49 protein-coding genes, 2 tRNA genes and 1 pseudogene (2 of these 52 only partly in view) are annotated in these 55923 nt (G+C 66.3%); 25 read left to right on the top strand and 27 right to left on the bottom strand.

Annotated elements, in window-relative coordinates:
• Positions 1–1510: the 3' portion of a ubiquinone-dependent pyruvate dehydrogenase gene (gene poxB / locus U4Y88_RS08570; protein ID WP_321783356.1), read on the top strand. 209 nt of this gene lie to the left of the window's left edge; the window shows 1510 of its 1719 coding nt (coding positions 210–1719); its start codon lies off the left edge, out of view; it ends in the stop codon at positions 1508–1510.
• 74 nt (positions 1511–1584) lie between these two features.
• On the opposite strand, the gene U4Y88_RS08565 is transcribed toward poxB, so the two are convergent.
• Together U4Y88_RS08565 and hemN are read right to left on the bottom strand one after the other, a co-directional pair.
• A tRNA-Leu gene (locus tag U4Y88_RS08565) sits at positions 1585–1669 on the bottom strand.
• 134 nt (positions 1670–1803) lie between these two features.
• Positions 1804–3189: an oxygen-independent coproporphyrinogen III oxidase gene (gene hemN / locus U4Y88_RS08560; RefSeq protein WP_321783354.1), complete on the bottom strand. Its 1386-nt coding sequence runs from the start codon at positions 3187–3189 to the stop codon at positions 1804–1806.
• A gap of 202 nt (positions 3190–3391) precedes the next feature.
• On the opposite strand from hemN, the gene U4Y88_RS08555 reads away from it, so the two are divergent.
• From U4Y88_RS08555 to U4Y88_RS08545, 3 genes are all read left to right on the top strand, one after another.
• Complete coding sequence (locus U4Y88_RS08555; protein WP_224004454.1) at positions 3392–3688, top strand: YkgJ family cysteine cluster protein; 297 nt, start codon at positions 3392–3394, stop codon at positions 3686–3688.
• 78 nt (positions 3689–3766) lie between these two features.
• Positions 3767–4375: a DUF1439 domain-containing protein gene (locus U4Y88_RS08550; RefSeq protein WP_415774408.1), complete on the top strand. Its 609-nt coding sequence runs from the start codon at positions 3767–3769 to the stop codon at positions 4373–4375.
• A 93-nt stretch (positions 4376–4468) separates the two neighbouring features.
• Positions 4469–5383: an undecaprenyl-diphosphate phosphatase gene (locus tag U4Y88_RS08545; protein WP_224004452.1), complete on the top strand. Its 915-nt coding sequence runs from the start codon at positions 4469–4471 to the stop codon at positions 5381–5383.
• 110 nt (positions 5384–5493) lie between these two features.
• On the opposite strand, the gene trmB is transcribed toward U4Y88_RS08545, so the two are convergent.
• The 5 genes from trmB to U4Y88_RS08520 all read right to left on the bottom strand — a co-directional run bounded on the left by trmB (position 5494) and on the right by U4Y88_RS08520 (position 8440).
• Positions 5494–6372, bottom strand: a complete 879-nt coding sequence (gene trmB, locus U4Y88_RS08540) for a tRNA (guanosine(46)-N7)-methyltransferase TrmB (RefSeq protein ID WP_415774413.1) — start codon at positions 6370–6372, stop codon at positions 5494–5496.
• A 344-nt stretch (positions 6373–6716) separates the two neighbouring features.
• Positions 6717–6923 carry a hypothetical protein gene (locus tag U4Y88_RS08535; RefSeq protein WP_310630297.1) on the bottom strand — a complete coding sequence of 69 codons (207 nt, stop codon included), beginning with the start codon at positions 6921–6923 and terminating at the stop codon, positions 6717–6719.
• A 385-nt stretch (positions 6924–7308) separates the two neighbouring features.
• Positions 7309–7383, bottom strand: a tRNA-Gly gene (locus tag U4Y88_RS08530).
• 78 nt (positions 7384–7461) lie between these two features.
• Positions 7462–8025, bottom strand: a complete 564-nt coding sequence (locus tag U4Y88_RS08525; RefSeq protein ID WP_224004443.1) for a YggT family protein — start codon at positions 8023–8025, stop codon at positions 7462–7464.
• A 94-nt stretch (positions 8026–8119) separates the two neighbouring features.
• Entirely contained in the window at positions 8120–8440 is a 321-nt protein-coding gene (locus U4Y88_RS08520) for an EthD family reductase (RefSeq protein WP_321783350.1), read from the bottom strand.
• A gap of 613 nt (positions 8441–9053) precedes the next feature.
• Here U4Y88_RS08520 and U4Y88_RS08515 point away from each other — a divergent pair.
• Complete coding sequence (locus U4Y88_RS08515; protein WP_224004437.1) at positions 9054–9215, top strand: hypothetical protein; 162 nt, start codon at positions 9054–9056, stop codon at positions 9213–9215.
• 397 nt (positions 9216–9612) lie between these two features.
• Positions 9613–9927 (top strand): hypothetical protein, encoded by a 315-nt coding sequence (locus U4Y88_RS08510; protein ID WP_224004434.1) that lies wholly within the window; start codon positions 9613–9615, stop codon positions 9925–9927.
• A gap of 149 nt (positions 9928–10076) precedes the next feature.
• Here U4Y88_RS08510 and U4Y88_RS08505 read toward each other — a convergent pair whose 3' ends face one another.
• The 3 genes from U4Y88_RS08505 to U4Y88_RS08495 form a co-directional block, all read right to left on the bottom strand.
• On the bottom strand, positions 10077–10745 hold the full coding sequence (locus tag U4Y88_RS08505) for a LysE family translocator (protein ID WP_321783348.1): 669 nt from the start codon (positions 10743–10745) through the stop codon (positions 10077–10079).
• Positions 10746–10883: 138 nt separating this feature from the next.
• Positions 10884–12356, bottom strand: coding sequence for an NAD-dependent succinate-semialdehyde dehydrogenase (locus tag U4Y88_RS08500; protein WP_321783347.1), 1473 nt, complete (start codon positions 12354–12356; stop codon positions 10884–10886).
• Positions 12357–12617: 261 nt separating this feature from the next.
• Positions 12618–14195, bottom strand: coding sequence for a UbiD family decarboxylase (locus U4Y88_RS08495; RefSeq protein WP_321783345.1), 1578 nt, complete (start codon positions 14193–14195; stop codon positions 12618–12620).
• A 557-nt stretch (positions 14196–14752) separates the two neighbouring features.
• Here U4Y88_RS08495 and U4Y88_RS08490 point away from each other — a divergent pair.
• Positions 14753–16003, top strand: coding sequence for a transglycosylase SLT domain-containing protein (locus U4Y88_RS08490; RefSeq protein ID WP_321783343.1), 1251 nt, complete (start codon positions 14753–14755; stop codon positions 16001–16003).
• A gap of 125 nt (positions 16004–16128) precedes the next feature.
• Here the strand turns inward: U4Y88_RS08490 and U4Y88_RS08485 are convergent, their stop codons facing one another.
• The 4 genes from U4Y88_RS08485 to ribBA form a co-directional block, all read right to left on the bottom strand.
• Positions 16129–17322: a pyridoxal phosphate-dependent aminotransferase gene (locus tag U4Y88_RS08485; RefSeq protein ID WP_321783341.1), complete on the bottom strand. Its 1194-nt coding sequence runs from the start codon at positions 17320–17322 to the stop codon at positions 16129–16131.
• Positions 17323–17425: 103 nt separating this feature from the next.
• Positions 17426–17860, bottom strand: a complete 435-nt coding sequence (gene nusB, locus U4Y88_RS08480) for a transcription antitermination factor NusB (protein WP_224004423.1) — start codon at positions 17858–17860, stop codon at positions 17426–17428.
• Positions 17857–18369: a 6,7-dimethyl-8-ribityllumazine synthase gene (gene ribH, locus U4Y88_RS08475; RefSeq protein ID WP_224004421.1), complete on the bottom strand. Its 513-nt coding sequence runs from the start codon at positions 18367–18369 to the stop codon at positions 17857–17859. The genes nusB and ribH overlap by 4 nt, the downstream gene beginning before the upstream one ends.
• Positions 18370–18425: 56 nt before the next feature.
• On the bottom strand, positions 18426–19586 hold the full coding sequence (ribBA, locus tag U4Y88_RS08470) for a bifunctional 3,4-dihydroxy-2-butanone-4-phosphate synthase/GTP cyclohydrolase II (protein WP_224004419.1): 1161 nt from the start codon (positions 19584–19586) through the stop codon (positions 18426–18428).
• Positions 19587–19828: 242 nt separating this feature from the next.
• On the opposite strand from ribBA, the gene U4Y88_RS08465 reads away from it, so the two are divergent.
• Both U4Y88_RS08465 and U4Y88_RS08460 read left to right on the top strand, forming a co-directional pair.
• Positions 19829–20107: a type II toxin-antitoxin system RelE/ParE family toxin gene (locus U4Y88_RS08465; RefSeq protein ID WP_321783339.1), complete on the top strand. Its 279-nt coding sequence runs from the start codon at positions 19829–19831 to the stop codon at positions 20105–20107.
• Positions 20108–20117: 10 nt separating this feature from the next.
• A complete protein-coding gene (locus U4Y88_RS08460) occupies positions 20118–20441 on the top strand; it encodes a HigA family addiction module antitoxin (RefSeq protein ID WP_321783337.1) in 324 nt (107 codons plus the stop codon).
• A gap of 24 nt (positions 20442–20465) precedes the next feature.
• Here the strand turns inward: U4Y88_RS08460 and U4Y88_RS08455 are convergent, their stop codons facing one another.
• The 5 genes and pseudogenes from U4Y88_RS08455 to U4Y88_RS08435 form a co-directional block, all read right to left on the bottom strand.
• Entirely contained in the window at positions 20466–22295 is a 1830-nt protein-coding gene (locus tag U4Y88_RS08455) for an ABC transporter ATP-binding protein (protein WP_310630291.1), read from the bottom strand.
• A 501-nt stretch (positions 22296–22796) separates the two neighbouring features.
• Positions 22797–23429, bottom strand: coding sequence for a riboflavin synthase (locus U4Y88_RS08450; protein WP_321783425.1), 633 nt, complete (start codon positions 23427–23429; stop codon positions 22797–22799).
• A 41-nt stretch (positions 23430–23470) separates the two neighbouring features.
• Entirely contained in the window at positions 23471–24631 is a 1161-nt protein-coding gene (gene ribD, locus U4Y88_RS08445; RefSeq protein WP_224004405.1) for a bifunctional diaminohydroxyphosphoribosylaminopyrimidine deaminase/5-amino-6-(5-phosphoribosylamino)uracil reductase RibD, read from the bottom strand.
• A gap of 91 nt (positions 24632–24722) precedes the next feature.
• Positions 24723–26018 (bottom strand): glutamate-1-semialdehyde 2,1-aminomutase, encoded by a 1296-nt coding sequence (hemL, locus tag U4Y88_RS08440; RefSeq protein ID WP_224004402.1) that lies wholly within the window; start codon positions 26016–26018, stop codon positions 24723–24725.
• A 518-nt stretch (positions 26019–26536) separates the two neighbouring features.
• Positions 26537–26983 (bottom strand): annotated as a pseudogene (locus tag U4Y88_RS08435) (hypothetical protein); the annotation flags it as partial.
• 388 nt (positions 26984–27371) lie between these two features.
• Here U4Y88_RS08435 and U4Y88_RS08430 point away from each other — a divergent pair.
• On the top strand, positions 27372–28583 hold the full coding sequence (locus U4Y88_RS08430) for a Bcr/CflA family multidrug efflux MFS transporter (protein WP_224004396.1): 1212 nt from the start codon (positions 27372–27374) through the stop codon (positions 28581–28583).
• A gap of 297 nt (positions 28584–28880) precedes the next feature.
• On the opposite strand, the gene U4Y88_RS08425 is transcribed toward U4Y88_RS08430, so the two are convergent.
• The 3 genes from U4Y88_RS08425 to zwf all read right to left on the bottom strand — a co-directional run bounded on the left by U4Y88_RS08425 (position 28881) and on the right by zwf (position 33066).
• Entirely contained in the window at positions 28881–30797 is a 1917-nt protein-coding gene (locus U4Y88_RS08425; protein ID WP_321783335.1) for a bifunctional transcriptional regulator/glucokinase, read from the bottom strand.
• A complete protein-coding gene (gene pgl / locus U4Y88_RS08420) occupies positions 30778–31479 on the bottom strand; it encodes a 6-phosphogluconolactonase (protein ID WP_224004390.1) in 702 nt (233 codons plus the stop codon). The genes U4Y88_RS08425 and pgl overlap by 20 nt, the downstream gene beginning before the upstream one ends.
• Before the next feature lie 120 nt (positions 31480–31599).
• A complete protein-coding gene (gene zwf, locus U4Y88_RS08415) occupies positions 31600–33066 on the bottom strand; it encodes a glucose-6-phosphate dehydrogenase (RefSeq protein WP_224004387.1) in 1467 nt (488 codons plus the stop codon).
• A 623-nt stretch (positions 33067–33689) separates the two neighbouring features.
• Here zwf and U4Y88_RS08410 point away from each other — a divergent pair.
• The 4 genes from U4Y88_RS08410 (at position 33690) to U4Y88_RS08395 (ending at position 38065) form a co-directional block, all read left to right on the top strand.
• Positions 33690–34937, top strand: coding sequence for an ABC transporter substrate-binding protein (locus U4Y88_RS08410; protein WP_224004384.1), 1248 nt, complete (start codon positions 33690–33692; stop codon positions 34935–34937).
• Between the two features lie 141 nt (positions 34938–35078).
• Positions 35079–36020 carry a carbohydrate ABC transporter permease gene (locus tag U4Y88_RS08405; protein ID WP_224004381.1) on the top strand — a complete coding sequence of 314 codons (942 nt, stop codon included), beginning with the start codon at positions 35079–35081 and terminating at the stop codon, positions 36018–36020.
• Positions 36010–36867 (top strand): carbohydrate ABC transporter permease, encoded by an 858-nt coding sequence (locus tag U4Y88_RS08400; protein ID WP_224004378.1) that lies wholly within the window; start codon positions 36010–36012, stop codon positions 36865–36867. The genes U4Y88_RS08405 and U4Y88_RS08400 overlap by 11 nt, the downstream gene beginning before the upstream one ends.
• Positions 36868–36946: 79 nt before the next feature.
• The gene (locus U4Y88_RS08395; RefSeq protein WP_224004375.1) at positions 36947–38065 is read left to right on the top strand and encodes an ABC transporter ATP-binding protein; all 1119 of its coding nucleotides are present in this window, start codon (positions 36947–36949) and stop codon (positions 38063–38065) included.
• A 135-nt stretch (positions 38066–38200) separates the two neighbouring features.
• Here the strand turns inward: U4Y88_RS08395 and U4Y88_RS08390 are convergent, their stop codons facing one another.
• The 4 genes from U4Y88_RS08390 to trxB all read right to left on the bottom strand — a co-directional run bounded on the left by U4Y88_RS08390 (position 38201) and on the right by trxB (position 41155).
• A complete protein-coding gene (locus U4Y88_RS08390) occupies positions 38201–38557 on the bottom strand; it encodes a hypothetical protein (protein ID WP_321783333.1) in 357 nt (118 codons plus the stop codon).
• The gene (locus U4Y88_RS08385) at positions 38554–39000 is read right to left on the bottom strand and encodes a hypothetical protein (RefSeq protein WP_321783331.1); all 447 of its coding nucleotides are present in this window, start codon (positions 38998–39000) and stop codon (positions 38554–38556) included. The genes U4Y88_RS08390 and U4Y88_RS08385 overlap by 4 nt, the downstream gene beginning before the upstream one ends.
• 132 nt (positions 39001–39132) lie before the next feature.
• Positions 39133–39915: a Smr/MutS family protein gene (locus U4Y88_RS08380; RefSeq protein ID WP_321783329.1), complete on the bottom strand. Its 783-nt coding sequence runs from the start codon at positions 39913–39915 to the stop codon at positions 39133–39135.
• A gap of 244 nt (positions 39916–40159) precedes the next feature.
• A complete protein-coding gene (gene trxB, locus U4Y88_RS08375) occupies positions 40160–41155 on the bottom strand; it encodes a thioredoxin-disulfide reductase (protein WP_224004362.1) in 996 nt (331 codons plus the stop codon).
• Positions 41156–41520: 365 nt separating this feature from the next.
• On the opposite strand from trxB, the gene U4Y88_RS08370 reads away from it, so the two are divergent.
• Positions 41521–43839, top strand: a complete 2319-nt coding sequence (locus U4Y88_RS08370; protein WP_321783327.1) for a DNA translocase FtsK — start codon at positions 41521–41523, stop codon at positions 43837–43839.
• 76 nt (positions 43840–43915) lie between these two features.
• Entirely contained in the window at positions 43916–44626 is a 711-nt protein-coding gene (gene lolA, locus U4Y88_RS08365) for an outer membrane lipoprotein chaperone LolA (RefSeq protein ID WP_310634138.1), read from the top strand.
• Between the two features lie 112 nt (positions 44627–44738).
• Here the strand turns inward: lolA and U4Y88_RS08360 are convergent, their stop codons facing one another.
• Positions 44739–45809, bottom strand: a complete 1071-nt coding sequence (locus tag U4Y88_RS08360; protein ID WP_321783325.1) for an MBL fold metallo-hydrolase — start codon at positions 45807–45809, stop codon at positions 44739–44741.
• Positions 45810–46114: 305 nt separating this feature from the next.
• On the opposite strand from U4Y88_RS08360, the gene U4Y88_RS08355 reads away from it, so the two are divergent.
• From U4Y88_RS08355 to bioD, 9 genes are all read left to right on the top strand, one after another.
• Complete coding sequence (locus U4Y88_RS08355; protein ID WP_224004353.1) at positions 46115–46513, top strand: MerR family transcriptional regulator; 399 nt, start codon at positions 46115–46117, stop codon at positions 46511–46513.
• Positions 46514–46565: 52 nt separating this feature from the next.
• On the top strand, positions 46566–48377 hold the full coding sequence (gene aceK, locus U4Y88_RS08350) for a bifunctional isocitrate dehydrogenase kinase/phosphatase (RefSeq protein ID WP_321783323.1): 1812 nt from the start codon (positions 46566–46568) through the stop codon (positions 48375–48377).
• A 54-nt stretch (positions 48378–48431) separates the two neighbouring features.
• Positions 48432–49625: an acetyl-CoA C-acetyltransferase gene (locus U4Y88_RS08345; protein ID WP_321783321.1), complete on the top strand. Its 1194-nt coding sequence runs from the start codon at positions 48432–48434 to the stop codon at positions 49623–49625.
• A gap of 97 nt (positions 49626–49722) precedes the next feature.
• The gene (locus U4Y88_RS08340) at positions 49723–50400 is read left to right on the top strand and encodes an SDR family oxidoreductase (protein WP_224004344.1); all 678 of its coding nucleotides are present in this window, start codon (positions 49723–49725) and stop codon (positions 50398–50400) included.
• A gap of 105 nt (positions 50401–50505) precedes the next feature.
• Entirely contained in the window at positions 50506–50958 is a 453-nt protein-coding gene (locus U4Y88_RS08335; protein ID WP_321783319.1) for a YchJ family protein, read from the top strand.
• A gap of 560 nt (positions 50959–51518) precedes the next feature.
• Positions 51519–52907, top strand: coding sequence for a dienelactone hydrolase family protein (locus tag U4Y88_RS08330; RefSeq protein WP_321783318.1), 1389 nt, complete (start codon positions 51519–51521; stop codon positions 52905–52907).
• Between the two features lie 350 nt (positions 52908–53257).
• Positions 53258–54625: an adenosylmethionine--8-amino-7-oxononanoate transaminase gene (gene bioA / locus U4Y88_RS08325; protein WP_321783316.1), complete on the top strand. Its 1368-nt coding sequence runs from the start codon at positions 53258–53260 to the stop codon at positions 54623–54625.
• The gene (bioF, locus tag U4Y88_RS08320) at positions 54625–55821 is read left to right on the top strand and encodes an 8-amino-7-oxononanoate synthase (RefSeq protein ID WP_321783314.1); all 1197 of its coding nucleotides are present in this window, start codon (positions 54625–54627) and stop codon (positions 55819–55821) included. The genes bioA and bioF overlap by 1 nt, the downstream gene beginning before the upstream one ends.
• Positions 55818–55923, top strand: partial view of a dethiobiotin synthase gene (bioD, locus tag U4Y88_RS08315; RefSeq protein WP_224004329.1) — the 5' end (the start) only. The gene runs 638 nt beyond the window's last position; the window shows 106 of its 744 coding nt (coding positions 1–106); its start codon is at positions 55818–55820; its stop codon lies off the right edge, out of view. Before bioF ends, bioD begins: the two co-directional genes overlap by 4 nt.

The following is a 55923-nucleotide window of genomic DNA, read 5'->3' as shown; positions in this document are numbered from 1 at the left end:
CGCGGGCAGTTGCGGCCCCGGCAACCTGCATCTGATCAACGGACTTTACGACGCGCATCGCAACCGCGCGCCCGTGCTCGCGATCGCCGCGCACATTCCGTCGACGGAAATCGGCCTCGGCTATTTCCAGGAAACGCATCCGACCGAACTGTTCCGCGAATGCGCGCACTACGTCGAACTCGTGACGAACGCCTCGCAGTTTCCGCGCGTGCTCGACACCGCGCTGCGCACCGCCATCGACCAGAAGGGCGTTGCGGTGATCGTGCTGCCGGGCGACGTGGCGCTGCTCGAAGCGCCCGAGGAAGATCCGACCTGGTCGCAGGCGGCGCGGCCCGCGACGCTGCCCTCGTCGGCGGATCTCGACCGGCTCGCCGATCTGCTGAACCGCTCGGAAGCCGTCACGCTGCTGTGCGGCAGCGGCTGCAAGGGCGCGCACGACGAAGTGGTGGCGTTCGCCGACGCGCTCGGTTCGCCCACCGTGCACGCGCTGCGCGGCAAGCAGTACGTCGAATGGGATAACCCGTTCGACGTGGGCATGACCGGGCTGATCGGCTTCAGTTCGGGCTATCACGCGATGATGTCGTGCGACACGCTGGTGATGCTGGGCACCGACTTTCCGTATCGCAACTTCTATCCCACCGACGCGAGCATCGTGCAGATCGACCGCGACGCGGCGGCGCTCGGCAAGCGTGCGCCGCTCACGCTCGGCCTCGTCGGCGACGTGCGCGAGACCCTGCGCGCGCTGACGCCCAAGCTCACGCGCAAGACCGATCGCCGCTTTCTCGAACGCGCGCGCGAGCATTACGCTAACGCACGCAAGAGTCTCGACGACCTCGCGCGTCCGGCGCCCGCGGGGAAGCCGCTGCATCCGCAATACGTGGCCGCGCGCGTCGACGCGCTCGCGGAGCCCGATGCGATCTTCGCCGTCGATGTCGGCACGCCGACGCTCTGGGCCGCGCGCTATCTGACGATGAACGGCCGCCGCCGTCTGCACGGCTCGTTCAATCACGGCTCGATGGCGAACGCGATGCCGCAGGCGCTCGGCGCGCAGGCCGCGCACGCGGGACGCCAGGTGATTTCGCTGTCGGGCGACGGCGGACTTTCGATGCTGATGGGCGACATACTTTCGGCGCGCCAGCTCGATCTGCCGATCAAGATCGTTGTCCTGAATAACAGCTCGCTGGGATTCGTGGCGATGGAGATGAAGGCCGGCGGCTATCTGGAGACGGGCACCGATCTCATCGCGACCAATTTCGCCGATATCGCGAAGGGCGCGGGGATTTTCAGCGTGCGCGTGGAGACCTCGGAGGCGCTCGACGACGCGCTGCGCGCGGCGTTTTCGCACAACGGTCCGGCGCTCGTCGACGTGGTGACGACCAAGCACGAACTCGCCATGCCGCCGAAGCTGCAATGGGCGCAGGCGAAGGGTTTCAGTCTGTATATGCTGCGCGCGGTGCTGAGCGGGCGTGGCGATGAGGTGGTGGAACTGGCGCAGACGAATTTGCGCTGAAGAGGTCGCCGGACGCAGAAACCGGACGCTGAAACGACAACGCCCCGCGAGAGCGGGGCGTTGTGCGTGGATTCTGGTGCCTCGGGCCGGAATCGAACCGGCACTCCTTGCGGAACCGGATTTTGAGTCCGGCGCGTCTACCAATTTCACCACCGAGGCAGTTTTCGCGGTCTGCTTGCTCGATCAGCCATACAGACACGCGAAGTAGCCGTAAATTATGACGCAAATCGGCGCGTCAGGCAACTTGTCGCCGCTTCGCGCCCGTGAACGCTCGCAAGCACCACGTGGCGGCCTCAGACCGTGCGCGAAAACCGCTCCATCGGCTGCGTGCCCAGATAGCGGTCGAACACCATCGCGATATTGCGCACGAACATGCGCCCGGCGGGCAGCACTTCGAGCCGGTTCGAACTGCGCGCCACCAGCCCGTCGGCCTCGAAGCCGCGCAGGCGCTCCAGCTCGGGCGCGAAGGCGCTCAGGAAGCGCACGCCATAGGCCGCCTCGAATTCGTCGAAACGCAATTCCAGGTTGCACATCAGCTCGGTGATGATGTCGCGGCGCAGGCGGTCGTCGGCGCTGAGGCGCACGCCGCGCGAGATCGCCAGCCGCCCGGCGTCGATGGCCGCGCCGTAGGCCGGCAGTTCCTTGGCGTTCTGCGCGTAGACGTCGCCGACCTTGCCGATCGACGAAGCGCCGAAGCCGATCAGATCGCAGTCCGCGCGCGTGCTGTAACCCTGGAAATTGCGATGCAGCGTGCGCTTCGCCTGGGCGCGCGCGAGTTCGTCGGTGGGCAGCGCGAAGTGATCCATGCCGATATAGACGTAGCCCGCGTCGGTGAGCTGCTCGACCACGAGCTGCAGCAGCGCGAGCCGTGTGGCGGGCGTGGGCAGCGCGGCGGCGTCGATTTGCCGCTGCATCTTGAAGAGTTGCGGCATGTGCGCGTAGCCGAACACCGAAAGGCGATCGGGCGCGAGCATCAGGATGGTGTCGAGCGTGCGCCGGAAGCTTTGCACGGTTTGATGCGGCAGCCCGTAGATCAGGTCGACGCTGATCGATTCGAAGCCGTGCTCGCGCGCGGCGTTCATCACGTTGACGGTCATGTCGAGCGGCTGCACGCGGTTGACGGCTTCCTGCACGACCGGATCGAAGTCCTGCACGCCGAGGCTCAGGCGATTGAAGCCGAGCCCGCGCAGATGCGCGACCGTGCGCGCCGAGGCTTCGCGCGGATCGATTTCGATCGAATATTCGCCTTCACTGTCCGGGCGCAGCGCGAAGTGCTCGCGCGTGGCGGCCATCAGCGCGCTCATTTCGTCGAGCGAGAGAAAGGTAGGCGTGCCGCCGCCCCAATGCAGCTGCGAAACCGGGCGCTTCGTGTCGAATAGCGCGGCCTGCATTTCGATTTCGCGCACCAGTTGCTTCAGATAGGGCTTGGCGCGGGCGCGGTTTTTCGTCGCAACCTTGTTGCAGCCGCAATAGAAGCAGACGGTGTCGCAGAACGGGATGTGGAAATAGAGCGAGAGGTCGGTGTCGGTCGCGCCGGGATCGTCGGCGGCGTGGCGGTAGTCGTCGAGATTGAAATCGTCGCGGAACTGAAGCGCGGTTGGATAGGACGTATACCGTGGGCCGTTTGCGCCGTATTTGGCGAGCAGGTCGGGGCGAAAGAGCAGGTCGGCGTCGCTCATGCGAGGTTCTCTTGGGGATGACGCGCCGGATGGCGTCCCCGGAGGGGCGTCTTACAGCGCCGGATGAACCCAGTGTAAGAGGCGGTCGCCGCAGGCGTTTGTGTAAAAACGCCGCAGCTTGCGATGGCACAATGCGAACACGTTTTTCCGGCCAGCTTTCCTTGCTTTGGCCCCTTACAGTTATGAGATTCAGGAATTCGAGTTGAGCGCAGGTCTTGTCGTTGCCCCGTCCGAACACGCGTGCCGCCCCGGTTGCGGCGCGTGCTGTATCGCGCCGTCCATTTCGAGTCCGATTCCGGGCATGCCGCAAGGCAAGCCCGCGGGCGTGCCCTGCATCCAGCTCGACGACGATCTGCAGTGCCGGATCTTCGGCTCGCCGCTGCGCCCCGCCTGCTGTTCGGGGCTGCAGCCGCAGGCGGAGATGTGCGGCGACACGCGCGAGGACGCGCTCGTCTGGATCGCGCGGCTCGAAGCGGCCACGCAGCCGGGCGCTCACTGAATCCCGTCATTCCGGTTATCGCCAGGTTGTCGCCCGGTTATCAGGGTGTCACCCAGTCATCTCTCAAGGAGATTTCGCATGATCCGACGCGCGCCGCGCGCCCAGTCCACCCCGCCCAGCGCCACGCGTCGGGCCTTTCTGCTCGCGGCCTGCGCCGCCGCCGGTACGGCCATGTCGCTCGGCGCCTGCGCGACCGGCATCTTTCCGTTCATCCCCGATCACTACACGTTCTCGCGCGATCAGGTGCAGGAAGCGGTGCAGCGCAAGTTCCCGTATCACCGTTCGGTGCAGCAGCTTTTCGAGGTCGCGCTCACGAATCCGGTCGTCACCTTGCTGCCGGATCGCAACCGCGTGGCCGTGCGCGTCGATGCGCATCTGGCCAGCCCGCTGATGCAGCAGCCGGTCGACGGCGCGTTCACGCTGTCGAGCGAACTCGCCTACGACGCCGCGAGCCGCTCGGTGGTCCTGCGTTCGCCGTCGGTGGACAGCGTCGACATGCAGGGCAGCGCCGCGGGCTACGCCCAGCAGGTCAACGCGGTGGCGGCGCTCGCGGCCACGCAGCTGCTCGCCAACTATCCGGTCTACACCTTCAAGCCGGATCAGCTTCAGTTTGCCGGGGTGAACTACGAACCCGGTACAATCACCATCCTTACAAACGGCATACGCGTGCAGATCGTCGAGAAATAAGCGACGAAACGCCCGCCGCACAACCGTCGGCGGGCGCGCATTCGACAATTCGACTGGCGGCCCGTCCGGCGCACTCAATGGCGAGGAGAACGGATGGACTGGCTGCTAACCTGCAAGGCCCTGATTCTGGGCATCGTCGAAGGACTCACGGAATTTCTGCCGGTGTCGAGCACCGGCCACCTGATCGTGGCGGGCAGCGTGCTCGGCTTCGACGGCGAGTTCGAAAAAACCTTCGACGTGGTGATCCAGTTCGGCGCCATCCTGGCCGTGTGCTGGGAATTCCGCCGCAAGATCGGCAGCGTCGTCGCCGGTTTGCCTTCGCGGCCGGACGCGCGCCGTTTCGCGCTCAACGTGATCGTCGCGACGATTCCGGCTGTCGTGCTCGGCCTGATGTTCGAGAAGGCGATCAAGTCGATGCTGTTCTCGCCCGTGCCGGTGGCGTTCGCGCTCGTCGTGGGCGGCGTGATCATCCTCTGGGTGGAAGGGCGGCGGCGCGCGGCGGCGGCTTCCAGCACGCGTTTGAGCGTCGCGACGGCTGACGGGGCGGCTGCGGCGAGCGGCGCCGGGACCACCACGGTGAGCGCCGCGCCGGCCGCGCGCGTGAACTCGCTCGACGAGATCACCGTGCTCGACGCGTTCAAGGTCGGCTGCGCGCAATGCTTCGCGCTGATCCCCGGCATGTCGCGCTCGGGCTCGACCATCATCGGCGCGATGCTGTTCGGTCTGGAACGGCGCGTCGCGACCGAATTCTCGTTCTTTCTCGCGATTCCGGTGATTTTCGGCGCGACCGTCTACGAGTTGCACAAGACCTGGCAGACGCTCTCGGTCGATTGGCTCGGCCTTTTCGGCGTGGGTTTTCTGGCCGCGTTCGTGAGCGCGTTCGCGTGCGTGCGCTGGCTGCTGCGCTATGTGGCTTCGCACGATTTCACGGCGTTCGCGTGGTATCGCATCGCGTTCGGGCTCGTGATCCTGCTGTTCGGCTATGGCGGCGGGCTCGACTGGAATTGAGCGTCGGCGCGTGAACGGCGCGCTCGCCATGCAAAACGGGCACCCTCGGGTGCCCGTTTTTTCATGCGCGCGCGAGTGTAGATGCGCGTGCTGTGCGGATCAGATCGGGATCAGACCGCGCGGCGCTTGAACACCAGGTCCCAGACGCCGTGGCCGAGGCGCAGGCCGCGGCGCTCGAACTTCGTCACGGGACGGTAGTCGGGGCGCGGCGCGTAATCGGCGGCCGTGTTTTCGAGCGCGGGTTCGGCGCCGAGCACTTCGAGCATCTGTTCGGCGTAGTTCTGCCAGTCGGTCGCGCAGTGCAGATACGCGCCGGGCTTCATGCGCGAGATGAGCAGTTGCACGAACTTCGGCTGGATCAGGCGACGCTTGTGATGGCGCGCCTTGTGCCACGGATCGGGGAAGAAGATGTGCACGCCGTCGAGGCTGGCGGGCGCGATCATCTGTTCGAGTACCTCGACGGCGTCGTGCTGGATGATGCGGATGTTCGTCAGGTCCTGCTCGCCGATCAGCTTGAGCAGCGCGCCGACGCCCGGCTCGTGCACTTCGACGCCGAGGAAGTCGTCGCCGGGACGCAGCGCGGCGATTTCCGCCGTGCTCGCGCCCATGCCGAAGCCGATCTCCAGTACGCGCGGCGCTTCGCGGCCGAAGGTGGCGTTCCAGTCGGCGGGCGCGGGCGTGTACGGCACCACGAAACGCGGACCGAATTCGTCGAGCGCGCGGCGCTGGCCGGTCGAGACCCGGCCGGCGCGCGTCACGAAGCTGCGGATGCGGCGGCGGCGCAGGCCATCGGCGCTGTCTTCGGTGCCTTCTTCGACACCTTCGTCGACGCCTTCTTCGCTGGTTTCGTCGCCAGATTCATCGATCGGGGCGTCGTCGTGGGCGCTGGCGGGCGCGGCAGCATGCTCAGGCAGTTGCGCGGCGGAGTCGTCCGCTTCGGCGGGCGGCGTGCAGCCGGGGCGGGCTGCGTCGTTGGGTTCGTGGTTCATCTTCGAGGACGGGCAGGTGAGGGCAGCGGGCTTCGCGGCGCTCGGTGCCGCGATGGGTGTCATGGGCGCGGCGAACGTCGCGGCGCACCGGTCGACCGGCGGCGGGTAATCAGCACAATCAGGCGCAGTCCAGACGCAGCGCGGCACGGTCCGAACGTCGCGGCCTGATCGGCGCGCGGTTCGTGCACGCGCATCGTGCATTCTGCGCCGGACGGCGGCGTGTGGGCGCTCGCGAGGCCGGACGGCGGGGCGTCTTCTCGCGTGCGGCGCCCTGTGCGAAGCCGCCGCGCATTATAGCAGCGCCGCTTTGGGCGTCCGCCGCGCCGGGCGGAGGCGCGGCGCGCTCAGTCGGCGGCAACCGTGATGTGCATGTTCGACGGCTTGAGTTCGAACACGTTGACGCGGCCAGCGCGCACGTCGAACAGCAGACGCGTGAGATCGCCGGCCAGCGCCTGCTGGCGCTCGGTTTCGGCGGGCGAGCGGTCTTCCGGGCTGGCGAGCGCCGTGGTGCGCGCCTGGACGATCAGCGCGATGGCGCTGCGGCGGGACATGAAAAATCGTTGCATTGTTACCGACCCGCGCGTGTCGCGCAGGGTGAATCGGGGATCCGTCGTGAAGGGGGAACAGGCGTGATGCTAGCGCATCGCGTGGTGGGGCCGCAGTTAAGTCCGCAAGTTGCGTCCGCAACCGGATCCGTCCGGAAAGCCTGAAATCCGCGCCGCGCAACCGTTTGCGCGGACGAAACCGAGACAGGAAAGCGGCATTCGGCGATGGCGGGATGCGCCGCGCCGGGTCTGTGCCGGGTGCGTCCTGGGTCAGTCTTGGGATGGGAGTCTGGCTGGCCGGGCAACTTGCCGGCGGGCTGCGCACTGCGCGGCGCCGCGCGTCTGGACAGCGGATCAGACCGTGCTCAGACGATGCGCGAACGCGAAAACGTGGAGCGGGCGATGGGAATCGAACCCACGTCTCCAGCTTGGGAAGCTGGGGTAATAACCATTATACGACACCCGCAGAGCGCGCCATTTTACGCGCAATCCGCAGCGGAGCGCAATTGCGCCCCGCTGACATTCGCCGCGAGGGCGGCGCGGATCAAATGCCGAACAGCGTCAGCGAGACCGCCGCGCGCGTGACCACCATCAGCAGCACCTGCACGATCACGAACAGCAGGATCGGCGAAAGGTCGAGCCCGCCGAAGTTCGGCAGGATCCGGCGCAGCGGATTCAGGAACGGCGCCGTGACCTGGAACAGCACGGGCATCGCGGGCGAGCGCGGATTGAGCCACGACAGCAGCGCCATCAGGATCGTCACCCAGATCACCAGGTTGAGCGCCCATTTCACGAGCGTGAGCACCGCGACGATCAGCAGCGTGGGCAGCAGGCCGAGCGGATCGACACCCGCGAGCCAGACCATCAGTAGCACGAAGACCACGGCGGCGATCAGCGCCGCGACGATGCTGGCCCAGTCGATGCCGCGCACGCCCGGAATCACGCGGCGCAGCGGCATCACGAGCCAGTTGGTCGCTTGCTGGATCGCGTGCGTCACGGGGTTGTAGGGCGGCACGCGGACGAATTGCAGCCACGCGCGCATCAGCAGCGCGGCGCCGAACAGCGTAAAGATCGTATTGAGCAGAAAGCGGGCGATATCGCCGAACATCGGTGTTGTTTCCTTCTTGTGAGGATTGACGGAGGGCAGCGCAAGCGGGTGGAACCTGAGCGTGTGCAGCCTGAGCGTGTGGCCGCCGCGCGGATCAGACCGAAACCTTGATTTCGCTGATCAGAATCGTGCCATTACCGCCGTCGGTGTAGTTGGGAATATCGTCGACGAGCGTCTTGTTGTGCTGCTTGAACACTTCGTAAAAGGCGTCCAGCGATTCGAACAGGAAGTGTCCGACCGCGACATACGGCGGCGGCGTGCCCGGCGGCCCCGCATTGATGCCGATATCGATCGACCAGCCCTTGCACGCGTCCCCGAAGAGGCGGGCCGCGAGCGGCATGTGATGGGTGGCGTAGTACTCGCTGTCGAAGCGCCCGCCCTCGCGGTACGGGTAGAGGATGCTGACCTTGATCATTGTGCGTTCTCGTCGATGAATCCCGGCGCGCGCCGGCGGCGCCTGAGACGGCCCTGCGCGCCGTTGCCACATTACCACGCCTGACGGTTCGTCAGTATGCAGGCGCGGCGGCTGCGCGCACGGGCCGCTGACGTTCTGCGAGCACGATTCCGACGACGTTCGGCGTAAACGGCTACAGTGGGCTAACGGCAACGCGCCACGGAATGTTCGCTTTCGTTCGCTTTCGTACGAAGCGATCCGCCATCGGCGGTTAACACTGGCGCAAAGACACTGGCGCAAAGACGACGCCTGGCGCACCCAATAATGCGCCGCGCGCCCAGGCGCGAAGGCGTTGGCGCGTAGGCGAATGCGCCACCGTCGGACAAGAATGACGCGAATATGACTCGAACGTGGCACGTAACCTGCTTTCAGCGCAGGCGTGCACGGCGCGATGCAGCACGGGGTGAACGCGACGAACAGATCCCCGGCGATATGTGGCACGACTGCGGCTATCTCGCAACACTGCGGTCACGGTTCGCAAACCTGTGCACACTATCTTCAATGACTCCGGTTTAGCTGTAGCTGTCGTGCAATTGGGCTGTGTCCTGTCGGTTGTCCGATTCGGGAGTTCACCATGAGCATCTTCGCGTACCGAAAGCATCTGCGTTTTCTCACGCCCCATCAACGCCGCCGCTGGTGGGATCAGAAGAAGCGTCTCACGCCCCGCGTCCAGATCAGCGGCGCCTATGTCCCGCCGAACGTCACACGCGAATTCACCTACGTAAAAGTCGGATAGGGCGACTGCGGCGCGTTCCACCCTCGATGCTGACGATGCCCGGTCTTCGGACCGGGCATCGTCGTTTTGGGCGGCCTGGGCGACGGGACTTCCGTCGCGAATTAAGTCAATTTGTAATCAAACATTACCGGGCCTCGCGCCGCGCCGCCGACGCTTCAGGTAAGTCTGACCGGACAACGGCGTCGGACGGCGTCTACGCCCCGATGCGGCGCGCTGGCGGGTTTTCTTAGGACGAAATACGCGTAAAGACTTTGATCGCGCACCAGGACCGCGGCATCTGCAATTGCAATTTGCAACAAATGGCTACCTTTGGCAGCATGCGTTTTCGATAGAGTTCTCTTGTGGGCAGTGCCCGTCATGCGGGGCGACGCAGTGGTCGTCCGCCAGGAGAAGAGAAGTGAAAAAGACCGTATCGTTTATCGTTGCCGCTGCGCTGGGTGTGGGGTTCGTCAGCGCGGCCCAGGCGCACGTTTCGGTGGGCATCGGGATCGGGATTCCTGTTGCGCCGGCTTATCCGGTGTACGCCGCGCCGGTCTACGCACCGCCGCCCCCGCCTGTCGTCTACGCGCCGCCGCCGGTGGTCTATGCACCGCCGCCCGCAGTGGTGGTCGGCGGCTATCCGGGCTATGGCTACTATGGCCGTCCGTACTACGGACATCACGGCTACTACCGCGGCTACCACGGCTACCACGGCGGCTGGTATCGCCACTGATCGAGCTTTCCGGTCGTAGCAGACGACGCCTGTCGTCCGCAGACCGATCCCGCAACGGCGCAACGCCGGCTCACGCCGCGTTGCGCCGTTTGCATTGCGGGCGCGGTTTTGCGACGGCGCGTCGTTGTGTCGTTGTGTCGTGTCGTGTCTTACGACGCGTGCGGCCCGATCAGATCGCGATAGCCGTGCACGATGACGCTGTACGAGAAATATGCGAACAGCAGCGCCGAGAGCACGTGACACGCGCGCAGCAAGCCGGTGCCGGCGCGCTTGCGTCCGTGGCTCGCGAGACCGCAGAGGAACAGTGTCCAGCCGAGCCCGCCAAGAAAGAAGCCCGACAGAAACACGCCCGCCGACGCCGCGCTCGTCGCGCCCGACTTGGCGATAAGCGCGCCACCGACGGCCGCGAACCAGAGAATCGCGCTCGGCGACGACAGCGCGAGCAGCACGCCGCGCGCGAAGCTGCGCCACGGATCAGGGCGGGGCGCGGCGCTGTCGGCTTCGCCCTCGACGGGCGGCGCGGCGGCCGGGTTCAGCGCCTCGCGCGCCATCTTCCACGTGAGCATCAGCAGGATGGCCGCGCCGCCGATCCACACGATCCAGCGCACCGATTCGAATTGCAGCAGCGCCGCCATGCCTGCGAGCGCGAGTGCGGCGTAGGTCAGATCGCCGAAACACGAGCCGAGCCCGAGCCAGAAGCCGGGCCGGAAGCCGTGTGTGAGCGTGAGCGAGATGATCGCGACGTTGACGAGACCGATGTCGAGGCAGAGAGACAGCGAGAGGAAGAAACCGTCGGAAAGCAGGGAAAAGTGAGGCATAAAACCGTTGTTGTTGTCGTTTAACTGCGTGCGGCGTAGTGCGAGTGATCAGTTGGGAGTGACGTGCTCCGTACTGCGCGCCCGGCGCGCGCGGTGACGCCGGGCGGATTTTCGCGTGATTTCAGGTGCGAACCGGCCTCAAACCCCCATGCACAGATACTTCAGCTCGACGTATTCGTCGATGCCGTACTTCGAGCCTTCGCGCCCGAGGCCCGATTGCTTCACGCCGCCGAACGGCGCGACCTCGTTCGAGATGAGCCCCGTGTTGATGCCGACCATGCCGTATTCGAGCGCTTCGGCGACGCGCCAGACGCGACCGAGATCGCGGCTGTAGAAGTAGGAAGCGAGGCCGAATTCGGTGTCGTTGGCGAGCGCGATCACTTCGGCTTCGTCGCTGAAGCGGAACACAGCCGCGACCGGGCCGAAGGTTTCCTCGCGCGCGATCAGCATGTCGCGCGTGACGTCGGCGAGCACGGTCGGCTCGACGTAGCGGCCCTGCGTAACCTTGCCGCCGGCGACGATTTTTGCGCCTTTCGAGGTGGCGTCGTCGATATGCTGGGCGACCTTGGCCACGGCGTCGTCGTCGATCAGCGGGCCCTGGCTCACGCCCGCGTCGAAGCCGTTGCCCACCTTGATCTTGCGCGAGGCGGCCGCGAGCTTGTCGACGAATGCGTCGTACACCTTGTCGTGCACGTAGAAGCGGTTGGTGCAGACGCAGGTCTGGCCCGCGTTGCGGTATTTCGAGATCACGGCGCCCTGGACGGCGGCGTCCAGATCGGCGTCGTCGAACACGATGAAGGGCGCGTGGCCGCCCAGTTCGAGCGCGACTTTCTTCACCGTGGGCGCGCATTGCTGCATGAGGATGCGACCCACCGGCGTCGATCCCGTGAACGAGAGATGACGCACGATATCGCTTTCACAGAGCGCCTTGCCGACTTCGACCGAGTTCGCCGAGTCGGCCGTGACCACGTTGAAGACGCCCTTGGGCACGCCCGCGCGCTGCGCGAGTTCGGCGAGCGCGAGCGCGCACAGCGGCGTCTGTTCGGCCGGCTTCACGACAATCGTGCAGCCGGCCGCGATCGCGGGCGCGACCTTGCGCGTGATCATCGCGATCGGGAAATTCCAGGGCGTGATCGAGGCGCAGACGCCGATCGGCTGCTTGAGCACCACGAGCTTGCGATCGCTCGCGGGGCTCGCGAGCACGTCGCCGTTCACGCGCTTCGCTTCCTCGGCGAACCATTCGAGAAACGAGGCGCCGTACAGCACTTCGCCGCGCGCCTCGGCGAGCGGCTTGCCTTGCTCGGCGGTCATGATCGCGGCGAGGTCGTCAGCGTGTTCGATGACGAGGTCGTACCAGCGGCGCAGCACGGCCGCGCGCTCCTTGCCGGTCTTCGCGCGCCACGCGGGCAGCGCGGCGTTCGCGGCGTTGATCGCGCGGCGCGCCTCGTCGGCGCCGAAGTCGGGCACGCGCGCGATTTCGCCGTTGTCGGCGGGGTCGAGCACGGCGAAGGTCGCGCCGCCGCCGCTCCATTCGCCGTCGATCCAGGCGCGCGTCTTGAAGAGTGCGGGATCGTTCAGCTGGGTCAGGCGTTCGGATGCGGACTGGCTCATCTTCGTGTCTCCTCGGGTCGAAAGCGCCGCGGCCCGGTGCGGGCGGCGGCGCGTCACGCGCGGCGTCGGACGGCGTCGCGTTTCAAGGGCAGGGCGCGGGCGCTACGTTGCGCGCGCACACTCTCTATATATGTAGGCGCATGCCGCGTGCGCGGCGCGCAAAGCGCGAGACGCCGATGCGGCTCGCGGATGATCGAGCGTGGAGCCGGCTTGATTCACGCGTTGAAACGCGCGTCAATCAAGCGCGATTCGCGCGGCGTTTCAGGCGCCGCCGAGCCCCAGCTCCTCATAAAGACGATCGACGCGCGTCTTCACGTCCTGCGTCATTTCGATCGCGCGACCCCACTCGCGGTTCGTTTCGCCGGGCCATTTATTGGTGGCGTCGAGGCCCATTTTCGAGCCGAGCCCCGCAATCGGCGACGCGAAATCGAGATAGTCGATCGGCGTGTTTTCGACGAGCACCGTATCGCGCGCCGGATCGATGCGCGTGGTGATCGCCCAGATCACTTCCTTCCAGTCGCGGATATCGACATCGTCATCGACGACGACGATGAACTTCGTGTACATGAACTGCCGCAGGAAGCTCCACACGCCGAACATCACGCGCTTGGCGTGCCCCGGATAGCTCTTTTTCATCTGCACGATCGCCATGCGATAGCTGCACCCTTCGGGCGGCAGATAGAAGTCGGTGATCTCGGGAAACTGCTTCTGCAGCAGCGGCACGAACACTTCGTTGAGCGCGACGCCGAGCACGGCGGGTTCGTCGGGCGGCTTGCCTGTATACGTGGAGTGATAGATCGCGTCGCGGCGCATGGTGATGCGCTCGACCGTGAACACGGGGAACCACTCCTGTTCGTTGTAGTAACCCGTGTGGTCGCCGTACGGACCTTCGAGCGCGTGCTCGTAAGCGGCGCTCGCCCCCTTCGACGGACGCGGCGGCGCGCCTGCGGGTGCGGGCGCCGGGGCGCCGTCCTGCGGATAGATGAAGCCTTCGAGCACGATTTCCGCGCGTGCCGGCACCTGCAGCGTGTCGACGCCCGGCGTCAGGCACTTCGCGAGTTCGGTGCGGCCGCCGCGCAGCAGGCCCGCGAACTGGTATTCGGAGAGCGTGTCGGGCACCGGCGTGACCGCGCCGAGGATCGTCGCCGGATCGGCGCCGAGCACCACGGCCACGGGATACGGCTTGCCGGGATTGCGCAGCGCGAATTCGCGGAAGTCGAGCGCGCCGCCGCGATGCGCGAGCCAGCGCATGATCAGCTTGTTGCGGCCGATGAGCTGCTGGCGGTAGATGCCCAGGTTCTGGCGCGTATTGTTCGGGCCGCGCGTGACCGTCAGGCCCCACGTGATCAGCGGGCCGGCGTCGCCGGGCCAGCAGGTCTGGATCGGCAGCTTCGCGAGATCGACGTCGTTGCCTTCCCAGACGATTTCCTGGCAGGGCGGCGCGCTCACGGTTTTCGGCGCCATGTCCCAGACGGCCTTGGCGAGCGTGAGCAGCTTGCCCGCGTCTTTCAGGCCGCGCGGCGGCTCGGGTTCCTTGAGCGCGGAGAGCAGGCGGCCCACGTCGCGCAGCGACTCCAGCGCGGCGCCGTCGCCGGCGCTCTCGGGCGCGTCGATGCCCATGCCGAGCGCGACGCGCCGCGGCGTGCCGAAAAGATTGCCCAAAACGGGGAACGCATGGGTCGCGCGGCTCTCGAATAGCAGGGCGGGGCCGCCGGCGCGCAGCACGCGGTCGCACAGCTCGGTCATCTCCAGCACCGGAGAGACGGCCTGTGGGATACGGCGCAGTTCGCCGATCGTCTCCAGGCGACCGACGAAGTCGCGCAAGTCTTTGTATTTCATCAGGATAGGGTCGGAGCCGCAGCGCGCGGCGGGTGCAGGGGCAAAACGATTGTCGATTTTACCTGTGTTAGCTGGCGCACGCTGTCAGCCGATCGGCCAACGGGCCGCAGACGCGCTTGGCGCGCGGTTCTCGACCGATTGAACGGTGTTCATTATTGCAATTAGTTATAACTTTGACATTCTATAGTGTTGACGGTCTATAAATCCCTGCTAGAATCCGTCCACACTGGTTGCAGGGCTTGCAATTTTTAACCACCGTCCCGGTCCTTCAGACGCAACGCGTCGCCGTTTAGCCGACTCCCTGCACGGCTTCCCACGGTCTAGATTGGCTGTCCTCGCTGGCGCGCCTATGCGCCGGCTGTTCGCGTGAGAACTCCCATGCGCGCCCAAGGCGTGCTCGCTGTACCGGAGGAGTTCCACCAACGGCGTACTTTGTTGCCGTTTTCCCGACGTCGCTGCTGCACCAGCCAGGGCGCGCGCCGTCTTGATCCTGCGATTGGCCATCGGCCTCGCGCCGACTTCGGTCGCCGGATCATGCAACATGGGGAGATCTGTAGATGAATACCTGGTTATCGTGGTGGCGCGCCGACGAGCGTCTCGCTCTTGGCCTGCGTGCGCTGCTGCGGCGTGGCACGCGTCTTAGCCATCACCTGTTTAGCATCGTGGGCGGTTGCGCCGTCCTGCTCGCGCTCGCCATCTGGCTGCTGCCCACGTGGCGCGGCACGCTGGCCGCGCGCATGATGCCCTTCGTCACCGCTGCCGTGCAGGCCGGTCCCGCGCGTCTGCTGCAAGGCAATCCGTTGCCGTCGTTCACGCCTTCCGGCGTGCCCGCCAACGAAGACGGCGAAGCCACCGACGGCGCGACGCTCCCGACCGCACTGCTGCCCGAAACGGGCGCGAATGGTGTGAACGCCGCGAATGTCGCGAATGGTGCAAACGGCGCGGCGCTCGCGAGCGTCTCGCCCGCCGGTTCGAACGGCACGGTCGCGCACGTGGCCAACAGCGTCTCGAACGGCGGCATGGCCACGCTCGACGCGGTCACGCTCAACGGCCTCGATCCGCGTTCGCTGCCGAGCGTCGGCTCGCTGGCGCGCATGATCCCGTCGCAGCGCATCACGCCCGACGCGCGCGACGACCGCGTGCTGGTCTCGGCGCGCGAACAGGCGCTCGTCGCTACCTATATCTCGCGTCGCTATCGTGTGGCGCAGGAGCCGGTCGGCGAACTCGTCAAGGCGGCCTTCGACACGGGCCGTGAAGTGGGTCTCGATCCGCTGCTGCTGCTCGCGGTCATGGCCATCGAGTCGGGCTTCAATCCCTACGCCGAAAGCGGTGTGGGCGCGCAGGGCCTCATGCAGGTCATGTCGAAGGTGCACTCGGACAAGTTCCAGTACTTCGGCGGCCAGAGCGCGGCGCTCGATCCGCTCGCGAACATCAAGGTCGGCGCGCTGGTCCTGAAGGACTGCATCGCACGCGGCGGTTCGCTGCCGGGCGGTCTGCGCCTCTACGTGGGCTCGACTTCGCAGGACGACGGCGGCTACGGCGCCAAGGTCATGGCCGAGCGTACGCGTCTGCGCGACGTGGCCCGCGGCCGCAACGTGCCGATCAATGCGCCGCAGGCGCCCGTCACCACTACGGCCAGCTCGCCTGCGCCGCAAAAGGTGGCGAGCATCAACGGCGACAAGCGTCTGCACGTGACGCTCGACAGCGCGCACGCGATGGTCGAAAAGACCTCGGTGAAGGGCGGCTCCGACCAGGACGACGCCAGCACGGCGGCCCAGAAGCACACTCAGCCCGAACTCGGCGCCTGAGCCGGGTCGCTGGGCGGCTTCGCCCAAGCTCCGGCCGGCAAGAGAAAGATCGGACGAAACAAAAAAGGCACCCTCGGGTGCCTTTTTTTCTTTCTGCTTACGATTCCACGGATCAGCGTTGCCGATCAGCGCCCGAAGAACGTGCGCAGGCGTTCGACCGCTTCTTCGAGCCGCTCGTACGCCGTGGCATACGAGAGCCGCACGTACTGACGCGGCGCGGCCACGCCGAAGTCCATGCCCGGCACCAGCACCGTGCCCGCGTCGTGCAGCATCGCGCGCGTGAGTGCGTCGCTGTCGCCCGCGGCGGCGTGGTTGACGTTCGTGCAGTCGGCGTAGACGTAGAACGCGCCGTCCGGCATCACGGGCACCGTGAAGCCGAGCGATTCCAGCGCGGGCGCGATGAAGTCGCGGCGGCGCTTGAACTCGAGCCGGCGCGCTTCGTAGATTTTCAGTGTGTCGGGCTCGAAGCACGCGAGCGCCGCGTGCTGTGCGAGCGCCGAGGCGCAGATGAACAGATTCTGCGCGAGCTTTTCGAAGGCGCCGACCAGCGTGGGCGGCACCACGAGCCAGCCCAGACGCCAGCCGGTCATGTTGAAGTACTTCGAGAAACTGTTGACCGTGACCACGTCGTCGCCGAAGGAGAGGGCGGAGACGGGCGGGGCGTCGTAGCTCAGGCCCTGATAAATCTCGTCGACGATCGTGAAGCCGCCGCGCGCGCGCACCGTTTTCACGATGCGTTCGAGTTCGGCGGGTTCGATCGAGGTGCCGGTGGGGTTCGACGGCGAAGCGAGCAGCACGCCGCGCGTACGCGAGGTCCACAGGCGCTCGACGTCGGCGGCCGTCAGCTGGAAGCGCGCTTCCGGGCCGCTCGGCACGAGCACCGGCTTGCCTTCGGCGGCCGCCACGAAATGGCGGTTGCACGGATAGCTCGGGTCGGGCATCAGCACTTCGTCGTCGCGGTCGACGAGCGCCGTGCAGGCGAGCAGCAAGGCCGCCGATGCGCCTGCCGTCACGACGATGCGCGCCGGATCGACGCTCAGGCCATAGGCGTGCTGATAATGTTCGGCGATCGCCTCGCGCAGCGCATGCACGCCGAGCGCGCTGGTGTACTGCGTGACGCCGCGGCGCAGCGCGGCCGCAGCCGCTTCGACAACCGGTTCCGGCGCCGTGAAATCCGGCTCGCCGATCCCCATGTGAATGATGTCGCGCCCGGCGCGTTCGAGCTGCGCGGCCTCCTTCGCCAGTTCCATGACGTAGAAAGGCTGGATCTCGTCGACGCGCGCGGCAAGCCGCAACAGCGGTTCGGCAACGGTGTTCATGCGGGTGATTCCAGTACTTGCAGACAGCACGGCGTGCGGCGGGCGGCGTAACCGGAAGCTTGCGCCCCGGTTGCGCGCGCCGCGCCTCGCCGCGTGACGGCTTTTACGACTTGCGGGCTGCCTGGATTTCAGTGGCGCGCAGCTGCGCGGCCACCTTGTCCAGCACGCCGTTCACATACTTGTAGCCGTCCGAGCCGCCAAAGGTCTTGGTGAGCTCGACCGCTTCGTTGATGACGACGCGATAGGGGATGTCGACGTGATGCTTGAACTCGTAGGTCGCCACGAGCAGCACCGCGCGTTCGACCGGCGAAAGCTGCTCGATCGGACGATCCAGACACGGCGCGACGAAGGCGGAGAGTTCCTCCGACTCGCGGATCACGCCGTGCAGGATGGCGTCCAGATGTTCGTGATCGGCCTTGTCGTAGCCCTGCGAACCGCGCAATTGCGCGTCGATCTCGCCGGAGGGCACCCCCGACAGCAGCCACTGATACAACCCCTGCGTGGCCAGTTCGCGGGAGCGGCGGCGCGCGCTCTTCATTGCTGTTCCTCTTCGTCTTCCTCGTCCTCGTCGTCGTCGCCGCCGTCGAGTTGTTCCAGCGCCACCGTCAGGTTCGCCATTTCCACTGCGACGCGCGCGGCGTCACGGCCCTTTTCGGTCATGCGCGCGACGGCCTGCTCGTCGTTTTCCGTCGTGAGCACGGCGTTCGCGACCGGCACGCCGAAGTCCAGCGCAATGCGCGAGATGCCCGCGCCGCTTTCGTTCGAAACGAGTTCGAAGTGGTACGTTTCGCCGCGCACGACCGCGCCGAGCGCGATCAGGGCGTCGAACTGGCCGCTTTCCGCGAGCTTTTGCAGCGCGAGCGGGATTTCCAGTGCGCCCGGCACCGTGACGAGCAGCACGTCTTCGCCCGTGACGCCGAGGCGTTCGAGTTCTTCGATGCAGGCGTCGGCGAGGCCGTTGCAGACCGGTTCATTGAAGCGCGACTGAACGATGCCGATGCGCAGTCCGTCGCCGTCCAGGTTCGGTTGGTATTGTCCGATTTCCATGTGGTATCCGTAGGTTCGATTGAGCGTGGTGACGCGTGAAGGGATGCGAGCCGCGCTTATGGCGCGGCGCGGTCGGCCGTTTCCGGCGGGCAGGGCGCTTCCGTGCTGCTGCCCGGCATAGGCACGAAGCCGGTGACTTCGAGACCGTAGCCCGACATGCTGCCGAGGCGGCGCGGCTTCGAAAGCACCTGCATGCGTCCCACGCCGAGTTCGCGCAGGATCTGCGCGCCGATGCCGTAGGTCTTGAAGTCCACCGGCCGGCGTGCGAGCGCCTCCGCGCGCTCTTTCTGGTCGAACGCCTTGAAGACGTCGACCAGATGTTCCTTGCTCTCGCCGCAGTTGAGCATGACGATCACGCCGAGATCGCGCTCGGCGATCTCGCGCATGGCGGCGTCGAGCGTCCACGAATGCGTGGACGAGCCCGTTTCCAGCAGATCGAGCATCGACAGCGGCTCGTGCACGCGCACCGGCGTGTCCGTGTCCGCCGTCGGCGTGCCGCGCACCAGCGCGATGTGCGGCGTGCCCGTGGGCTGATCGACATACATGACCGCGCGGAACGCGCCGTGGGCGGTCTGCATGGTGCGCTCGGCCACGCGCTCGACGATCGATTCGGTGCGGCTGCGATAGTGGATCAGGTCGGCGATGGTGCCGATCTTGATGCCGTGCTCCTGCGCGAACTCCATGAGGTCGGGCAGGCGCGCCATCGTGCCGTCGTCGTTGATCACTTCGCAGATGACCGAGGCGGGCGTGAGGCCCGCGAGCGCCGTGAAGTCGCAGCCCGCTTCCGTGTGGCCGGCGCGCACCAGCACGCCGCCCGGCTGGGCCATGATCGGGAACACATGGCCCGGCTGCACGATGTGCTCGGCCCGCGCGTCGTGCGCGACGGCCGTGAGGATCGTGCGGGCGCGGTCGGCGGCCGAAATGCCCGTGGTGACGCCTTCCGCCGCCTCGATGCTGACCGTGAACGCCGTGCCGTACTGCGTGCCGTTGCGCTGGGTCATGAGCGGCAGGTTGAGCAGCTTGCAGCGCTCTTGCGTGAGCGTGAGGCAGATCAAACCGCGGCCGTACTTCGCCATGAAGTTGATGGCTTCGGGCGTGACGAATTCCGCTGCGATGACGAGGTCGCCCTCGTTCTCCCGGTCTTCTTCGTCGACGAGGATCACCATCTTGCCGGCTTTAAGCTCGGCAATGATCTCAAGGGTGGAGGAGAGCGTCATGGTGGGAATCTGGCTGGAAAGCGCACATTTTACGCCACGCGGGCGGGCGCGTCGCCCTGAACGGGGGCGATGCGGCGGGTTTTGGGGACCTGGAGCACCGCGCTGAGGCAGCGCCGGATGCGTTCAGGCGCGGACCGACGCCGATCAAGGCCTGGCGGAGCCTGGCCGAACGGCTAGCTGCCCCTCGCGTGGCGTCGTCGCCACAATAGTAACGTTTGACGTTATTAACGTGAGGCGTTACTATGACAATTGTTTCGTTTGCCTGCCGCGACACCGCGGCGCTCTTTGCGGGGCGCCGGATTCCGCGCTTTGTTGCGATCGAGGCGGTGGCCATGCGCAAGCTCCAGCAGGTGCACGCCGCGGTCACGCTGTCGTTTCTGCGCGTGCCGGGTCGTCGGCAGGAGCCGTCGAATGGCGATCTCGCGGGTTCATACAGTATTCGTATTAACGGGCAATGGCGTATCTGCTTCGATTTCGCGAACGGTGAGGCTTCGCAGGTCCGCATCATCGACTATCACTGAGGTGATTCTTATGACACGAGACGTCCCGCTCGCCACGCCCGGCGAGATCCTCGACGAAGACTGGCTCAAGCCGCTCGGCGTGAGCCAGTACGCGCTCGCCAAGGCGATCGGCGTGCCGCCGCGCCGCATCAATGAGATCGTGCTCGGCAAGCGCGCGATCACGGCCGACACGGCGGTGCGCCTCGCGGTCTACTTTGGCACCGACGCGCGCAGCTGGATGGAACTTCAGGCGCATTACGACACCGAGCGCGCGCGCGAGGAACTGGCCGAGATCCTCGCGAATATCCAGCCGCACGCGCGCGCTGCTGCCGCTGCCGTTGTCGCCGATACGTGAGCCGCGTGAGCGGCGCGCCGACGCTTAACGCAGCAGCACGTCGTCGGCGAGACCTTTCGTGAGTTCCAGCGCCTGGCGCTCGAACAGCCGGCGGTACAGGCCGTTTTCGCGTCGCACGAGCGCGTCGTGCGTGCCTTCCTCCACGATGCGCCCGCGCTCCAGCACCAGCAGCCGGTCGAGCGCGCGCACGGTCGACAGGCGGTGCGCCACCACCACGGTCGTGCGGCCCACCATCAGCCGTTCCATCGCCTGCTGGATCAGCACTTCGCTTTCGCTGTCGAGGCTCGAGGTCGCTTCGTCGAAGATCAGGATCGGCGCATTCGCGAGAAACGCGCGCGCGATCGCCACACGCTGACGCTCGCCGCCCGACAGCTTCACGCCGCGCTCGCCCACCAGCGTGTCGTACCCCTGCGGCAGCGCCATGATGAAGTCGTGCGCGCTTGCCTGCTGGGCCGCGTGGACGATCTCGGCGTGCGTCGCGCCGGGCCGCGCATAGGCGATGTTCTCCGCGAGCGAGCGGTGGAACAGCACTGGCTCCTGCTGCACGATGGCGATCTGCGAGCGCAGCGAAGCCTGCTGCACGCGCGCGATATCCTGATCGTCGATCGTGATGCGGCCTTCGGAGACGTCGTAGAGCCGCTGGATCAGCTTGATCAGCGTGGTCTTGCCGGAGCCCGAATGGCCGACGAGGCCCACGCGCTCGCCCGGCGCGATGCGCAGCGTCAGGTTCGAGTAGAGCGCGGCGTTCTGCGCGCCGTAGCGGAACGTCATGTTCTCGAAGCGGATGTCGCCACGGTCGATCACGATCGGCGGCGCGGCGGGCGCGTCCTCGATGCCGAGCGGTTCCGTGTCGAGCATCACGAGTTCTTCCATGTCGTTGACCGAGCGCTGCAGATTGCGCACGTGCATGCCCACGTCGCGCAGATAGCCCTTGAGCAGGAAGAACAGCGTGAGCGCGAACGTGATGTCGCCGACGCTCGCGAGGCCGCGCGCCCAGAGCAGCAGCGCCGCGCCGAGAATGGCCGCCTGCATCGCCACCAGCAGCGCGCCCTGCACGCCGCCGTTGAAGGTGCCGCGCCGCCACGTGCGGCGCGTGCGGCTGTCCCACTTGGCGATCACGCGTGCGAGCCGCGACTCCTCGCGCGTTTCCGCGCCGAAGGCCTTGACGACGGCGTTGCAGGAAATCGCGTCGGCGAGCGCGCCGCCCATCTTCGTGTCCCACTGGTTCGCGAGCCGCGCGGACGGCGCGACATAGAACAGCGAGAGCGACACGGTGATCGCCAGATAGATCGCCGAGCCGAGCCCCACGACGAGGCCCATCACATGCCACTGGATCGCGAGCAGGGCGGTCGAGCCGACCAGCATCACGAGCGACGGAAATAGCGCGACGAGCAGCGTGTCGTTGAGCAGGTCGAGCGCCCACATGCCGCGCGTGATCTTGCGCACGGTCGAGCCCGCGAAGCTGTTCGCGTGCCAGTCGGTCGAGAAGCGCTGCACGCGGTGAAACGCGTGCGTGGCGACGCCGCTCATCATCTTCAGCGTGAGCACGATGATGTTCTGGAACGCGGCCTGGCGCATCAGCGTGCCGCCGAGTCCGAGCGCCGTGAGCGCACAGAACGCGATCACGGCCGCGTGCCATGCGGCGCCGTTGCTGCCCGCGGCGTCGTGCGCGAGCGCGTCGACGAGCTGGCCGGCGTAGTGCGGCGTGAACACGTCGGCGAGTGCGCCGAGCAGCGCGGTCAGCGCGACGGCGCTCACGCGCAGCGGCTGGCGCGTCCAGTGCCGGTAGGTAAAGCCGAGCACGTGGCGGAACGTTTGTCCGCCGGTCACTTTTTGTTTGTCTTGGTCAGCCATGGGATGGCGCTTCGTGCCGTGGGGCGCGAAGACTTCTTCGTGAATGCGAAAAAAGGCGGCGCAAAGCAGCAAAATCGCGAAACGCAGCGAAGATCCGCGGATTACGCGGCGAAAAACAGATCGCGCGCCGGCTCGAAAGCCGAACGCAAGCAGGCTGGATCGCGGAAAAAACGGCGCGGCAAAATCGGGCCGCGCGAATTGCGCCGGACTACGGCAGTGCGGGAAGCAGGAGGTGCGCGCGAGGCGCCATCACCCGAACTCGCAGCATCTCGGCAGTGGTTTCAATCGTTGCCATCTTTGCCTCCTTGTTCGAAGTCGGGTGAGAAAACCGCAACGCGCCGGACGGCGCGTGTGCGAGTAAGGTATGAAGTTTATCAGCGCTACTGAATTTCTGCTGGCCCATTCGCGCCAACATTCGCGCGCCAGAGTGGTGCGCGAATGGGCCGATTAATCGGGCGATCAATCGAGCGATTAATCAAACGATCAATCAGCCGATCAACCTCAAACCGAAGGCTTGGCCGACACGCCCGCCGACAGCATGCGCTCCACGTAGCGCGCGATCAGATCGATTTCCAGATTCACCTTCGTGCCCGCCGCGAGATGCTTGAGCGTGGTGACGTCCACGGTGTGCGGAATCAGGTTGATCGAGAATTCGCAGCCGTCCGCGCGATCGTCGACCGAATTCACGGTCAGGCTCACGCCGTTCACGGTGACCGAGCCCTTGTACGCCAGATAGCGGCCGATCTCGACGGGCGCGAGAATGCGCAGCTCGTGCGACTCGCCCACGGGCGCGAAGCGCGTGACCGTGCCGAGGCCGTCCACGTGGCCCGAGACGATATGGCCGCCGAGCCGGTCGTGCGCGCGCAGCGCCTTTTCCAGATTCACTTCGCCCGTGTCGGCGAGACCGACGGTGCGGTTCAGGCTCTCGCGCGACACGTCGACGTCGAACGTGGTCGCCGATTTGTCGATGACGGTCATGCACGCGCCCTGGATGGCGATGCTGTCGCCGAGTTGCACGTCGTCGAGGCCGAGGCCGCCCGCGTTGACGCTCAGGCGCACGCCCGCGTCGGCGTCGCCGCCGAGCGGCTTGATCGATTCGATGCGGCCCACGGCCGCGACGATTCCGGTAAACATCTGGCTGTCCTCTAGCTGTTCGTTCAGGGTGTTCGGGAGAATCATGATGCGTCGTCCTCTTGCGCGTCGTGCCCATCGTGTTCTTCGTGGGCTTCGCGCTGCACGACGCGCGCGAGCACGCGCAGGTCGTCGCCGACGCGATCGACGCTATGGAACGCGAGACGCGTGCGCGCGTCGAGCGAATCGGGCGCGGCCAGATCGGCCATGCCGAGCGACTGCGTGCCGAGCAGCGAGGGCGCGAGATAGACGAGCAGTTCGTCGACGCAGCCTTCGCGCAGCAGCGAGCCGTTGAGCTTGTAGCCCGCTTCCACGTGCAATTCGTTGACGCCGCGCGCCGCAAGCTCCGTGAGCATCGCGGGCAGGTCGACCTTGCCGTGCTCGTTGCCGAGCGCGACGATTTCCGCGCCGCGCGCGCGCAGCGCTTCGGCGCGTTCTTCGGTGCTCGCGTCGAGCTTCGAGCAGAACACGAGCGTGGGCGCGCCCACGAAAATTTGCGAGAGCGGCGACGCGTCGAGGCGGCTGTCGATCAGCACGCGTTTGGGCTGGCGCGGCGTGTCGATCGCGCGCACGGTCATGCGCGGATCGTCTTCCTTCACGGTGCCGATGCCCGTGAGAATGGCCGAGGCGCGCGCGCGCCAGGCGTGGCCGTCGGCGCGCGCGGCTTCGCCCGTGATCCACTGGCTTTCGCCCGAGGGCAGGCCGGTGCGGCCGTCGAGCGTGGCCGCCACTTTCATGCGCACCCACGGACGCTTGCGCGTCATGCGCGAGACGAAGCCGATGTTCAGTTCGCGCGCTTCCTTGGCGAGCAGGCCGCAGCGCACGTCGATGCCCGCGTCGCGCAGGATCGATAGGCCGCGCCCGGACACGAGCGGATTCGGATCTTCCATCGCCGCGATCACGCGCGCGACTTTCGCTTCGATCAGCGCGTTCGCGCACGGCGGCGTGCGGCCGAAATGGCTGCACGGTTCGAGCGTCACGTAGGCCGTCGCGCCGCGCAGGTCGTGGCCGCGCGTGCGCGCGTCCTTCATCGCCTGGATTTCGGCGTGATCGAAACCGGCGGGCTGGGTGAATCCTTCGCCGATCACCGCGCCGTCCTTGACCAGCACGCAGCCGACGCGCGGATTCGGATCGGTGGTGTAAAGGCCGCGCGTCGCGAGGGCGAGCGCGCGTTCCATGTGGACGAAATCGGCTTGCGAGAACATCGTCGTGCTTTCTCCGCGGCGGCGGTCGGGTAGGGTGGACGGGGCGTGCGCCCCGTCGTCGGCTGAGGGTTCGGCGGCTTTCGCGCGGACCTTACTTCGCTGCGTTTTCGGCGGCGAAGGCGCGGCGCGCGGCGGCGATCGTCTCGTCGAGGATCGCGTCGTCGTGCACGCTCGACACGAAGCCCGCTTCGTACGCCGAGGGCGCGAAGTACACGCCCGCGTCCAGCATCTGATGGAAGAAGCGGTTGAAGCGCGCGACGTCGCTTTTCGTGACTTCGGCGAAGCTGCCCGGCACCTTGTCGGCGAAATAGAGGCCGAACATGGCGCCCACCGAATCGGCGACGAACGGCACGTTCGCTTCACGCGCGGCCTGCGAGAGACCTTGCGCCAGACGCGCGGTCTTCGCGCTCAGGTCTTCGTAGAAGCCGGGCGCCTGGATCAGTTGCAGCGTCTTGAGGCCCGCCGCGACGGCGATCGGGTTGCCCGAGAGCGTGCCCGCCTGATAGACGGTGCCGTTGGGCGCGAGGTGGTCCATGATTTCGCGACGGCCGCCGAATGCCGCCGCCGGCATGCCGCCGCCGATCACCTTGCCCAGACACACGAGGTCGGCTTCCACGCCGTAGAGCGCTTGAGCACCGCGAAGGCCGACGCGGAAACCGCACATCACTTCGTCGAAAATCAGCACGCTGCCGTGCTTCGCCGTCAGGGCGCGCAGCGTGTGGATGAACTCGGGCGTGGCCTTCACGAGGTTCATGTTGCCCGCGACCGGTTCGATGATCACGGCGGCGATCTCGTCGCCGAACGCTTTGAACGCTTCTTCGAGCGCCGCGACGTTGTTGTATTCGAGCACGGTGGTGTGCTTCGCGGTATCGACCGGCACGCCCGCGGACGTGGGGTTGCCGAACGTCAGCAGGCCCGAGCCGGCCTTCACGAGCAGGCTGTCGGCGTGGCCGTGGTAGCAGCCTTCGAACTTGACGATGCGGTCGCGCTTCGTGAAGCCGCGCGCGAGACGCAGCGCGCTCATGGTCGCTTCCGTGCCGCTCGACACCATGCGCACCTGTTCCATCGACGGCACGATCTTGCAGATTTCCTCGGCGATCTCGATCTCGGCTTCGGTCGGCGCGCCGAACGAGAAGCCGTTGGCGAGCACGCGCTGCACGGCTTCGAGCACTTCGGGATGCACGTGGCCGACGATCATCGGGCCCCACGAACCGATGTAGTCGATATAGCGCTTGCCTTCGGCGTCCCAGAAATACGCGCCTTGTGCGCGCTCGACGAAGCGCGGCGTGCCGCCGACCGAGCGGAACGCGCGCACGGGCGAGTTCACGCCGCCCGGAATGGTGCGCTGGGCGCGTTCGAAGAGAGCCTGGTTCGTGGTGTTGGACATGGGTGCTGGACCTGCGAGAGTGGTGGAGCGCGCAAACGCGCGGCCGGGTGGTCTCGCGCGTCGTCGACGGGCCCATGCGGCGTCGCGGGCGTGGCATGCGTCACGCGCGGCGCGGGCGATGGGGCGGTTCTCCCGAAATTGTACCGGAGTCGCGCCGAACGGGCCGGGGGCCGGAACCGGTGCCGAAGCGGCACAGAAGCGGCACAGAAGCGGCACAGAAGCGGCACAGAAGCGGCGCGGGCGGGCGCGGCGGCGTGTCAGCGCGGCGGCGGCCGGCGCGGTGCGGTGCGCGTTTTGGCGCCTTGCGTCGCGCTTTTGCGCGCGGGGGCGGGGGCTTCGGTTTGCGGCGGTGGAGTCAGGCGCGGGCGGACCTGGGGCGAGCGGGTTTGCGTCAATTCGGCGCGGTCTGTGTGGGTTTTCGCGCGGGTTTTCGTCTTGTCGTTTGCGCTGTCCTTCGTTGCCACGGCCGCCGCCACGCGTGCCGCTTCGTAGGCGTGCATCGCCGCGATGGCGGCTGCCGGCATCGGCCGCTTGCCCGTCAGTTCGGCCCAGCGCTTTTCGAGCGGACCCTCGGCGACCGGCTTGATGACCGTGCCCGAGCTTTGCGCGTCCCACGTCTGCACGGAGAACGGATGCACGCGCAGCGCGCCGCGCGCGATCGCCACCTGCTCGTGCGCATCGACGAGCCAGTCGTAGACGAAATCGATGCAAAGCCTGTAGCCGCGCTTGTAGGCCGGATCGGGCACCTCGTAGGGCGCGCGGGTCACGTAGCCCGAGCCGAACAGGCCGCGCGGCTCGCTCGCGACGCGGTGCAGGAACACGCGGTCGCCGGGCAGGATGCCGCGCGCGAAGCCGCAGCCCCACGTGTCGGCGACGGCCTCGCCCGCCTGCACGCGGCGCGCGAAGTCAGGCAGTTCGGGCCAGGGCCACTTCTTGGGGCTCCAGATCAGCAGAAAGGCGGTCATAGACGGCGGAAAGAAAGGGACGCGATGTGGCTGAGCGGGCGGACGGCAGAGCGACGGTCGATGCCGCCGCAACGACAGGCGCAATATCAAGCACCGATGCCAAGCGCGCAGCTTAGCGCAAGCGCGTGCGCCGCGCGGCCTTGGCGCAGCGAAGCGGATTGAACCGGACCGGGCGCGAAATGAACACGAAAGGCGCGGAAAGGGCCGCGAATGGCTGCTCGGTTACAATGCTTCGGCTCCGTCGCCGTTTTATTCGTCCGTTTTTTGCGTCGATTTTGCGTCGTTTCGCGCCGCTTCATGCAGCACGAATGCCGCGCCGATGCAGGACCTTGGCGGCCCATGACACCGAGACCGCGCCCACGCGCGCGGTTCGTTCCAGCTGGATCCCATGTCCCATTCCACGCGAAGCCGGCCCGATGGCCGGTTGATCCTGTTGCTCGGCGCGCTCGCCGCCTGCGGCCCGCTCGCCACCGATATGTATCTGCCGAGCCTGCCCGCCATCGCGCAGTCGTTCGGCGTCACGGCGTCCGCCGCCGCCGCCACGCTCACGAGTTTCATGGCCGGTTTCTCGATCGGCATGCTGCTGTACGGCCCGGTCTCCGACGCCTATGGCCGTCGTCCGGTGCTGCTCGGCGGCATCGCGCTTTTCACGCTCGCGAGCGTCGCGTGCTGGCTCTCGTTCTCGATCGGCTCGCTGACCATCGTGCGTTTCCTGCAGGCGCTCGGCGCGGGCGCGGCCTCGGTGCTCGCGCGGGCGATCGCGCGCGATGCCCACGCGCCCTCGGACGCCGCCAAGGTGCTCTCGATGGTCGCCATCGTCACCTCGGTCGGGCCGCTGCTCGCGCCGCTCATCGGCGGACAGTTGCTGCTGATCGGCGGCTGGCGCGTGGTGTTCGTCGCGTTGACGCTGTTCGGCGTGGTCTGCGCGGTGGCCGCGTGGCTGCGCGTGCCCGAAACCTGGCCGGCCGAGAAGCGCGAGAGCGCCGCCGTGCTGCGCTCGTTCGCGGCGTACGGACGTCTGCTGCGCGATCCGCTCGTCTGGGGCCATATGTTGTGCGGCGGCATGGCGTTCGCGTCGATGTTCACCTATATCTCGGCGACGCCGTTCGTCTATATCGAGTACTTCCACGTTTCGCCGCAGCACTACGGTCTGTTCTTCGGCATGAACGTATTCGGCATCATGCTCGGCAACTTCCTCAACACGCGGTTCATCGGCCGTCTGGGCACGCTGCGCATGGTGTCGATCGCGTCGATGGTGAGCGTCGTCGCGTCGTTCTTCGTCGCGCTGATGTGCGTGACGGGCTGGGGCGGTTTGTGGTCGATCGTGACCGGCCTGTTCTTCGTGGTCAGCGTGGTCGGGCTGCTCGGCGCGAATTGCGCGACCGATCTGATGTACCGCTATCCGCAGAACGCGGGCGCGGCCGCCGCCGTGTTCGGCGCGGCGCAGCTCGGGCTCGGCGCGCTCGCGAGCGCGGTGGTCGGCTGGTTCCCGGGCGTGTCGCCGTTCGGCATGGGCTGCACGATCGGCGTCTGCGGCGCGCTGACGTGGGTCGGGCGACACCTCGTCGTGAAGTGGCACGCGCATCCGGCGCCGGGTTGATCGCGTCGCGGGGCTGTGCGGTGCGGTTCAATCGCAACTAACAGCCCCGACGTGTGCGCACCGGCCACGCGAGAGAGAGCAGGGTGGCTGTGGGGCCGAAAAGCCGGAACGTGTGAATGTGTGACAGCGTGAAAGCGTGAAAGCGTGAATGCGTGAAAGCGTGAAAGCCGGAAAACGAAAAAGGCCGGAAAGCAAACGGGACGTCCATAGACGTCCCGTTTTGCTTTTGCGCCACCGCCACGCGGGCATGGCCGCGCGGGGTGATTCGCGCAGCCTGCGCCACGCGAACCGTGCAACTTACTCCCGCGGCGTCGGCGACGCCCCGTGGCTCAGCCAGTCGAGCACCGCCGACGCATCGTCGTCCGCGTGCTCGCGCGCCTGCGCCACCGCGTTGCTGACGTCGTTATCGGGCGAGGCACGGCGAATCGCCACGCCCACCGCGAGCACGTCGATCATCAGCAGATGCAGGATGCGCGAGATCATCGAAAGCTGCGACTCGCGCATCTCGATGTGATCGGTTTCGAGCGCCACGGTCGCGCGCTTGGCGAGCGGCGTGTTGCTTGAGGTGATCGCGATCACTTTCGCGCCGGCCTGCATCGCCACGTCGAGCACGCGCAGCAACTCGGGCGCGCGTCCCGACTTCGATACGGCCACGATCACGTCGCCCTTGCCGAGCAGCGCCGCCGACGCCGCCTGCATGTACAGGTCGCCATACGCGATGGTCGGAATGCCGAAGCGGAAGAACTTGTAGTGCGCGTCCTGCGCGACGATGTGCGAGTTGCCGAGACCGTAGAACTCGATGCGGCGCGCGCTGTTGAGCAGCGAAATGGCCTGCTCGACGTGCTCGAAGTTCAGATGCTCGCGCAGTTGCAGGATGGCCGATACGGTGTTGTCGAGCACCTTCGCGCCGAAGTCCGTCGCCGTATCGCCGAGATGCACCTGGCTGTGGCTGACCGGAATCGTGCCGGTCAGACCGGTCGCGAGCTTGAGCTTGAAATCGGACAGACCCTGGCAGCCCAGCGAGCGGCAGAAGCGGATCACGGTCGGCTGGCTCACGTCGGCCTTGCGCGCGATATCGACGATCGGATCGTTGATGATCGAGCGCGGATGGTTCAACGCGAGATCGGCCACGCGGCGCTCGGCCGGCGTGAGCGCGTCGCGCATCTGGCGGATGCGCTCGAACACGGCCGACGAGCCGCCGCCCGCGCGGTTCGACAACTGCTCGGCGAGGATCGCGGAGACGCCCAGAAACGCCGGATATTCCGCCGTGATGACGTAAGTCGGCACGTTGGCGAGATAGACGTCGAAGCGGCCCTTGGCCTCGAAACGCTGGCGGAACGACGAGTTCATGAACAGCTCGCCCAGACGTCCCACCACGCCGCCGCCGATGTAAATGCCGCCCAGCGCGCCGAGCGTCACGGCGATATTGCCCGCGAAGCTGCCGAGAATGCCGCAGAAGCATTCGACGGTTTCGAGCGCGAGGGCTTCGCCGTCATGGGCGCGTTTCACGACTTCGGCCGGGTTGATATCAGCGGCCACTTTCTTCTTGTCGCGGGCGGCGAGCGCGCGATAGATCAGCTCGACGCCCGGACCCGCGCACACGCGTTCGAACGACACATGCGGCCACTTGGTGCGCGCGTACTGGAGCACGATGTCCTCGCGCTCGTCCTGCGGCGAAAAGCTCGCGTGGCCGCCTTCGCTGCCGAGCGCGATCCAGCGGTCGTCGGCGGGAATCAGGCCCGAGACGCCGAGGCCCGTGCCCGGACCGAGCAGACCGATCACGCTGTTCTGACGGCGCTGGCCGCCGCCGACCTGGACGCGCTGCGCGTCGGTCAGGCCCGGCAGCGCCATCGCGAGCGCGGTGAAGTCGTTGACGACCAGCAGCGTGTCGAAGCCGAGCGCGCGGCGCGTGGCTTCGATCGAGAAGGTCCAGTCGTGATTGGTCATGCGGACCTGGTCGCCGTCGACCGGATTCGCGATGGCGATCGCCGCATGATTGACGCGGCCGATCTTCGTGTCCTTCAGATACTGCTGGATCACCTCGGCGACGCCCGGATACTGCGCGCACGGATAGACGCGCACCTGGCCGATATCGCCCGGTGCGGTTTCCAGCGCGAAGCGCGCGTTGGTTCCGCCGATATCGGCGAGCAGCCGCGCTCCATCGGCGTGCTGGCCCGCGCCAGGGGCGGATTTGTTAGGCGCACCAGTAGACATCGAGTCTCACTCCCTTGTCGTTCGCCAGTTTCGAAATGGCGTTTTTCTGTTCTGTCGCGGCTGCTTGCTGCAGCACGTCGAGTTTGCGCTGTCCCGCGATCAGCAGGAACAGGCGGTCCACCTGGCGCAGCGCCTGCATCGACCACGAGACGCGCGCGTGCGGCGCGGCCTGCGGATGCACGGCGACGAACGGGCGCGGCGTGGTGATGGCTTCGTGCCACTCGGGCGCGTCGGCGAAGATCGAGGCCGTGTGGCCGTCCTCGCCCATGCCGAGCACGGCGACGTTGGGCAGCAGGCGTTGCGGATCGGCGTTGAGCGCGGCCACGTGCGCGTCGAGATCCTGCGCGACGTCGACGAGCGGCAGGAAGCGCGCGCTGGCCGCTTCGTTCTTCAGCAGCGTTTCGTGCGCGAGGCGCGCGTTGCTGGCCGAATCGCTTTCCGGCACCCAGCGGTCGTCGACGAGCGTGACGTCGATGTGCGACCAGTCGAAGCGATGCGTCGACAGGGTTTCGAGAAACGGACGCGGGCTCGTGCCGCCCGAGACAGCCAGCGTTGCACGCCGCGCACCGGTGCCGGGCGCGGCTTGCAGAGCGGTGAGCGACGCATGTAGCGCATCGCCCACGGCTCGCGCCAGCGCGTCGGATTGGACGCGCGGGTCGTCGAATACGTGAAGCTCGATCACTTCTCCTCCAGGCTGCTTTTTTGTAGGTCTGCGGGGTGTTTCATCTGTGCGTTCCTGCCTGCGCGCGGCCCGGCAAGGCCGCGCCGCGCGCGTCGATTCTCTTGCCTCAATTCACTCGCCTCAATTCTCTTCTTCGAGCCAGCAGGTGCCGTGCTGCGCCAGCATCGCGCTCGCCGCCGCCGGGCCCCACGTGCCCGCCGCGTACGGCTTGGGCGCGCGCGTGGCCGCGGTCCACTCGTTGAGGATCGGCTCGACCCACTTCCATGCGGCCTCCTGCTCGTCGCGGCGCACGAACAGCGCAAGGCGTCCGTTGATGACGTCGAGCAGCAGACGCTGATACGCCTCCATCTGCCCTTCGCGGAAGAACTGGTCGAACGCGAGATCCAGATGCACGCTCGCGAGATTCATGCCTTCGCCGGGCTGCTTGGCGAGGCAGTACAGACGTATCGTTTCGTTCGGCTGCAGGCGGATCACGAGGCGGTTCGAACCGGGGCGCAGCGCCGTGGGACCGAGCGCCGAATGCGGCACCGGGCGGAAATTCACGACGATCTCCGCGACGCGGTCGGCCAGACGCTTGCCGGTGCGCAGGAAGAAGGGCACGCCGGCCCAGCGCCAGTTTTCGATCTCGACCTTGAGCGCCACGAAGGTTTCCGTGTGGCTGTCGGGCTTCACGCCTTTTTCGGTCGCGTAGGCCGGCACCGGCGTGCCGCGGATCACACCCGCGTGATATTGGCCGCGCACGGCCATCTTCTGAATCTCGTTCGGATCGATGGGCTTGAGCGCGCGCAAGACGCGCAGCTTTTCATCGCGCACCGAATCGGAATCCATCGAGTGCGGCGGCTCCATCGCGACGATCGAGAGCAGCTGCAGCAAATGGTTCTGCACCATGTCGCGCAGCGCGCCGGTGTTGTCGTAGAAGTCGCCGCGCGCTTCCACGCCCAGTTCTTCGGCGATGGTGATCTGGATGCTCTCGACCCATTCGCGGCGCCACAGCGGCTCGAACAGCGCGTTGCCGAAACGCAGCGCGAGCAGGTTCTGCACGGGCTCTTTGCCGAGGTAGTGGTCGATGCGGTAGATCTGTTCTTCCGCGAAGATTTCGCCCACGGCGTCGTTGATCGCATTCGACGACTTGAGGTCGTAGCCGAGTGGCTTTTCCAGCACGATGCGCGAGTTTTCGTTCAGGCCGACGGCGGCGAGCGCGCGGCAGATCGGCACGAACAGCGACGGGCCCGTGGCCAGATAGAACACGCGGATGCCGGGCAGCGCGGCGATGCCGTCGCGCAGATGCGTGAAGTCTTCGGCGCGCGAAAGGTCGAGCTTCACATAGGCGATGCGTTCGAGAAAGCTCGCCCACGCGGCTTCGTCCAGACCGTTCTTCGAGACGTGCGGCTTGACGTGCTCCTCGACCCACTGAAGGTAGTGGGCGCGGTCGTCCTCATGACGCGCGACGCCCACGATCTTGCCCGACTCCGCGAGCATGCCCGAGCGGTGCGCCTCGAACAGCGCAGGCAGGATCTTGCGCATCGCCAGGTCGCCGGTGGCGCCAAAGAGCACGAACGTAAAACCCGAATCGGTAGGGAATTGCATAGTCTCCGTCACAGTCCTGAGGGGGCCGCGGAACAAGGGTGAAGCGTGCGCCGGCGCAATGCCGGGCGGGCTCCGTCGGGCGGCCGTAGTCCGATAAAATTTTTTTTGACACTGAATTGTAGTTTAACTACAATCCAAATCAAGAGGTAACGTTCATTCGATGAAAAAAGTGCTGGGAAGCGCGGCGCAGTGCGGGTTTGCGGCGTGTGTGCGGAGGTTTTGCACAGCAGTTTTTCGCGGGCGGACGGAACGTCCCTCATGTTAACGGACAATGGATTCGTCCATGTACGAGCCGGGCGCGGCAACAGACGCCTGGCGGTGGGATGTTCGGCCGCGTGACGCGTGCGGCGCCTCGACTGGCTGCGCACGTCGACCATGCGAACGCGGCCGGTGAAAATCAAAAGAGGAGACAGTCTTTGCATTCCGAACCACTCATCTCTTGAGCGTCCAGCGGCCGGACACCGGCCCGCGGCCCGCGCGCATCTAAAGACAATACGCGCGCGCGGTACTCCGGCGCCCGTCCGTCCCGTGTTTTGCCTGTTTTAAGCCTGTTTGAACCACACGCACCCTGGCGACATCAGGGGCCAACCGTTTTTTGTTCAGGTGTCTGGAGGAGATAAGCAATGAAATTCCGAGCGATCATGGGCGCCCTGTGCGCAGCAGGTCTGATGGGCGGCGTCGCCACGGCGCAAGCTGCCGAGTCGATCGAAGTGCTGCACTGGTGGACGTCGGGCGGCGAGTCGAAGGCCGTCGGCGTGCTCAAGGACGACATGCAGAAGCAGGGCTATACCTGGAAGGACTTCGCCGTTGCAGGTGGCGCGGGTGCTGCAGCCATGACGGCACTCAAGACCCAGGTGATTTCGGGCAATGCGCCGAGCGCGGCCCAGATCAAGGGCCCGCTGATCCAGGAATGGGCGGAGCAGGGCGTGCTCGCCCCGATCGACTCGGTCGCGGGTGACTGGAAGGCCAACCTGCCGCCGCAGATCGACAAGATCATGCACGCGGACGGCCACTACGTCGCCGCGCCGTTCTCGGTGCACCGCGTGAACTGGGTGTGGATCAACAAGGCTGCGCTCGACAAGGTCGGCGCCAAGGTCCCGACGACCTGGCCGGAATTCTTCGCCGTCGCCGACAAGCTGAAGGCAGCGGGCATCCAGCCGGTCGCAGCAGGCGGCCAGCCGTGGCAAGACCTGACGCTGTGGGAAGACGTGGTCCTCTCGCAGGGCGCGGACTTCTACAAGAAGGCGATCGTCGATCTGGACCAGAAGACGCTGACGTCGGCGCAGATGGTCGGCGTGTTCGACACGGTCCGCAAGATCGAGTCGTACATGGATAACGGCCGCACGGGCCGCGACTGGAACCTGGCCACGGCCATGGTCATCAACGGCAAGGCCGGCATGCAGTTCATGGGCGACTGGGCCAAGGGCGAGTTCGCGAACGCGAACAAGAAGCCGGGCACGGATTACGTCTGCGCGCCGGTGCCGGGCACGTCGAAGGCCTACACTTTTAACGTCGACTCGTTCGTGTTCTTCCAGCAGAAGGGCCAGAAGGCGGCAACGCCGGGCCAGCTCGCGCTCGCGAAGACCATCATGAGCCCGGCGTTCCAGGAGCAGTTCAGCCTGTACAAGGGTTCGATTCCGGTCCGTCTGGGCGTGGACATGAGCAAGTTCGACGAGTGCGGCAAGCAGTCGTACGCGGATGAGCAGACGGCCATCAAGGCCGGCGGCTACGTGCCGTCGCTCGCACACGGCATGGCGCAAGCCGACGCAACGGCCGGCGCGATCACCGACGTCGTCACGAAGTTCATGAACTCGAACCAGGATTCGAAGAGCGCGGTGGAAGCGCTCGCGAAGGCTGCGAAGACGAAGTAAAGCCGCACGACAGCAGTCGTTTGCTGTCTTGAAGCAAGCAGGGTGTGCCCGCGCGGCACACCCTGGACATGACGGTTCAGCCCGAACCCCATCATTCGTGTGAAAGCCCGCGCGCTTTTGCACCGTACCAGGAGTTGCGCAGTGACTGCTTCTCTTAGCGGCAACGGCAAGGCGGCCACGCCTGCCACCCGCCGCGCGTCGCCGATGGCGGCGCTCGCCGACCGCTGGATCCCGAAGCTGGTGCTTTCGCCCAGCGTCCTGATCAGCATTGTTTTCGTCTACGGTTTCATTCTGATCACCGGCTATCTGTCGTTGTCGAATTCGCGACTGATGCCGCGCTACGACTTCGTGGGCCTGGATCGTTACCGCGAGCTGTTCGCCAATGACGTCTGGTGGACGTCGGCGCAGAATCTCGGCTGGTTCGGCATCCCGTTCATCGCCGTCTGCGTCGCGCTTGGCCTGTTCCTCGCCATCCTGCTCGACCAGCAGATCCGCCAGGAAGGCGCGCTGCGCGCAGTGTTCCTCTATCCGATGGCGCTTTCGTACATCGTGACGGGCACGGCATGGCAGTGGATCTTCAACCCCGACATGGGTCTGCAGCAGGTGCTGCACCAGTGGGGCTGGACGAGCTTCCAGCTCGACTGGCTCAACGACCCGGACAAGGCCATCTTCTGTATCGTCGTGGCCGCGGTCTGGCAATCGACGGGCTTTTGCATGGCGCTGTTCCTCGCGGGCCTGCGCGGTGTCGATAGCGAAATCTTCAAGGCCGCCCAGGTGGATGGCGCGACGCTGCCCACGATCTACCGCAAGATCGTGATTCCGAGCATGCGTCCGGTGTTCTTCTCGGTGCTGCTGATCCTGTGCCACATCACGATCAAGACGTTCGACCTCGTCGTCGCGCTGACTGCGGGCGGTCCGGGCACGTCGTCGTCGCTGCCGGCCATCTTCATGTACACGTTTTCGTTCAACCGCGGGCAACTCGGCGTGGGCGCAGCCTCGTCGATGATGATGCTCGCCACCGTCGTGGCTGTGCTCGTGCCGCTGATGTATCTGGAATCGAGGAGCACGCGCAATGCAGCCTAAGATGAAGCTGAGCCGTGTGTTCGTGTACGCGGCGCTGATCCTGTTCGCGTTGTACTTCCTGTTCCCGCTGTACGTGATGCTGTCGACGTCGTTCAAGTCGCTCGACCAGATCCACTCGGGCAACATGCTGACGCTGCCGACGAGCCCGACCTTCGCGCCGTGGATCAAGGCGTGGAGCGAGGCCTGCACGGGCGTGCGCTGCGACGGTATGCAGCCGTTCTTCATGAACTCCGTGAAGATGGTGATTCCGGCCGTGCTGATCTCGTCGATCATCGGTGCGTTCAACGGCTACGTGCTCACGCACTGGCGCTTCCGCGGCGCCGACGCGCTGTTCACCATGCTGCTGGTCGGCTGCTTCATTCCGTTCCAGGCGATCCTGCTGCCGATGGCGCGTCTCGAAGGCTTCTTTGGCCTCTCGAACACGATCGGCGGGCTGGTGCTGGTGCACGTCGTGTACGGCATCGCGTTCACCACGATGTTCTTCCGCAACTTCTACGTGAGCGTGCCGGCCGAACTCGTGAAGGCCGCACGCATCGACGGCGCCGGGTTCTTCATGATCTTCTCGCGCATCATGATGCCGCTGTCGCTGCCGATCTTCATGGTGTGCCTGATCTGGCAATTCACGCAGATCTGGAACGACTTCCTGTTCGGTATCGTGTTCTCGGGCGTCGATTCGATGCCGATCACGGTGGCGCTGAACAATCTCGTGAACACCTCCACGGGCGTGAAGGAATACAACGTCGACATGGCCGGCGCGATCATCGCCGCGCTGCCCACGCTGCTCGTCTACGTGATCGCCGGCCGCTACTTCGTGCGCGGTCTCACGGCGGGCGCGGTGAAGGGTTAAACCTGTCGGTCGGGGCGGGCGCGAGCGCCGGCCCCGGTCTCATGCGCGATAGCGCGCAGTGATCAAAAGGATTCATAGCATGGCAAGCCTTTCCATTCGCGACGTCTACAAGACCTACCCGAACGGGGTGCCCGTCCTCAAGGGCGTCAATATCGATATCGAAGACGGCCAGTTCCTGATTCTGGTCGGCGGCTCGGGCTGCGGGAAATCGACGCTGCTCAACATGATCGCGGGTCTCGAAACCGTGACCAAGGGCGAGATCTGCATGGACGGCAAGGTCGTCAACGATCTCTCGCCGAAGGATCGCGACATTGCGATGGTGTTCCAGTCGTACGCGCTCTATCCGTCGATGACGGTGCGCGAGAACATCTCGTTCGGCCTGAACATCCGCAAGGTGCCGAAGGCCGAGCAGACGCAGATCGTCGACCGCGTGTCGAACATGCTGCAGATTCAGCATCTGCTCGACCGCAAGCCGGGCCAGCTCTCGGGCGGCCAGCGTCAGCGCGTGGCAATGGGCCGTGCACTGGCGCGCGATCCGATCATGTTCCTGTTCGACGAGCCGCTGTCGAACCTCGACGCGAAGCTGCGTATCGAGATGCGTTCGGAAATCAAGCTGCTGCATCAGCGCGTGGGCAAGACGATCGTCTACGTGACGCACGACCAGATCGAAGCGATGACGCTCGGCGACCGCATCGCCGTGATGAAGGACGGCATCGTTCAGCAGTTCGGCGCGCCGCAGGATATCTACGACTCGCCCTCGAACCTGTTCGTGGCAGGCTTCATTGGCGCGCCGCCGATGAACTTCATCAACGGCAAGCTGGTGGAGCAGGGCTCGGGCGTGGGCCTCGAACTCGACACGGGCGTGGCGCGCAATGTGCTGAACCTGCCGTTCGAAGCGAACAAGCTGCGCAGCTACATCGGCCAGGAAGTGGTGCTGGGTCTGCGCCCGGAGCGCATTACCGACGCGCGCAGCTCGCACGACGGCCACGGCCACGAACTGCAACGCCACACCGTGAAGGTGGACGTGATCGAGCCGACCGGCCCGGACACGCTGGTGTTCGCGCAAGTGAACGGCAAGCGTGTGGTGAGCCGCGTGCACCCGGGCGCGAATCCGCAGCCGCTCAACAACATGGACCTGCTGTTCGACGTGTCGAAGGCGGTGCTGTTCGATCCGAAGACGGAGGAGCGCATCGCTTAAGCGGTGCTGCTGCGAAGGCGCTGCTGCCAGCTGATGCAGTTGCGCCGATGCAAAGCCTCACGCGTGGCATGCGCGTGGGGCTTTTTTATTTGGATTCCCCGCTTTCCTTGATTGCCCGATTGAAGACCGCGCGGACTAGCTGGTCACGACAAACGGCCGCTCGACGATTTCGTGGAACGTGCTTGGCAGCGCCGCGCTCAGGCGTGCCGTGTAGGCGCGATGGCTCTGCGCGATTTGCCGAAGTTTGACGCCCGTGGCCTTCGAAAGCGTGTAGGCGCCTTCGAGTTCGTCGAGCTGCGCGAGCAGGATCTTGAGTTCGGCGCTGGCTGGCGAATCGGCGTTGGACAGCGTGCGCTTGAGACGCGCGCGCAGCGCGATGGCCTTGTCGAAGTCGGCGATGCGCCCCATGACGCGCGCGAACAGCCAGATGGCGGCCATCAACGTGTCGAAGGCGCCAAACTCTCTCAGGTATCCCAGGAAAATGTCGGTCATGTGGCTCTCGCTTTCCATTCGTTCAGCACTACGCCTGCGCCATCGTAGGCGATGGCCCACCAGAATGGATGGTAGGGAATGACGTCTTTTACCGATTCGCTCAAGGAAGCTAAAACAAGATAAAGCCATCCGGCCGTGCCCACGACAGCGGCCCAGACGCCGGCTTGCGCGAGGCGTTGATCGAGCCAGCCGCGGCGGCTGGACACGATCCCGGACTCCGGCGCCGAAAGCGAAGTCAGATCCGTCAACGCGATGAAAAGAGCGATGCCGCCCGCGGCGAGCGAGCTGGGAAAGAAGGCGTCGCTGTCGCTCTGGCCGAGCGCGACGCGCAACAGGTACTCGACGCCGCCCATCAGAATGGGCAGCGCATAGACGAGCTGGCGCGAGGTGGTGTGAAGGCCGTTGGCGGTCATGGCGGCGTGGCGCGGCGTTACGTTGAGCATCGATCACGGATACCGATGACCATAACGAAACGCGGCCGCGCGCAACAGCTAGCCGGATGGCGTAGGAGGAACGGGAGACGAGACGCGAACGCGCTGCGCCATCGTCACGCCACAACAGTCACGCCATCGTTGTTACGGATGCGCAGCGTGGTGAGGATGATGCCCATGCCCGCCGCCATGCGGCTGGAGCAGCACGAGCACCGCGCCCGCGCCGCCGTCGTGCGGCCGCGCCTGGCAGAACGCGATCACTTCTTCCTTCTGCACCAGCCACGCGCGCACCTTGCCCTTGAGCACCGGCTCCTTGCCGACCGAGCCCAGCCCCTTGCCGTGAATCACGCGCACGCAGCGCAGCCCGCGCTTGCCGGCTTCGCGGATGAACGCCTGCAGTGCCTCGCGCGCTTCCTCGCGGCGCATGCCGTGCAGGTCGAGCTGCGCCTGGACGATCCACGTGCCGCGGCGCAGCTTCTTCACCACTTCCTCGCTGATGCCGGGGCGGTGGTAGTAGAGCGTGTCGTCGGTGTCGAGGAAGGCTTCGGGGTCGAAGTCGTCTGAGATGGCTTCGTGCAGCACGGCCTGTTCGTCGCGCTGGGTCTGGAGCGGCAGCGGCACGGGCGACGCGCGGCGCGGCTGCGCGCGCGTCGGCTGCTTGAGCGGCGCGATCTGGCCGATCTCGCGACGGAACAGGTCGCTGTCCGCCGCGGCTTCCACGCGCGCGGCCTGGGCGGCGACACGTTGCTGCTCGCGCTGGCGCGTCTGCACCTTGAGCGCATCGCGCAGGCTGCCGAGACCGGCGAAGCCCGTCTGCGCCTTGCCGGCGTCCGGCGAGGCGTCGGGCGCCGCCGGCGCGGGTGCGGCGGCGGGGCGGGGTGTGGCGGGGCGCTTGGGCTCGCCCGGATGGGGCACGTTCTTGGGCATGGCGAAAGGCGCTCGATGGACGCGCGTTCGACGTAGAACGCGCGCGATGGAAAACGGCAACTCAACGGCTGCGCGACCCGGCTGCGCGGCCGGACGGGCGCGCGCCAGGCGCTCACGCGGAACGCCTGAAAAACCAAAAAACAAGGGCCGCCGGCTGGCTGGCCGCGGCCCTCGTGGCGTGCGCCGTCGGACCGACGGGCACTATTTTAGCGGCTGAGTGCCGCTGGACGGCTTGCTGGACAGCTTAGCGGTCGGCTTCGGCGCTCATCACGTGCGGCTGCGAGATCTCGTTGATGGTCTCGAGATAGCGCTGCGCGTCGAGCGCGGCCATGCAGCCCGTGCCGGCGCTGGTGATGGCCTGGCGATAGACGTGATCCTGCACGTCGCCGGCCGCGAACACGCCGGCCACGCTCGTGCCGGTGGCGTTGCCGTTCAGGCCGCCGTTCGTGATGATGTAGCCGTTCTTCATCTCCAGCTGGCCTGCGAAGATGTCGGTGTTCGGCTTGTGGCCGATCGCCACGAACACGCCTTGCAGGTCGAGGTCGGTGGTTTCGCCGGTCTTCGCGTTCTTGATGCGCAGGCCGTTCACGCCGCCTTCGTTGCCCTTGACTTCGTCGAGCACGTGGTCCCACTTGATGTCGACGACGCCTTCCTTTTCCTTCTCCAGCAGGCGGTCGATCAGGATCGGCTCGGCGCGGAACTTGTCGCGGCGGTGGATCACGGTGACCTTCTTCGCGATACCCGAGAGGTACAGCGCTTCTTCGACAGCCGTGTTGCCGCCGCCGATCACGGCGACGTGCTGGTTACGGTAGAAGAAGCCGTCGCAGGTCGCGCAGGCGGACACGCCGCGGCCCATGAACAACTCTTCGCTCGGCAGGCCGAGGTATTGCGCCGACGCGCCGGTCGCGATGATCAGCGAATCGCAGGTGTACTCGCCCGAGTCGCCGATCAGGCGGATGGGCTTTTCGTCGAGCTTGGCCGTGTGGATGTGATCGAACACGATTTCCGTGTTGAAGCGCTCCGCGTGCTCCAGAAAGCGCTGCATCAGCTCGGGGCCTTGCACGCCGTTCGGGTCCGCGGGCCAGTTTTCCACGTCGGTCGTGGTCATGAGCTGGCCGCCCTGGGCGAGGCCGGTGACGAGCAGCGGCGAGAGGTTCGCGCGCGCGGCGTAGACGGCTGCCGTGTAGCCGGCGGGGCCGGAACCGAGAATCAGGACTTTGGCGTGTTTGGTTGCGGACATGATCGAATTCCGTTGATGGCGCTGCGTGGCGCGTCTTGTGGTGCGCCGCGCTGCTGCCGGATTTGCGGTCGGCCGCCCGGTGTTGCGGCGGGGCTTACGCAGGTAAGTTGGGCATCAGCCCGCAATTATAAAGGTCGGGGCCGATCGCCGCTTCATGAAGCTTTCCGATCGGCGCGATAGCCTTGTGGCCGTGGCGGAGGCCGTCGCCGCGCCGCCGTTGTCAGTTACCCTCATTTACAGCGTCGCGCCGCCGGGGCTCAAACATCGCGTTTACAATAGGCCGGATCGGACGACGGCGTCCGCGCGCCCGCCGGCCCCGCCAGCGGCGTCCGGCACGCCAAAGCATCGAGAATCACCAGGATTCAATGGCCAAAGCACCCTTTACCGCGCAGGCGCAGGCATTGCCGCATCGCATGTCGCGCCTTTTCACCGAAATCCGCTGGATCTTGCAGGTCGCGCTCGGCGTGTTCCTGCTGATGGCGCTCATCAGCTACAGCCGCCACGATCCGAGCTGGACCCATGCCGCCCAGGTCGACCACATCTCGAACTGGGCGGGGCGCGTCGGCGCGCGCACCTCGGACATCCTGCTGCTGCTGTTCGGCCTGTCCGCCTACTGGTGGCTGGTGCTGCTCGGCCGGCTGATTTCGGCGAACTATCGCCGCATCACGCGCCACGAAACCCTGCGCGACGATGACGACGAAGACAAGCCGCGCGACATCAGCTGGGTCGCCGAAGGCTTCGCGTTCGTGCTCGTCATGCTGTCGAGCTGCGGCATCGAGGCGCTGCGCATGTGGTCGCTCAAGGTGCAATTGCCGCAGACGCCCGGCGGCGTCGTGGGCGGCGCGGTCGCGCGTGCGGTCTCGAACGCGCTCGGCTTCACCGGCGGCACGCTCGCGATGCTGATCGCGCTGGCGATCGGTCTGTCACTGTATTTCCGCTTCTCGTGGCTCTCGGTGGCCGAGAAAGTGGGCGAATCGCTGATCAACGCCGTCACGCTCGCCAAACTGCGCCGCGAGGAACGCAGCGACCGCAAGCTCGGCGAGGCCGCCGCGGTCAAGCGCGAGGGCAAGGTCGAGCGCGGCCGCGTCAAGATCGAGGAGCACGAGCCGGTCACGATCGTGCCGCCCGTGGTCACGCCGCAGCGCTCGGAACGCGTGGAGAAAGAGCGCCAGGTGCCGCTTTTCACGGATCTGCCCGGCGATTCCACGCTGCCGCCGATCTCGCTGCTCGACGCCGCGCCCGCGAGCCAGGAAACCATCTCCGACGACACGCTCGAATTCACCTCGCGCCTGATCGAGAAAAAGCTCAAGGACTTCGGCGTGGACGTGGCCGTCGTGGCCGCCTATCCGGGCCCGGTCGTCACGCGCTACGAGATCGAACCCGCCACGGGCGTGAAGGGCAGCCAGATCGTCAATCTGGCCAAGGATCTCGCGCGTTCGCTCTCGCTCGTCTCGATCCGCGTGGTCGAAACGATTCCGGGCAAGAACTGCATGGCGCTCGAACTGCCGAACTCGCGCCGCCAGACCGTGCGCCTGTCGGAAATTCTCGGCTCGGCGGTCTACGCGGACGCGTCTTCGGCGCTCACCATGGGCCTCGGCAAGGACATCGGCGGCAAGCCCGTGTGCGCCGATCTCGGCAAGATGCCGCACTTGCTGGTGGCCGGTACGACCGGTTCGGGCAAGTCGGTCGGTATCAATGCCATGATCCTGTCGCTGCTCTACAAGGCGAGCGCGGAACAGGTGCGCATGATCCTGATCGACCCGAAGATGCTCGAAATGAGCGTCTACGAAGGCATTCCGCATCTGCTTTGCCCGGTCGTGACCGACATGCGCCAGGCCGGCAACGCGCTGAACTGGACCGTCGCCGAGATGGAGCGCCGCTACAAGCTCATGAGCAAGCTGGGCGTGCGCAATCTCGCGGGCTACAACAACAAGATCGAAGAGGCGAACAAGCGCGAGGAAAAGATTCCGAACCCGTTCAGCCTCACGCCGGACGACCCGGAACCGTGCCAGAAGCTGCCGCACATCGTCGTGGTGATCGACGAACTCGCGGACCTGATGATGGTGGTCGGCAAGAAGGTCGAGGAACTGATCGCGCGGATCGCGCAGAAGGCGCGCGCGGCGGGCATCCACCTGATTCTCGCCACGCAGCGTCCGTCGGTGGACGTCATCACGGGGCTGATCAAGGCGAACGTGCCGACGCGTATCGCGTTCCAGGTGTCGTCGAAGATCGACTCGCGCACGATTCTCGACCAGATGGGCGCGGAATCGCTGCTCGGCATGGGCGACATGCTCTACCTGCCGCCGGGCACGGGCCTGCCGGTGCGCGTGCACGGCGCGTTCGTCGCCGACGACGAGGTGCATCGCGTTGTCGACAAGCTCAAGGAGCAGGGCGAGCCGAACTATATCGAGGGCATTCTCGAAGGCGGCGTGGCGGGCGAGGGCGACGAAGGTTCGGCGTCCGCGTCGGGCACCGGCGACGAGTCCGATCCGCTCTACGACCAGGCCGTCGAAGTGGTCATCAAGAACAAGCGTGCGTCGATTTCGCTCGTGCAGCGTCATCTGCGCATCGGCTATAACCGGGCGGCGCGGCTGCTCGAACAGATGGAGCAGTCGGGACTCGTTTCGGCGATGTCGTCGAGCGGCAACCGCGAGATTCTCGCGCCCACGCGCGACGCCGACTAAAGGCGCTCAAGCCGTGTGCGGGCGACCTGCCCGCGCGGCCTTCCACGCTATCCATTTCGCTACTGGAGAACGATAGATGCAGTTTTTCGCAGGACAACCGACTCGTTTGACGCTCGCGCGCGCCGGCCGCGCGCTCGCCGTCGCGCTGGGCGCATCGCTCGCGCTGGCCTCGCACGCCTACGCGGGCGGCACCGACCAGCTCAAGCAATTCGTCGCGCAGGTGCACGCCGCGCGCGGCAGCTTCGTGCAGCGTGAACTCAAGGCGCCGTCGAACGCCAAGAGCACGAGCGACGCCGTCGCCACGGCCACGCTCAACGCCAAGACGTCGAGCGGCACGTTCGTGTTCTCGCGTCCCGGCAAGTTCATCTGGAATTACGAAAAGCCGTATCAGCAGCAACTCCAGTCGGACGGCGACAACCTCTACGTCTACGACAAGGATCTGAACCAGGTCACCGAGCGCAAGCTCGGCGGCGCGCTCGGCGCGAGCCCGGCGGCGATCCTGTTCGGCAGCAACGATCTCGACAAGAACTTCACGCTCTCCGACGCGGGTGTGAAGAACGGCATCGACTGGCTGGAGCTGATTCCGAAGTCGAAGGACACGCAGTTCAAGAGCGTGGGCATCGGCTTTCGCGACGGCAATCTCGAAGCGATGGAGCTGCACGACGTGTTCGGCAACGTGACGCTGCTCACGTTCTCCAACATCGAGAAGAACCCGTCGCTGCCGGCGTCGACGTTCAAGTTCGTGCGTCCGAAGGGCGCCGATCTGATCACGGGCGGCGGCAACTGAGGTTCGTCGCGCGCTTCACCGTGCAAGAACGAAAAAGGGCGGCTCGCAATGAGCCGCCCTTTTTTATTTGCAGGCGCGGAGGTTTATACCGCGCTCAGACCGATCAGACAGATCAGACAGAAAAGCGGATCACGCCATCCTCGCCCGTCCTGCGCGTGAGCTTGCCCGCGAGCCAGAGCAGATGCAGGTGCGCGAGCGCCTCGCCCATTGCGAACGTCATCTGATGGATGTCGAGCGCGCGCTTGAACATCAGCGGGACGATATCGGCGGCGCTTTGCGGCGCGCTCGCGCAGGCTTCCATCACTTCGGCCAGGCGCGCGTCGTGGTGCTCGCGCAGTTGAACGATGCGCGTGCGCACGCCGCGGAACGGCTTGCCGTGCGAGGGCAGCACGAGCGTGTCCTCGGCCATCGTCTCGTAACGGCCCAGCGATTCGAGGTAGAGACCGAGCGGATTGCCTTCCGGCTCCATGTCGAACACCGACACATTCGTGGAGATGCGCGGCAGCACCATATCGCCCGAAATCAGCACGCCGATGTCCTCGCAGAGCAGTGCGCAATGCTCGGGCGAATGGCCGAAACCCGTCACGACGCGCCAGTCGCGTCCGCCGATCGATACCGTGTCGGCTTCGCGCAGGCGGCGGTATTGCGGCGGCAGCGACGGCACGAGATTCGCGTAGTAGCTGCGGCGGTTGCGCAGTTGATCGAGCGCCGCTTCGTCCTTCACGCCGTGACGCGCGAAATGGCGCGCCGCGCCTTCGCCACCCGCGTTCGAGCCGTTGCCCGAGGCCAGCACGCATGCGCTCATGTATTCGCCGAGCGTGGTCCACAGGCGCACGTCCCAGCGCGCCTTGTCGCCGCCCGCGCAGATCCAGTGCGCGAGGCCGATATGGTCGGGATGGCAGTGCGTGACGATCACGCGCAGCACCGGCAGGCCGTCGAGCTGGTTCTCGAACACCTGCTCCCAGTGCGCCTTGATGGTGTCGTTGGTGATGCCGCAGTCGACCACGGTCCAGCCTTGCTGGCCGTCGATCTCGTCGCGCAGCAGCCAGAGATTGATATGGTCGAGCGCGAACGGCAGCGGCATGCGCAGCCACTTCACGCCGGGCGCGACCTCGAAGGCGTGGCCGGGTTCGGGCAGGGTGTCCTTGAAGGGGTAATCGAGCTGGTGTTCGAGCGCATTCATGGGGGTCTCAACTCCTGTCTTTTATGTGTGCGTGGCGGCGCGGCGGTTCGGCATCGTGCGCGCGCGCCGTCCGTCCCACGCCTTCCATCCACATTGTCGCCGCATTGCGGCATTTGTGCAGGGATTCCGGGAGAGTGTTCCGATACGCGGAACAATCTCCGGCGCGGGCCAATGACGCTCGGTGGGCCCGCACGGTGCAAGGTTGCGAAACCTGCAGGTTGACGATAACGTAAACGTCGATTCTAACGACGAACGAGCCGCCTTGCCGAACCCCACGGCCGGCGGCCAGAGGCGCCCGACCAGTCATGACCCATTACACGATTACCGAACTCGCCCGCGAATTCGACGTGACGCCGCGCGCGATCCGTTTCTACGAGGACCAGGGCCTGCTGGCGCCGAGCCGCGAAGGCGCGAGCGGCCTCAAGCGCGTGTTCTCCGGCCGCGACCGCACGCGCCTGAAACTGACCTTGCGCGGCAAGCGCCTGGGCTTCACGCTGAACGAAATCCGCGCGCTGCTCGATCTCTACGAGTCGCCGACCGACACGCTCCCGCAGCTCCAGGCCTTTCTCGACACAGTGGTGCGCCATCGTGAGATCCTCGAACGCCAGCGCGCCGACCTCGACGCGACGCTCGAAGATCTCGCGCAGTACGAGGCGCAGGCGCGCGTGCTGCTCGAAAAGAACGCCGCGGCGGCGAACAAGTAAGCCGCGAGCGCCCGAGCGTTGACCCCGGCGATCGACCCGAACTGAGCGCGCCATGAGACATTTTCCCAAGCTGCTCTCGTCGCAGATCGGTTACGACGTGGCGCAGACCATGCTTGAAGGCTTCGATCGCCATTACCGCAACTTCTGCGTGGCGGCGGCGCGGGCGCGCGAGTGCTTCGAGGCGCGCGACTGGCAGGGCTTGCAGCAGCTCGCGCGCGAGCGCATCGCGTCCTACGACGAGCGCGTGCGCGAATGCGTGGTGGCGATCGAAGACGAATACGACGCCGAGCATATCGACGACGACGTCTGGGAGCAGATCAAGCTGCACTACATCGGCCTGCTCACGACGCACCGGCAGCCCGAATGCGCCGAGACGTTCTTCAACTCGGTGTGCTGCAAGATCCTGCATCGCTCGTACTTCAACAACGCCTTCATCTTCGTGCGCCCGGCGATCTCGACCGAGTACATCGAGAACGACGAGCCCGCCGCCAAGCCCACGTATCGCGCGTATTACCCGCTCAAGGACGGACTCGCCGCCACGCTCGAACGCATCGTCACGAACTTTCAGATCGACACGCCGTTCGAGGATCTGGGCCGCGACGTCGAATGCACGATGCGCGCAATGCGCGAAACCTTCGGCGACGTCGAGCCGAAAGCGAACTTCCAGATTCACGTGCTGGCCTCGCTGTTCTTTCGCAATCAGGCCGCGTATATCGTCGGGCGCATCATCAACGGCGACATGCTGGTGCCTTTCGTCGTGCCGATCCGTCACGTCGCGGATGGACGGCTCGCGCTCGACACCGCGCTGCTGCGCACCGACGACGTGCTCATCATGATGAGCTTCGCGCACTCGTATTTTCTCGTCGACATGGAAGTGCCCTCGGCCTATGTCGAGTTTCTGCGCAGCATCATGCCGCGCAAGGCGAAGGGCGAGATCTACACGTCGCTGGGCCTGCAAAAGCAGGGCAAAAACCTGTTCTATCGCGATCTGCTGCAACACCTCCGGCATTCGAGCGACCGCTTCATCGCCGCGCCCGGCATACGCGGCATGGTGATGATCGTGTTCACGCTGCCTTCGTATCCGTATGTGTTCAAGGTCATCAAGGACAGCTTTCCCGCGCCGAAGGAAACCACGCGCGAGCAGGTCGAGGCGAAGTATCAGCTTGTGAAGCGCCACGACCGCCTCGGGCGGCTCGCCGACACGCTCGAATATTCGAGCGTCGCGCTGCCGGTCGCGCGCCTGGACGAAGCGCTCGTGCGCGAACTCGAAACGCTCGCGCCGTCGATGATCGAGTACGAGGGCGACCAGCTCGTGATCCGTCATCTGTATATCGAGCGGCGCATGGTGCCGTTGAACCTCTGGTTGCAGAACGGCAGCGACGCGGAGGTGGAGCACGGCATCCGCGAATACGGCAACGCGGTGAAGGACCTGATACGCGCGAACATCTTTCCGGGCGACATGCTCTACAAGAACTTCGGCGTGACGCGTCACGGCCGCGTGGTGTTCTACGACTACGACGAAATCGAATACCTGACCGACTGCAACGTGCGCGCGGTGCCGCCGCCGCGTCATGAGGAGGACGAACTATCGGACGAGCCGTGGTATCCGGTCGGCCCGCGCGATATTTTTCCTGAGACGTATCGCACGTTCCTGCTCGGCGACCCGCGCGTGCGCCGCTATTTCCTTCAGCATCACGCCGATTTTTTCGAGCCCGCGATCTGGCAGGACAGCAAGTCGCGCCTGCTCGCGGGCGAGGTGCCCGACTGCTTGCCGTACGACGCGAGCGCGCGGTTTTGCACGCGCTATCCGCAATTGTTCGAACGCGCACCCGAGAGCGGCGACGCCGCCGCGTGCGCGGCCTGATCGCGCATGACCGACATGACCGACGAATCGAGACACCAAACCAAGGAGACAGACATGAGTGAGACGCAGCAGGATCCCATCGTGATCGTGGCGGCCGCGCGCACGCCGATGGCCGGTTTTCAGGGCGATTTCGCTTCGCTCACTGCGCCGCAGCTGGGCGCGGCGGCGATTGCGGCGGCGCTCGAACGCGCGGGCCTCAAGCCCGAGCAGATCGACGAAGTGGTGATGGGCTGCGTGCTGCCTGCGGGGCAGGGCCAGGCACCCGCGCGCCAGGCGTCGCTCGGCGCGGGACTGCCGCTCGCGGCGGGCGCGACCACCGTCAACAAAATGTGCGGTTCGGGCATGCGCGCGGCGATGTTCGCGCACGACATGCTGCTGGCGGGCTCGGCCGACGTGATCGTCGCGGGCGGCATGGAGAGCATGAGCAACGCGCCGTATCTGCTGCCCAAGGCGCGCGCGGGCATGCGCATGGGCCACGGCCAGGTGCTCGATCACATGTTCCTCGACGGTCTCGAAGACGCCTACGACAAAGGCCGTCTGATGGGCACGTTCGCCGAGGAATGCGCGGGCGAGCACGGCTTCTCGCGCGAGAGTCAGGACGCGTTCGCGATCGAGTCGCTCAAGCGCGCCAAACTCGCCAACGAAGACGGCTCGTTCGCGTGGGAAATCGCGCCGGTGAAGGTCGCCACGCGCGCGGGCGAGACGCTCGTCGAGCGCGACGAGCAGCCGTTCAAGGCCAAACCCGACAAGATCCCCACGCTCAAGCCCGCGTTCAGCAAGACCGGCACTGTGACGGCGGCGAATTCGTCGTCGATTTCGGATGGCGCGGCCGCGCTCGTGCTGATGCGCGAATCGACGGCGAAGCGCCTCGGCGTCACGCCGCTCGCGCGTATCACGGGCCATTCGACCTTCGCGCAGGAACCGTCGAAGTTCACCACGGCGCCTGTCGGCGCGATCGCGAAGCTGTTCGAGAAGACCGGCTGGAAGGCCGCCGACGTCGATCTCTACGAGATCAACGAAGCCTTCGCCGTGGTCACGATGGCCGCGATGAAGGCCCACGATCTGCCGCACGACAAGGTCAACGTGAACGGCGGCGCGTGCGCGCTCGGTCACCCGATCGGCGCGTCGGGCGCGCGCATTCTCGTCACGCTGATCGGCGCGCTGCGCGCGAGCGGCAAGAAGCGCGGCGTCGCGAGCCTGTGCATCGGCGGCGGCGAGGCCACGGCAATGGGCGTCGAACTCCTGTAGGCTGACGCCTGAACGCGCGCCGCAGGGAGGCGGCGCGCGGCATCACCCGCACGCGGCGCTCCAGCAAAGGCCGCGGCACACAAGAGAAGGTGACGAGATGAAAACAGCGTTGATCGTGGGTGCGTCGCGAGGCCTGGGTCTCGAGTTCGCGCGTCAATATGCGAAGGCCGGCTGGCGCGTGCTGGCCACGGCGCGGTCCGAATCCGCGCTCGCGGATCTGCGGGCGCTCGGGGCGCAGACCTATGTGGTCGATATCGCGAACCCCGAGGACATCGCCGCGCTCGGCGGGAAGCTCGACGGCGAACGGCTCGACGTGGCGCTGATCGTGTCCGGCGTCTACGGTCCGCGCACCGAAGGCGTGGAATCGATCACCTCCGAAGACTTCGAATACGTGATGAACACCAACGTGCGCGGGCCGATGCAGCTGATCCCGATTCTGCTGCCGCTCGTCGATGCGGCGCACGGCGTGCTCGGCGTGCTGTCGAGCCGCATGGGCAGCATCGCGCAGACCACCGGCACGACGGGCTGGCTTTATCGCGCGAGCAAGGCGGCGCTCAACGACGTCCTCAAGATCACCTCGTTGCAGACGCGCCGCGCCACCTGCGTCGCGCTGCATCCGGGCTGGGTGCGCACGGACATGGGCGGCGCGCACGCGGCCATCGACGCCGCCGCGAGCGTGGCCGGCATGCGCGAGGTGGTGGCCGAAGCGGCCGCCGCGCGCGAGGTCTTCAACGGACGCTTCTTCCAGTACGACGGCACCGAACTCGACTGGTGAGCGCTGGTGAACGGCGTGCCGTTCAGGTAAAAATGCGAAAGGCCGCTTTGCTCGCGCGAAGCGGCCTTTGTTTTTTGCCCTTGTCTTTGTCCACGGATTTTCCCGATGACCGCTGATTCCCCGCGCGCCGCGCGTCCGCTCGATTGTCCTTGCGGCGGCGCCGCGCCGAACCTCAAGGCGGGCGCGCAGCCGCCACGCTACGCGGCCTGCTGCGGCCGCTTCATCGACGGCGGCGAGTTGCCCGCCACGGCGCTCGAACTGATGCGCTCGCGCTACACGGCCTATGTGCTCGGCGACACCGCGTATCTGCGCGCGAGCTGGGATCCGGCGACCTGTCCCGCCGATCTCGACGCCGACGCCGATGCGCCCGGCGCACCGCGCTGGCTCGGCCTTTCGGTCAAGCGACATGAGCCGATCGACGAGACGCACGCGCGCGTCGAATTCGTCGCGCGCTACAAAAGCGGCGGACGCGCCTATCGTCTGCACGAACTGAGCCGCTTCACGCGCGGCGAGGACGGCCGCTGGCGCTATGTCGACGGCGACGTTTCCGATGCGTGACCTGCGCTGAACATCTGCCGATCGCGCCGATCGCGCCCATCGACAAGATGGCGCCATAACACCCGAAATATCGCGTTTGCAAACAGGCACTTACGTGAAAGCGGCGCGATTGTTGGCGCCGCGCGACGCGAAATTTCCCGAAATGTTTTTATTCCCTCTCCCCGCAAATCGGCCGAAATTCCCGCAGACGCCGTGCAGCAAGGGCTGCGCGCCGCTGGCATGCCTTATGCCGGGTTACTACTGAATTGCACAACAAATATTTGTCGTGCGAGGATGCAATCACGGTGTTCGTCCGCCACGTAAGCGAATGTTGAAAAAGCACTTTTTCGACGCCTCGCAGTGGCATCCCGGGCGAGCGCTGGCGGCGGGTCTGGTCGATGACAGAACGGTGCCGCACAGGTTTTCCGATCGGTTTTCTTCCCCGCGATGGGTCACAAACGCGCTTTGGCTCCGGCCACGCGCAGCGGTGTCCTGTTGTGTCCCGCGAAAGCGGGCAGGTCGCGGGTGAGTCGCTCGGGTAGTCAGATTGACAGCGGGAATTTCGCGGGCAGGTGCAGCAGATGGCGTTCAGGAAGCTTCTTACCGGATGGGCAGTGACCGGCACGGCGTGCGTGCTGTCGGTCGCGCTGTCGAACGCTCACGCCGCCTCGCTGGCCGATGCGGCATCGGTGCCGAACGCGCCCGCGCTTTCCGCTTCGCCTTCTTCCACGTCCACGTCCGGTCAGCACGCGAATGCGGGCGGCCCGCTCGGCAACGCCAAAGTGGCGCGCCTCGCGCTCGACGACGCGTATCTCCCCGTCGTCCACGCCGACATGAACGCGCAGATCATCCAGATCCCCGTCGACGGCGAACCTGGCGTGACGCTCGAAACCACCGTCTATCGTCCCGAAGGCTCCGGCCCGTTCCCGATGGTGGTGTTCAACCACGGCAAGATTCAAGGCGATCCGCGTTTGCAGGCGCGCAGCGATCCGATGTCGTTCGCGCGCGAATTCGTGCGCCGCGGCTACGTGGTCGTCGCGCCGAACCGCCGCGGCTTCGCCGGTTCGGGCGGCACCTACGAACAGGACGGCTGCGACGTCGCGAGCAACGGCATGGGCCAGGCGTCGGACGTCGCCACGGCGGTCGATTACATGTCGAAGCAGCCGTTCGTCGACGCGAACCACATCGTGGTCGCCGGCACCTCGCACGGCGGCCTGGCCACGATGGCCTACGGCACTGAAGCCGCGAAGGGCGTGCGTGCGCTGATCAACTTCTCGGGCGGTCTGCGCCAGGATGCGTGCACCGGCTGGCAGGGTAACCTGACCCAGGCGTTCGGCGACTACGGCGGCAAGGCCCGCGTGGCCTCGCTCTGGCTCTACGGCGACAACGACTCCGTGTGGTCGCCCGATCTCGTCACGAAGATGTTCGCGGCGTTCCGCACCGCGCAGGCGGGCGGCAACGGCAGCGTGGCGAGCGCGAAACTGATCGACTTCGGCGCGTACAAGAACGACGCGCACCGCCTCGTCGGCGACCGCGACGGCGTGCAGGTCTGGTGGCCGAAGGTCGAATCCTTCCTCGCCGAGCAGGGCATGCCCACGTCCGTGCAGTACCGTGTGGCCACGGCGTCCGCGCCGCAGGCGACCGGCTATGCGTCGATCGACGCGGTGGGCGCGGTGCCGTTCCTCGATCAGGCGGGCCGCGACGGCTATCGCAACTTCCTCAAGCAGTATCCGAGCCGCGCGTTCGCGGTGTCCGATTCGGGCGCGTGGTCGTGGGCCGAAGGCGGCGACAATCCGATGGCCGTCGCCGTCGCGAACTGCCAGCAGCACAGCAGCGATCCGTGCCGCCTCTACGCGGTCAACGGCAACGTGGTGTGGGCGAACGACACCGCCACCACGGCGCAGAACGACAGCAATGGCGACGCGCATGCCGACGCCGCCGAGCCGTCGCACGCGCTCGCGAGCCGCTGAGCCACGCGCTCAGGCGTTTCCCCCATTTTTGCAGTGTGTTCGGATCGGGCGGCCCGCGAGGCTGCCCGTTTTTTTGCCGGTCTTTTCTGATCTCGCCCTAAAAAATGCCGCTCCCGCATGGCCGACGCGCGCGCCCGCGCTCACGCGCCCCCGGATTTTTTTGCATAAGCGCGCATGACTTTGCCGTCGTCATCTACGGTCATTTCCGGGCTTTTAAAACGAACCCGCCGCAGATGTCGCGAACCGCGCCGTACCTCGGTCGAAGCCATGCTGGGCGGGGTTTTGAGGGGTAGTGCATTGCGCGGGCGAACGCGCTAATCTCGGTCCCGCTGTCGTACCTGGAGCCGTACTTGAATTCCGCAAACCCCTCATCCCAAGGCACTGCCAACGATGAATGGATCGCGCGCAGCCTGCGCGCCATCTGGCATCCGTGCACCCAGATGAAGCATCACGAGCGCCTGCCGCTCGTCGCCGTCTCGCGTGGCGAAGGCCCGTGGCTCTACGACCACGAAGGGCGCCGCTATCTCGACGCCATCAGTTCGTGGTGGGTCAACCTGTTCGGTCACGCCAACGCGGACATCAACGCCGCGCTCAAGGCGCAACTGGATACGCTCGAGCACGTGATGCTCGCGGGCTGCACGCACGAACCGGCGGTCGAACTCGCCGAGCGCCTGAGCGCGCTCACGGGCGGCGCGCTCGGACACGCGTTTTTCGCTTCCGATGGCGCATCGGCGGTCGAGATCGCGTTGAAGATGAGCTTTCACGCGTGGCGCAACCGGGGCGCGATCGACAAGCGCGAATTCGTCTGCCTCGCCAACAGCTATCACGGCGAAACCATCGGCGCGCTCGGCGTGACCGATGTGAAACTTTTCAGGGATGCTTACGATCCGCTGCTGACGCACGCGCACGTGGTGGCGTCGCCGGATGCGCGCACGGCGCAGGAAGGCGAGAGCGCCGCCGATGTCGCGCGCCGCGCGCTCGCCGACGTCGAGCGCCTGTTCGCCGAGCGCGAAGGCCGCATCGCCGCGCTGATCGTCGAGCCGCTCGTGCAGTGCGCCGCCGGTATGGCGATGCACGATCCGCTCTATCTGCAAGGCCTGCGCGCGCTCTGCGACCGCTATGAAGTGCATCTGATCGCCGACGAAATCGCCGTCGGCTGCGGCCGCACCGGCACCTTTTTCGCGTGCGAGCAAGCGGGCATCTGGCCCGATCTGCTGACGCTCTCGAAGGGCATCAGCGGCGGTTATCTGCCGCTCTCGATCGTGCTCTCGCGCGACGAGATCTACGCCGCCTTCTACGACGACGACACCACGCGCGGCTTCCTGCATTCGCATTCGTACACGGGCAATCCGCTCGCGTGCCGCGCCGCGCTCGCGACGCTCGACCTGTTCGAGCGCGATCACGTGCTGGCGACGAACGCGCAAAAATCGCAGCAACTGCGCGAAGCGTTCGCGCCGCTCGAAGCGCATCCGCTCGTGCGCGATCTGCGCCAGTGCGGCACGATCCTCGCGTTCGACGTGAAGCTCGACGATCCCGCGCGCGCACGCACGTTCTCGCGCCGCTTCTTCGAGCACGCGTTGCAGCGCGAACTGCTGCTGCGCCCGATCGGCACGACGGTCTACGTGATGCCGCCGTACATTCTCGACTCGCAGACGCAGGCGCATCTCGCCGAACGCACGCGCGAAACTTTCGACGCGACCGTCGCGGAGGACCTGTAATGCCGCTTCTCGACACGCTCGAACAAGGCCTGCGCGAACTCGACGCGCGCGGCCTGCGCCGCCGCCGCCGCACCATCGACACGCCGTGCGACGCGCACATGACGGTCGACGGCCGCGAGACCATCGGCTTCGCGAGCAACGACTATCTGGGCCTCGCCGCGCATCCGCAACTCGTCGCCGCGCTGGCCGAAGGCGCGCAGCGCTACGGCGCGGGCAGCGGCGGCTCGCATCTGCTTGGCGGCCACTCGCGCGCGCACGCGCAACTCGAAGACGATCTCGCCGCGTTCGTGGGCGGTTTCGTCGACGCGCCCCGCGCGCTGTACTTCAGCACCGGCTACATGGCGAACCTCGGCGTGCTGACCGCGCTCGCGGGCCGCGGCACGACGATCTTTTCCGATGCGCTGAACCACGCCTCGCTGATCGACGGCGCGCGCCTCTCGCGCGCCGACATTCAGATCTATCCGCATAACGACACCGACGCGCTGAGCGCGATGCTCGAGGCCTCCGACGCGAACGTGAAGCTGATCGTCAGCGACACCGTGTTCAGCATGGACGGCGACGTCGCGCCGCTCGCGCGCCTCGTCGAACTCGCGGAACGGCACGATGCCTGGCTCGTGGTCGACGACGCGCACGGTTTCGGCGTGCTCGGGCCGCAAGGCCGCGGCGCGATCGCCGAAGCCGCGCTGCGCTCGCCGCAGCTCGTGATGGTCGGCACGCTCGGCAAGGCCGCGGGCGTTTCGGGCGCGTTCGTCTGCGCGCACGCGACCGTGATCGAGTGGCTCGTGCAGCGCGCGCGTCCGTATATCTTCACGACGGCGTCGTCGCCGTCGGTGGCGCATGCGGTGTCCGCGAGCCTGCGCATCATCGGCGGGGAAGAGGGCGACGCCCGCCGCGCGCATCTGAATCATCTGATCGGGCGCACGCGCGCGATGCTCAAGCAAACCTGCTGGCTGCCCGTCGATTCGATGACGGCTGTGCAGCCGCTCGTGATCGGCGCCAACGACGCCACGCTCGCGCTGCAAGCCGAACTCGAACGCGACGGCCTCTGGGTCCCCGCGATCCGTCCGCCGACCGTGCCCGAGGGCACGTCGCGCCTGCGCATTTCGCTGTCCGCCGCGCATTCGGACGCCGATCTCGATCGTCTGAACACGTCGCTGCAACAGGCGAACCGCGCGGCCCAGGAGAAAAACGCATGAGCGCATCGACACTTTCGCTATTCGTCACCGGCACCGACACCGAAATCGGCAAGACCTTCGTCAGTGCCGCGATCCTGCGCGGCCTCACGCACGCGGGCCTGC

Origin of the sequence: Paraburkholderia sp. J94, assembly GCF_905220285.1 — a bacterium.
Classification (GTDB): Bacteria; Pseudomonadota; Gammaproteobacteria; order Burkholderiales; family Burkholderiaceae; genus Paraburkholderia; species Paraburkholderia tropica_A.
Note: the sequence above shows the minus strand (reverse complement) of the source record. Positions and strands in the feature narration are given on the sequence as shown.

Bases quoted from the DNA above. Each gene is read 5' to 3' on its own strand.
- U4Y88_RS08505 (WP_321783348.1), bottom strand. From the start codon at position 10,745: ATGCCTCACTTTTCCCTGCTTTCCGACGGTTTCTTCCTCTCGCTGTCT.
- ribBA (WP_224004419.1), bottom strand. From the start codon at position 19,586: ATGACGCTCTCCTCCACCCTTGAGATCATTGCCGAGCTTAAAGCCGGC.
- trxB (WP_224004362.1), bottom strand. From the start codon at position 41,155: ATGTCCGCAACCAAACACGCCAAAGTCCTGATTCTCGGTTCCGGCCCC.
- zwf (WP_224004387.1), bottom strand. From the start codon at position 33,066: ATGCAATTCCCTACCGATTCGGGTTTTACGTTCGTGCTCTTTGGCGCC.
- U4Y88_RS08410 (WP_224004384.1), top strand. From the start codon at position 33,690: ATGAAATTCCGAGCGATCATGGGCGCCCTGTGCGCAGCAGGTCTGATG.
- aceK (WP_321783323.1), top strand. From the start codon at position 46,566: ATGAGACATTTTCCCAAGCTGCTCTCGTCGCAGATCGGTTACGACGTG.
- U4Y88_RS08400 (WP_224004378.1), top strand. From the start codon at position 36,010: ATGCAGCCTAAGATGAAGCTGAGCCGTGTGTTCGTGTACGCGGCGCTG.
- nusB (WP_224004423.1), bottom strand. From the start codon at position 17,860: ATGAAGAGCGCGCGCCGCCGCTCCCGCGAACTGGCCACGCAGGGGTTG.
- U4Y88_RS08335 (WP_321783319.1), top strand. From the start codon at position 50,506: ATGACCGCTGATTCCCCGCGCGCCGCGCGTCCGCTCGATTGTCCTTGC.
- U4Y88_RS08460 (WP_321783337.1), top strand. From the start codon at position 20,118: ATGACACGAGACGTCCCGCTCGCCACGCCCGGCGAGATCCTCGACGAA.
- U4Y88_RS08370 (WP_321783327.1), top strand. From the start codon at position 41,521: ATGGCCAAAGCACCCTTTACCGCGCAGGCGCAGGCATTGCCGCATCGC.
- U4Y88_RS08360 (WP_321783325.1), bottom strand. From the start codon at position 45,809: ATGAATGCGCTCGAACACCAGCTCGATTACCCCTTCAAGGACACCCTG.
- U4Y88_RS08520 (WP_321783350.1), bottom strand. From the start codon at position 8,440: ATGATCAAGGTCAGCATCCTCTACCCGTACCGCGAGGGCGGGCGCTTC.
- U4Y88_RS08390 (WP_321783333.1), bottom strand. From the start codon at position 38,557: ATGACCGACATTTTCCTGGGATACCTGAGAGAGTTTGGCGCCTTCGAC.
- ribD (WP_224004405.1), bottom strand. From the start codon at position 24,631: ATGTTCTCGCAAGCCGATTTCGTCCACATGGAACGCGCGCTCGCCCTC.
- U4Y88_RS08395 (WP_224004375.1), top strand. From the start codon at position 36,947: ATGGCAAGCCTTTCCATTCGCGACGTCTACAAGACCTACCCGAACGGG.
- U4Y88_RS08490 (WP_321783343.1), top strand. From the start codon at position 14,753: ATGAATACCTGGTTATCGTGGTGGCGCGCCGACGAGCGTCTCGCTCTT.
- U4Y88_RS08515 (WP_224004437.1), top strand. From the start codon at position 9,054: ATGAGCATCTTCGCGTACCGAAAGCATCTGCGTTTTCTCACGCCCCAT.
- U4Y88_RS08450 (WP_321783425.1), bottom strand. From the start codon at position 23,429: ATGTTTACCGGAATCGTCGCGGCCGTGGGCCGCATCGAATCGATCAAG.
- trmB (WP_415774413.1), bottom strand. From the start codon at position 6,372: ATGAACCACGAACCCAACGACGCAGCCCGCCCCGGCTGCACGCCGCCC.
- hemL (WP_224004402.1), bottom strand. From the start codon at position 26,018: ATGTCCAACACCACGAACCAGGCTCTCTTCGAACGCGCCCAGCGCACC.
- U4Y88_RS08465 (WP_321783339.1), top strand. From the start codon at position 19,829: ATGACAATTGTTTCGTTTGCCTGCCGCGACACCGCGGCGCTCTTTGCG.
- U4Y88_RS08385 (WP_321783331.1), bottom strand. From the start codon at position 39,000: ATGCTCAACGTAACGCCGCGCCACGCCGCCATGACCGCCAACGGCCTT.
- U4Y88_RS08550 (WP_415774408.1), top strand. From the start codon at position 3,767: ATGATCCGACGCGCGCCGCGCGCCCAGTCCACCCCGCCCAGCGCCACG.
- U4Y88_RS08545 (WP_224004452.1), top strand. From the start codon at position 4,469: ATGGACTGGCTGCTAACCTGCAAGGCCCTGATTCTGGGCATCGTCGAA.
- U4Y88_RS08485 (WP_321783341.1), bottom strand. From the start codon at position 17,322: ATGAACACCGTTGCCGAACCGCTGTTGCGGCTTGCCGCGCGCGTCGAC.
- U4Y88_RS08525 (WP_224004443.1), bottom strand. From the start codon at position 8,025: ATGTTCGGCGATATCGCCCGCTTTCTGCTCAATACGATCTTTACGCTG.
- U4Y88_RS08380 (WP_321783329.1), bottom strand. From the start codon at position 39,915: ATGCCCAAGAACGTGCCCCATCCGGGCGAGCCCAAGCGCCCCGCCACA.
- U4Y88_RS08495 (WP_321783345.1), bottom strand. From the start codon at position 14,195: ATGAAATACAAAGACTTGCGCGACTTCGTCGGTCGCCTGGAGACGATC.
- lolA (WP_310634138.1), top strand. From the start codon at position 43,916: ATGCAGTTTTTCGCAGGACAACCGACTCGTTTGACGCTCGCGCGCGCC.
- U4Y88_RS08535 (WP_310630297.1), bottom strand. From the start codon at position 6,923: ATGTCCCGCCGCAGCGCCATCGCGCTGATCGTCCAGGCGCGCACCACG.
- hemN (WP_321783354.1), bottom strand. From the start codon at position 3,189: ATGAGCGACGCCGACCTGCTCTTTCGCCCCGACCTGCTCGCCAAATAC.
- ribH (WP_224004421.1), bottom strand. From the start codon at position 18,369: ATGGAAATCGGACAATACCAACCGAACCTGGACGGCGACGGACTGCGC.
- bioF (WP_321783314.1), top strand. From the start codon at position 54,625: ATGCCGCTTCTCGACACGCTCGAACAAGGCCTGCGCGAACTCGACGCG.
- U4Y88_RS08500 (WP_321783347.1), bottom strand. From the start codon at position 12,356: ATGAGCCAGTCCGCATCCGAACGCCTGACCCAGCTGAACGATCCCGCA.
- U4Y88_RS08355 (WP_224004353.1), top strand. From the start codon at position 46,115: ATGACCCATTACACGATTACCGAACTCGCCCGCGAATTCGACGTGACG.
- U4Y88_RS08425 (WP_321783335.1), bottom strand. From the start codon at position 30,797: ATGTCTACTGGTGCGCCTAACAAATCCGCCCCTGGCGCGGGCCAGCAC.
- U4Y88_RS08430 (WP_224004396.1), top strand. From the start codon at position 27,372: ATGTCCCATTCCACGCGAAGCCGGCCCGATGGCCGGTTGATCCTGTTG.
- U4Y88_RS08345 (WP_321783321.1), top strand. From the start codon at position 48,432: ATGAGTGAGACGCAGCAGGATCCCATCGTGATCGTGGCGGCCGCGCGC.
- U4Y88_RS08340 (WP_224004344.1), top strand. From the start codon at position 49,723: ATGAAAACAGCGTTGATCGTGGGTGCGTCGCGAGGCCTGGGTCTCGAG.
- U4Y88_RS08455 (WP_310630291.1), bottom strand. From the start codon at position 22,295: ATGGCTGACCAAGACAAACAAAAAGTGACCGGCGGACAAACGTTCCGC.
- U4Y88_RS08330 (WP_321783318.1), top strand. From the start codon at position 51,519: ATGGCGTTCAGGAAGCTTCTTACCGGATGGGCAGTGACCGGCACGGCG.